Raw genomic sequence first — 57,671 nt, 5'->3', positions numbered from 1 at the left:
TGTTGTTTCTGGTAATGCTACTGTTAATGGCAGCTTATTTGACCCATCTTCTGCTGAAGTTGGCGAGTATACTTTTATGTACTCAATTGCAGATGCTGCTTGTCCTGCGGATATAGAACTTAACGTTACATTAGATGATGATTGTGTGGTATTAGCTTGTGGTGAAGATGATGTTGTTATATCTAAAACAGTAACTGCAAACGGAGATGCTTACAATGAAACATTTACAGTTACAGGTATAGAAGATTGTGGATTTGTAATTGAGCTTCAAATATTTAATCGTTGGGGTGCAGAAATTTATAAATCTAACAATTACTTAAATGATTGGCGAGGTGAAGCACACAGTTCTTCAATTGGAAGTTCTGGAAAAGTTCCTACTGGTACATATTATTACATTATTAATCTAAAAAATAGTGGATTAGAGCCAATCGCTGGTCCTATCTACGTAGCAACAAATTAACAAAAAACTTAACCAATGAAGTTATCAAAAATTATAAGTATTGCGATACTATTTTTGAGTGTTTCTACAGCTTTTGCTCAACAGTTACCTCAATTTACGCAGTATATGTTTAACACTATTTCTATTAATCCTGCCTATGCAGGAAGTAGAGAAACACTTAGTGTCGTAGGTTTACATAGAAGTCAATGGGTTGGTTTAGATGGTGGACCAGAAACACAAACCCTATCGGTACATGCGCCATTACGTAACGAAAACATGGGTTTAGGAGTTTCCTTTATCAATGACAAGTTAGGTTATGAAAATTTCTCATACCTCTATGCCGATTATTCTTATACAATTAAGGCTAGTGAAACTGTAAAATTAGCATTTGGTATTAAAGGTGGTCTTACTCATTACAGCTTAGATGAAGAGTTATTGAATGATCCTTCTGTAGTAAGCGATCAGTTTTTTAATGATGTTTCTAATCGTTGGAGTCCAAACTTTGGTGCTGGTTTATATTTACATTCATCGCGTTGGTATCTTGGACTTTCTGCTCCAAGAATATTAAATACCGATTATAATAACGGTGGTAGTGGTTCTGTTGATTATGTCGCTCTAGAACGTATTAGTTATTATGCGACTGGTGGCTATGTTTTTGATTTAAGTGAAAACACCAAATTAAAACCATCAGCTTTGTTAAAGGCTACAAATGGTGCTCCATTATCTTTTGATATCTCTGCAAACTTCTTATTCCATGATAAAGTCTGGTTAGGAGGTGCGTATAGAGTTAACGAAAATGCAGCAGCTATTGGTGGTATAGCAGATTTCCAAGTCTCAAAACAACTGAGAATTGGTTATGCTTACGAATATCCAATTTCAGATATAAGACCTTACACTAGTGGTACACACGAAGTATTATTGATGTTTGAAGTCTTTAAAAGTAAACGTATTAAATCGCCTAGATATTTCTAAAAAGATCCCATTATGAAGACCAAAATATTAGCGTTCGTTATAGTTTTTAGTAGTGCATTCTCTTTTGCCCAAACAAAATTAGCAGATAAGTTTTTTGAGAATTATGGCTATGTAAAAGCCATTGAATTGTACGAAAAAGCTGTTGAAAAAGGAACAAATAGCGCCCACGTATTAACAAGACTAGGTGATGCTTATTACAATAATTCTGACTCTAAAAAAGCAGCTTATTGGTATGAGAAAGCCTTAACTGAACATAAAGACATTGATGCTGAGTATATTTATAAATATATTCAATCTCTAAGAAGTATCGGTAATTACAAAGAAGCCGATGTGTGGTTTAAAAAACTTAGTGATGCTCAACATGGAGATAGCAGACTTAAAGGGTACAATCCTGATGAAGTCGATATTTTTGATAAGCTAAACTCTAAGAACGATGATCTAATTGTTCAGATTGAAAATTTACCTTTCAATACCGAGAACTCTGATTTTGGATCTTACATGTTTAACAATACGCTTTATTTCGCTTCTTCAAGCAGTAGTGATAGTAAAGTGTACAATTGGAACAAAGAGCCATTTTTAGATATATTCCAATTAGACGTTACCACTGAAGATGATGGTTCTGAATCTTATGGTGCTTCTTCTGAAATCAATGCCGATGGTATAAACACAGATTATCATGAGGCTTCTGTTGCCATTACTAATGATGGAAACACAATGTATTTTACTAGAGATAACACAACCAAGCGTAATAGATTAAAATACGATAAGGAAGGTACAACACATCTTAAAATTTACAAAGCTACTTTAGTAGACGAGCAATGGTCAGATGTTGAAGAATTACCATTTAATGATGATTTATATTCAACTGGTCACCCTGCATTAAGTCCAGATAACAAAACCTTATACTTTGTATCTGATAGAGACGGTGGTTTAGGACAAACGGATATCTATTCAGTAGTCATAAATGAAGATGGCACTTATGGTGAGCCTCAAAATTTAGGTGATGATATTAATACTGAAGGTAGAGAAATGTTCCCATTTATTAGCGATGATAATACGTTCTACTTTTCTTCAGATGGTCATTTAAACTTAGGTCTTTTGGATATTTTTCAATCTAACATATTGAAAGGAGACGCTACAAAAGCTCCGGTTAATATTGGTGCCCCATTTAATAGTGGTTACGATGATTTTGCTTATTTCATTAACAGTGAAACTCAAAAAGGTTATTTCTCTTCAAACAGACTAGGAGGTAAAGGAAGTGATGATATCTATAGTTACTCAGTAACAGAGTGTCGTCAGCAAATTACAGGTATCGCTAGAGAAAAGAGAACAGATATTATTTTAAGCGGTGTTACAGTGCAACTTATTGACGAAACCGGTAAAATATTAGAAGAGGTTATTACTGCCGATGATGGATCGTATACTTTTGATGTTGAATGTGGAAAAACATACACCATACTAGGATCTAAGACAGATTACGTAGATGATAAAGGGACTGTTACAACGACTAATGAGAATGAAAAAGTAAATGAATTAGATTTATCGTTGAGACCGTTAATTATGGACAATCAGATTGTTATTAATCCAATATTCTTTGATTTTGATAAATCTAACATCAGAACAGATGCTGAATATGAATTAGAAAATATAGTTGATGTATTACGTAAGCATCCTGAAATGATTATTAAAATCGAATCTCATACAGATAGTAGAGGTCGCGATAATTATAACTTAAAGTTATCTGATCGTCGTGCAAAATCTACTAGAGACTACCTTTTATCTAGAGATATCGGTCCTGAAAGAATAGAAAGTGCAATTGGTTATGGTGAAACACAACTTTTAAATGATTGCGGAAATAATTCTAAATGTACAGCAGAAGAACATCAGTTAAATAGACGTTCGTACTTCTACATCATAGATAGAGACAAGAAGTAAATATCACTTTCTTAAAAATTAAAAAGAGCAAGCTTTATAAGTTTGCTCTTTTTTTATGTCTAAAAAAATCATACCATTTTAATAGAAAAGTATGTAAAGAAAGTAATTTTGACATGAAATTAAAATATCCTAAATGAAAATTATAGGACTACGCTTAGCTATAACACCAAACCCTATCCTTATTCAAAAACTATAAAAGAATGCGTTACAGACAGCCTAAGCAAGTATCAATTAGCTTACGCGAACTTAGTTATTAAGAATACATGATCGGAGTTTAAACTAATATAGATGGGACTCTTAATTTAGATAGTTCTAAAATTAATTAAAGATCCCTTGATAGTCATCATTGATTGGTGCTTATAAATAAAGCATAGCATTAACTGGCTATAACAGTCAAATGATTATGTGTTAAACATTCAATTATTACCAAAAGTAGAAACCCTAAATGACGTTCTAGTTTTAAGTAAAACGAAACAATATAATAAGCACAAGACCAATCTTTCTACGAGTAAGAGAAAACAAGTATTTCCTACATCTATACCTTTTGGTTATGAAATAGCCACGTTAATAGAAAAACCAAAGCAAAAAAACGGTAAATTGATTGCAGTAGAATTGAAATTTAGAGATTCAAGTAGAGACCTCTATGAAACGTATTATCGCTTAGTTTTTTATAATGTACATGATTTTGGTTTTTCGGAAGAGCTCATATATTATGAAAGCATCATTATTAAGCCCGAAAAAGACACTAAGAATTATAAAATAGATTTAGAAGATAAAGCTATTCCATTCGGTATAAAAGGAATTTTTGTTGGTATAGAAACTATAAAGCCAGACCATATTGAAATCATCAATTCACTGTACTTAACAACGCCCAGTATTCTGCATACTCAAGGTAAAAAAGAATTAAAGTTTACGCGTTTTCGTTCCAATAACTGGTCTAAGCACTCTCGGAAATCTGTTTTTAAAAAGAAATATTATGCAATTCCTTTTATAAAAACTAAAGTGTTGTTCGAAAAATAGTAAATACTCTTTTACAGAAAGAAAACTAGCGCTTAATAAAAATATTGGTAAAATACCACTTCCCTGCACTATTCTGTTCTGCTGAGACATCAAAATCGGTATAATCACCTTCAATATTATCTCTATGACTAGGACTAGCTATCCAAGCATTAACAACAGATTCTGCAGAACTAAAACCATAACCAACATTTTCAGTAACGATATTAGCATTTGCATTAGCCTGTAAACTTTGTTTTCTTAGGAAGAAATTATCATGAGATACGTTATTAACCTCAATCATATACTCGGTGTGTGTAGAGGCCACAGCTTTAACCGTATTATGATTATTAAGAGCATTTAATCCTTCGTTAATGCGATATGCATTAATAAGCTCCATAATTTCAATCTCTATGGATTTAGCTTGAGGTGCAACAGGAACTTCAATTGAATTTAGGGCTTCTTCTTCTGTGTTGTCTTTGGCACAAGACGTAAAAGTAAAAAGGGCAACAATAGCCAAAAGTGGCAAGAGTTTAGCTGCTTTCATAATGTAGGTTATTTAGGTTTGGGACTGCTAAATTAACCACACAGCTAAGTTAAACTGTTAAGAAAATGTTAAAATCGACAAACAACACGCCGTTAATCGAAATTTAATGTAAATCATCGATGAAATACGTTTTCGAACACAAAAAATATGTTTTTCAACACCTAATAATTGTATTTCATCGATATTCAAACATATTAACTTACCTAATCTGTAGGGTCAAATTAAACTGTTACAATTATTATAACGTCATCTATAGACTACGGTGCCAAACGCTCAATTTTCCAATTATAATCCTCTTGAAGTTGGTAACGGATTCTATCGTGAAGCCTATTGGGTCTACCTTGCCAAAATTCTAGCTCTACGGGTTTAATTATAAATCCGCCCCAATTTTTAGGGCGTTCTATATCCTTACCTTCAAATTCAGCTTCAAGATCTTGTAGTTTACTTTCTAATTCATGTCTATTTGCAACCACTTCACTCTGATTAGAAACAATAGCTCCTAATTGACTACCTCTTGGTCGCGATTCAAAATAACCATCGCTTAAATTTTCTGAAATTTTTTCGGCTTTACCTTTAATAATAACCTGTCGCTCGGCAGCATGCCAAAAGAAAGATAAACACACATTAGGATTATCTGCAATAGCTTTACCTTTTTCACTGTTGTAATTGGTATAGAATATAAACCCCTCGTGTGTGTACTTTTTAAGTAGCACTACTCTACTCTTTGGATAACTGTCTAAACCTACAGTAGAAATGGTCATGGCATTCGTTTCTCCCACATTAAAATGAGTATCTACTTCTATAAACCAATCTCTAAACAACTCAATCGGATTTTCTGGTACACTATTTAATAATAACTCACCTTTTTCGTAAGATTTTCTATAATTACCTAAGTCTGCATCCATTACGTTTTTATTTTATTTTTTCTCCTTCTATTATTTTTTACATCGCAATTTTCACTATAAATTTAAGGATTAAAATATATAAATGAAGTTTGAAGACTGTAAATATTCTAAGCAATTAGCTTATAAAAAAGAAGCGTTTTCTTTTGGCACCGTATACGTAACAGAATATTTTTTATTATCTGAATTTAATGAAGGTATACATGTTGATCATAAAATTGCCAGTGAGTTAATTTCTAGATTTAGTAACCTCATTTCTAAAGGCATTAAAATAGGCTATATCGCTAATCGTTTTAACTCGTATTCTTTTGATCCACAACTTTGGGTAGATTTTAATAAAGACTATGATGCTTTTGTAGCGTCGGCTATTGTGACGTACTCTAACTTTAGTTACTTAAATGCTTCTTTAGAAAAGAAATTTTTTAATAAAAGCCTAAAACGTTGTAAAAATATAGAGGAAGCTATAGGTTGGATTATGAATTTAAAAGAGTTTAAAACTGATATTAATCAAAATTAAACGTTTTACCATCTTTAGATAATAGTGTGTTTTCAAACACGGTTTTAGCTTCCGTTTTAAAGTCATCATAACCATTATATCGCGTAGAGTAATGTCCTAAGATTAAAGTTTCAACATTGGCTTTCTTAGCTATTGTAGCTGCCTGTTTAGCTGTACTATGTTTTGTGGGAATGCATAGCGATTCGTTTTTATCTAAAAATGTCGATTCGTGATACAAAACAGTACAGTCTTTAATAATTGGTATTATGTCTTCATTATAAATAGTATCACTACAAAAAGCATAACTTTTGGTTGGTAATGGATCTTTAGTAACCTTTTCGTTACTAATTAATACTCCATCTTCATTCTCTACATCAAATCCTTGTTTTAACTTTCTGAAATATGCTTTATCAATATTAGCTTCAGTAACTAAATTAATATCAATTTTACGATCATTTTTTTTCTCTTTAAACAGAAATCCATTAGTGTAAATACGATGTTTTAATGGAATGGTATGAACTTCCACTTTATCATCTTCATAAATTAATTCGGACTCATTAGCATCTAATTCATGAAAAATAAGTGGATATTTTGTCCAACTCGAAGATAGCTTCATTTGAAGTAATATAACTTCCTTTAAGCCTTTTGGTGCATAAATATGAAGTTCTGTTTCTCTAGTTAACAGACTAAATGTATTCACTAACCCAATCAAACCAAAATAATGATCTCCATGAAGATGTGAGATAAAAATATGTTTAATCCTCGAAAACTTAACCTTGTTTCGTCGCAATTGTACTTGCGTACCTTCTCCACAATCAATTAAAAACATATGGTTCTTAATCTCTAATATCTGAGCCGTTGGGTTGCTATTAATACCTGGAGTGGCACTATGGCAGCCGAGAATGGTTAATTTCATTAATTAATTTTTGTGAAGCTCATAAGCGGTTTAATCGTTAGATATAGGTTATAAACACTTTAAAGTCGAACGCTATTTTTACAATTCTAAATCGCGTTCAATATCTTCCATTTCAATAATATCAAAAGCTTCTTTCATGGTTGGTACGACAACTATTTCGTCTGGCATTTGATTTAAATCCACCTTTTCAGATACAATAACAAAACTCTTTTTGTCGCCTCTATGATTATTACTTAATCGTAAAAACTCTATTATATCTTCTAATGTAATTTTATCTAAACTCGATAAATTTACAATAAGATGATCATTTTTATATGTATCGTAAGCTTGTTCAATATTATGAACTAGTGTTTTTACAGTTGCTGTTTCTTGTGTAATTATGGCAATGTTACCATCTCTATCTATTATCATATCTTATTGTTTTATTTTAGACGCTAAAAGATAAATCACTGCCATCCTAACTGCAACTCCATTTTCTACTTGATTTAAGATAATGGCTTGTTTAGAATCTGCGACATCACTTGTAATTTCTACCCCTCTATTTATTGGTCCAGGATGCATAATTACAATCTCTTTATCTAAGCTGTCTAATAGTTCTTTAGTAACTCCAAATTGTTGTGTATATTCTCTTGTAGAAGGAAAATAACTAATATCCATACGCTCGTTCTGTACGCGTAGCATATTAGCGACATCGCACCACTCCAACGCTTTTTTGAGGTTAGTTTCTACTTTAACCCCTAAATCTTTAATATATTTTGGCAGCAAGGTTTTAGGTCCACAAACCATAACATTAGCTCCTTGTAATTGTAATGCATAAATGTTTGAAAGCGCTACACGACTGTGTAAAATATCACCAACGATAACAACATTCTTGCCTTTAACACTCCCTAATTTCTCTCTAATTGAATACGAATCTAATAAGGCCTGTGTAGGGTGTTCATGTGCTCCATCACCTGCATTAATAATACTTGCGTTAACGTGTTTTGAAAGAAATACACCAGCTCCAGGATTTGGATGACGCATAACCACCATATCTACTTTCATAGATAAGATATTATTAACGGTATCGATAAGCGTTTCTCCTTTTTTTACCGAAGATTGTGAAGCCGAAAAATTAATTACATCTGCTGACAATCGTTTTTCTGCCAACTCAAAAGATAATTTTGTTCGCGTTGAATTTTCAAAAAATAGATTCGCAATAGTAATATCTCTAAGTGATGGTACTTTTTTTATGGGTCTATTAATAACCTCTTTAAACTGATCGGCAGTTTCAAAAATAAGGTCGATATCTTCTTTTGTAAGATATTTAATTCCTAGTAAGTGATTGACACTTAATTCGCTCATAATTAATAGTATTCAGTTTTCAGTATCAGTGTTCAGTTAACTCGCGCTTAATTTAAATTCTAAATTTCTAACTATTTTATTATTATCTGTAAAGCTTAAATAAACTTCCGCATTTTTCAAGAAGTCAAATTCATCTAAAATAGGTTTCATTATTTTAAACAGTTCTTCAGCGTTATTTCCATAGGTGAAAAATTGACCTTCTGTATCATCTTCCATGGTTACTATGTGTCCGTCGTGTCGCCCTATTTCTTCTGGAATTTCATCAAAAAGCTTAATATCTACAGCGTGAATTTCATCAATTCCATTGAATGTTCCAAAACTTATAATAACACTATCTGTTACTTCCGTTTTTTCAAATTTGAATGATTCTAATTCTTCGAAATTCATTTTATCTTATTCTAATTCATCTTCTGTCTTCTGTCTTCTGTCAAAATTATCTTTTTCAACTTCAACTTCAATGTCAAACTAACCTTCTACTTATCAACTAAGTAAACGGCATCTTCTTCTTCATTCTCAACCCATTTTACAATAACTTTCTGATTATCAATAGCATCTACTTGTCGTCCTCTATAATTGGGCTGAATTGGTAAATGTCTACTAAAACGTCTGTCTATTAATGTTAATAACTCAATGTCTTTTGGTCTTCCAAAAGATTGAATTGCTGTTAAGGCAGATCTTATGCTTCGGCCTGTATATAAAACATCATCTATAAAGACGACATTTTTATCTTCGACTATAAAATCTATATGGGTAGTGTTGGCTTCTAACGGTTTGTCTCCTCTTCTAAAATCGTCTCTAAAAAACGTAATATCTAAGTGACCGAGTTGAATATTTTTTATCTTATAATCGTTAGTGAGCATTTGCGCTAAACGATCTGCTAAAAATTTTCCTCTTGGTTGAATACCGATTAATACGGTTTCAGAAAAATCATCATGATTTTCAATGAGTTGACAAGCCAATCTGTGAAGGGTAATATTGACTTCTTTAGAGTTAAGTAGTACTTTCTGACTCATATAGTTTCCAAACGTTGTTGCCTTACAAAGTTAGGATAAATTATTTTGTTGGCAATGCTTTTTTATTGCAAAGGCAGTGTGTTGCATGGCAGACTAATCTATAGCATAAAAAAAGCCTCTCGAAAAATCGAGAGGCTTTAAATTATAGATTAATGAGATTCCTTTTTTCAAAGGAATTGGGATTATTTCTTCCCGTCCATTTTATCTTTAAGCGCTTGTAAAGCATCATTTGCATCACCTAAAGTTGGTTTAGCTTCTGCCGCTTGAGCTTCCTGTTTTCTAACAGCTTGCTTAACGATTTTAGCTTCTTCTTCTCTAAATACTGCTGTATGAGATGCTACAACACGTTTGAATTCTTTATTAAATTCAATGATCTTGAATTCAGCTTCTTCACCTTTAGCGACTTTAGAACCATCTTCTTTTTCTAAATGACGTGCTGGTACAAAGGCAACGATATCTTCGTTAAAATCAATTGTTGCTCCTTTATCTACCATTTCAGTGATAGCAGCTTTATGTACTGTACCTAAAGCGAACTCAGTTTCGTACTTGTCCCAAGGGTTATCAGTAGTTTGTTTATGACCTAAAGATAATTTACGTCCATCTACATCTAACTCTAATACAACTACATCTAAAGTATCACCTACGTTACAGAACTCAGATGGATGCTTAATTTTCTTAGTCCAAGATAAATCTGAGATATAAATTAATCCGTCGATACCTTCTTCTAATTCAACAAATACACCAAAGTTTGTAAAGTTACGTACAATACCAGTATGCTTAGAATCTACAGGATACTTAGTAGTGATGTCAGTCCATGGATCTGGTGTTAATTGCTTAATACCAAGAGACATTTTTCTATCTTCTCTATCTAAAGTTAGGATAACAGCATCGATTTCATCTCCAACAGATACGAAATCTTGAGCTGAACGTAAATGTGTTGACCAAGACATTTCACTTACGTGAACTAAGCCTTCTACACCTTCTTCAACTTCAACAAAAGCACCGTAATCAGCGATAACTACAACTTTACCTTTTACTTTATCTCCAACTTTTACGCCTTCACCTAAAGCTTCCCAAGGATGCTTAGATAATTGCTTAAGACCTAATTGGATTCTAGATTTGTTTTCATCAAAATCAAGGATTACAACATTTAATTTCTGATCTAACTCAACAATCTCATTTGGATGGTTGATACGAGACCAAGATAAATCTGTAATATGAACTAAACCATCTACTCCACCTAAATCGATAAACACACCATAAGAAGTAATATTTTTTACAATACCTTCTAATACTTGTCCTTTTTCTAGTTGACCAATGATTTCTTTCTTCTGTTCTTCAATATCAGCTTCGATTAACGCTTTATGAGACACTACTATATTTTTGAATTCGTGGTTGATTTTCACAACTTTAAACTCCATAGTTTTGTTTACATACTGATCGTAATCTCTAATAGGCTTCACATCAATTTGAGAACCTGGTAAGAATGCTTCTATACCAAATACGTCAACGATCATACCACCTTTAGTTCTGCATTTTACAAAACCGTTTACAATTTCACCTGTATCGTGTGCATTATTAACACGTTCCCATGCTTTAATTACACGCGCTTTTCTGTGAGATAATACTAATTGACCTGTTGCATCTTCACGCACATCAATTAATACTTCAACCTTATCACCTACTGCTAAGTTTGGGTTGTAACGAAATTCGTTAAGTGAAATTACACCTTCAGATTTTGCGTTAATATCAATAATTGCATCACGATCTGTGATAGTAATTACAGTACCTTCTACAACTTCGTCATCTAAAGTGTCAACGAAATTTTCTGATACTAATTTTTCAAATTCTTCTAATTTAGTATCCGCTACTTGCTCAATTCCTTCTTCGTAATTGTGCCAATCGAATTCTTTTAAGAATTTTTCTGGGTTAGCTTGAGCTTCAGATACTACTGGAGCTACTGCTTGAGTTGCTTCAGTTGCTTCAACTTCAGCTTGGTTTGTTTCTTTTTCAGACATGTGTGCTGAATAAAAATTTGTATTCTGTACATTTTGAAAGATTTGCGAAAAATCTACAGAAGTTATTATTAGTTTTGTTTTATCCCTTTCCTTACTTTCTTTAATTCGCTAAAAAGGAGTGCAAAAGTACTATATATTATTCTGAAAACCAAACACTAAATGATGTGACTTTATATTAATATATGTGTCTAAAATAATAGGGTATCAATTTGAGGCTTAGAACACTAAAAATTAGCACATAAATTGGTATATTTACGAGAGTATTAATATTTTAAAAAATTATAAAAATGGTTAGAGCTAAATACCAAGACGTTTTAGACTTAGGTGAAACGTTAAACATCCAAAATGGAGATGTTAATGAAAAAGATGGTGTACTTCAAGTAACAGGAACTGCAGCTACACAATACGATAAAAACTTAATCTGGGACAAGATTAAAGAAGCAGGTGGTGATAACCCAACTGATATTATGGCAGATATTAAAGTGGCAGACGAATCTGTGTACGCAAGACATACCGTTGCTTCTGGTGAAACTTTAGGGAAAATTGCTAAGCAATATTATGGAGAGCCTGGTAAATATCAGAAAATCTTCCAAGCGAATACTGACATTTTAAAGAATCCGGATGTAATTCATCCTGGTCAGGAATTAATTATTCCTAATTTGTAATTAGATCATTAAAAATTTTAAAAGCGACTTTATTGGGTTACAACTAGTATCCTAATAAAGTCGCTTTTTTAGTTTCTCTCAAATATTAAATCAGGTCCATCAACATGAGATAATCCTAATTTCATTATACCATTAGTTAAATCATAGGCCCAATACGTTTGATCTATTTTTACAGTAAAAATAACTAAGTCAGAAATACCTTCTACCACTCCTTCTTCTATCTCGTACTCGTATGTTCCATTGTTGTAAATACCTTGTTCTACTCCTGACACTACCAAGGTTCCATCGTTGCGAAAGTCATAAACAATATTAACATCTGAATAAGCAATTATGGAATTTCCTGAAGAGGTATAATATCGTATTTCAGTTAATTTCCATTCATCAACAATTTTATTTACAGAAGAAAATTCGTCATCAGAACAACCAAACACGGTAACTAACAATACTATTAAAACAAGTCTGTTTTTCATGTTGTTCTTATTTTGTTAATTATATAGATGTACCTTAATAAAGGTAAAGAGATTATTCTACTGTTATTTAGAGATCAACGCTTCAGCCAAACCTACAATGGTATCTAACTGCTCTTCAATCGTCAAATCTGAATTATCAATTTCAATAGCATCCTCTGCTTTTACTAAAGGAGAATCTTCTCGTGTAGAATCGATATGATCTCTAGTTGTTACATTTTCTAAAACATCTTCATAGCTCAACTCGTGACCACAATCAGTCAGCTCTTTATAACGTCGTTTGGCTCTTGTTTCCGCAGAAGCGGTCATAAAGATTTTTAATTCAGCCTCAGGAAAAACTACAGTTCCGATATCACGGCCATCCATTACAATGCCCTTATCTTTTCCCATGAGCTGTTGTTGCTCTACTAACTTTCGTCTTACTGCAGACAACGTAGCTACAGGACTAACGTATTTAGAAATTTTAAGCGTTCTAATTGCCGCTTCGATATTTTCTCCATTTAAATAAACTTCAGCAAAACCTGCTGTTTCATTAAATTTAAATGTAATACGGATGTCTTCTAACCTATTTACTAAATCATCTTCTTTAAAAAAACCATCACCAATTAAGTTATTTTCTAAAGCAAAATAAGCCACCGCTCTATACATGGCCCCGGTATCTACATAGATATAGTTCAGATTTTTTGCTAATTGTTTAGCTACCGTACTTTTTCCTGTAGATGAAAATCCATCTATGGCGATAATTATTTTACTCATATTTATTGTAAATCTATTTGAAGTCCGAAAAAGCTAGAATTTGAAGCTCCATTATATCTTGCATGCGTATAACTAAAACGCATTTTGTTTAATTTAATTCCAACACCTACAGAGAGTCCTGAGAAGTTTCTTTGGTCTTCTATTCGTAATTCTTCTGCTCGTCTAAAGTTATACCCTAATCTAACATTAAAACCACCTTCTGGAAATAACTCTGCACCCAAAATTAAATGTCGTAATCCTTTATTTAAAAACCCAACTTTTTCTTCTGTTTGATTACCATCTAAATCGGTTGTAGCACGTGCTGGATTAGATACTGCTATTGGCCATTTTTGCAAATTCTCTAAAGTTAAATGCCATCGCAAAGGCACATTTTCTAAAGTTTGCGACATTCCAAAATTAACTTCAAATGGTAATGGTTCGTTTTGACCTGCGTAAGTTGAAAACTGAGTTCCTATATTTCTTACGGTTAACGCAGCATGAAAATCGAGCTTTTCGTTAATATACATCGCACCAAAATCTAGGGCGCCACCTACTGAATTGTATTGTTCTAATGCCGATGTAATCACTTTAACATTGGCTCCAATATAAAAATCCGTATATGGAATTTTATAATTGTACCCTGCAGATATCGCTGTTTCATTTCCACTAAAAGTTCCAGTAGAATTTCCATTAACATCATAACCATCAAAACTTCCATAGTTAATATAAGTTACACCAAAATGAAAGGTTTGTAATCGTCTATCCCAAGTGTAAGCATACGCAGCTGTACCGTAACTTATACCTCCTAAATAGTTGGAATAATTTACAGCCAATTGATTGTTCATTTTGTAATTAATAGACGCTGGGTTGTAAAGTGCTTCGGTTACATCGTGGTCGAAGTTGGTAATTATTTTTCCACCTAAAGCGGCTTGCCTTGGCGATGATACTAAGTTCAAAAACTGGTAAGTCGCTTCCCCACCCAATTGCGCGAACAATGGTAGAGCCGAAAGCATTAAAAATAAGGTGGTAATCCTCTTAATCATAGATTTTGCAAAATAACTAAATCTATCTTAAAACGATGATATGATTTTTTTATTTTTTGAGCGTGTTAATTTTCTATTTTAATTGCAACTTTTGACCGATTTTAATAACATCACTCTTTAAGCCATTAATGCGCATAAGCGCTTTTACTGTTGTTCCTTTTTCTTTTGCAATTCTGTATAAATTGTCACCTTTCGTAACAATCCATACTAATGATTGCTCTTCCTTAGTCACTGTATCAAAATTTTGGACTCTTAATTTTTGTCCTACTTCTATAAGTGTCGTCTCTAAATTATTTGCTTTTTTTAATTCGCTTAAACTCGTATTATACTTTATAGATAATTGAAATAAATTGTCTCCTTCTTTTACAATATGAAAATCAGAATCAACATCTATAGGTTTTGACGTCTTAATAATACTAGAATCAGTAACCAATATGGGTTTTGTTTCAACCGAATCTATTTTGGTCTCAACCACTTTATCTTCTAATTTCACAAGGGTAATTTCCCCTGTAACTATATTTAATTTTGCAGGCTTTCCATCTAATATAACATCTTTAAATTTTACTTCGTTTTGAGCAAATACACTCATTAACGAAGTAAAACTTATTAAAAATGTCAATATTAGTTTAAAGCTTTTTTGCATTATTTACTTTTTGCTTTGTAAGTGCTAGTTTTAAAACATCACTCATATCCTTAACATAGTGAAACGTTAAACCTTTTAAATATTCAGGTTTAATTTCCTCAATGTCTCTTCGGTTATCTTCACAAAGTAAAATCTCTTTAATACGAGCACGTTTGGCTGCTAAGATTTTTTCTTTGATACCACCAACAGGTAACACCTTACCTCTTAACGTAATTTCACCTGTCATCGCTAAGCTCTTCTTAACTTTGCGTTGTGTAAACAAAGATACTAAAGAAGTTAACATAGTAACACCTGCACTTGGACCGTCTTTTGGAGTTGCTCCTTCTGGCACGTGAATGTGTACATTATATTTCCCAAAAACCTCTGGGTCAATACCAAATTCATCTGCATTTGCCTTAATGTATTCCATAGCAATAGTGGCAGATTCCTTCATTACTTTACCTAAATTTCCTGTAATAGATAAGGTTCCTTTTCCTTTTGATAGTATAGATTCTATAAATAAAATATCTCCACCAACACTCGTCCAAGCTAAACCTGTAACAACTCCGGCAACATCATTGTTTTCGTATTTGTCGCGCTCCATTCTTGGGCTTCCTAGAATTTCAATAACATCTTCGTTAGAAATCTTGATGTTATACTCCTCTTCCATTGCAATATTCTTAGCCGCATAACGCACCATTTTTGCAATTTGTTTTTCTAAGCCTCTAACTCCAGATTCACGTGTGTAACCTTCAACAATTTTTTCGAGCTGTGGCTTCGCAATTTTTAAGGCTTTATCATCTAAACCATGTTCTTTTAATTGCTTTGGTAATAAATGACGTTTAGCAATCTCTACTTTTTCTTCAATAGTGTACCCTGTAACATTAATGATTTCCATTCGGTCTCTTAATGCTGGCTGAATGGTATTCATGCTATTAGACGTCGCAATAAACATCACTTTAGATAAATCGTACCCCATTTCTAGGAAATTATCGTAAAACTCATTGTTTTGCTCAGGATCTAACACTTCTAACATTGCAGACGAAGGATCACCTTGGCTACCTGTAGATAATTTATCTATTTCATCTAATACAAATACAGGGTTAGAGGTTTGTGCTTTTTTCAAACTCTGAATAATTCGTCCTGGCATCGCACCAATATAGGTTTTTCTATGACCACGGATTTCTGCTTCATCACGTAAACCACCTAATGAAATTCTCACATATTCTCTACCTAAAGCTTCTGCAACAGATTTACCTAAAGACGTTTTACCAACACCTGGAGGTCCGTAAAGACATAGGATTGGTGACTTCATATCATTACGAAGTTTTAAAACCGCTAAATATTCAATGATTCTTTTCTTTACATCTTCTAGTCCGAAATGATCACGGTCTAAGATTTTCTGTGCGCGTTTTAGATCGAATTTATCCTTGCTAAACTCATTCCAAGGTAAATCTAAAAAGAGATCTAAATAATTACGTTGAATAGAATACTCAGCCACCTGAGGATTCATACGTTGCATTTTAGCCAACTCCTTATCAAAATGTTCTTTTACTTTATCGTCCCATTTCTTTTTCTTAGCACGTGCACGCATATCTTCAATCTCTTCACCAGAAGATACTCCTCCACCCAATTCTTCTTGAATGGTTTTCATTTGCTGATGTAAGAAATATTCGCGTTGCTGTTGGTTCATATCACTTTGAACCTTATTCTGAATATCATTCTTAAGCTCCAATTTTTGAAACTCAAGATTCATAAATTTTAAAGTTTGAAGCGCACGTTCTTTAAGATCATTAATCTTTAATAATTCTTGCTTCTCCTCTACTTTAAGATTCATGTTAGACGATACAAAGTTGACTAAGAACGAATCGCTTTCAATATTTTTAATCGCAAAACTCGCTTCAGAAGGAATGTTTGGACTTTCTTTAATGATGTCTAAAGATAAATCCTTAATAGAATCTATAATGGCTCTAAACTCTTCATTTTCTTTTGCTGGTTTTGCTTCAGGAATATCAGAAATTGTAGCCGTTAAATAAGGCTGTTCTGAAATCACTTCATTGATCGCAAATCGCTTTTTACCTTGTATAATAACAGTTGTGTTACCATCAGGCATTTTTAGCACTTTTAAGATGCGAGCAACAGTACCTGTTTTATAAATGTCTTTTGCTGTTGGATTTTCAACAGATTCATCCTTTTGAGACACCACACCTATTACTTTTCCTCCTTTATTCGCATCATTAATCAGTTTAATCGATGCATCTCTACCTGCTGTAATCGGAATGACAACACCTGGAAATAAAACGGTATTTCGCAACGGTAAAATTGGTAACGATTCTGGTAAAGATTCGTTGTTTATTAACTCTTCATCTTCAGGTGTCATTAATGGAATTAATTCTGAATTCTCATCAAAATCCTGAAATGACAGATTGTCTAAATTTAAAAAATTTGATTTTCCCATATATATTTTCTAGCCATTCTGTCATTATTAAAAACAGAATAACATTAGTTTAAATGTATTAATAATTAACTTTACACTGAATATCAAAACGTTAGAAGATATTCAAAGTTATTCACACTACAGTAATTTCAATTGTTATGCCATTACCTTTATAACGGCATTAATTTTTTTTTCATTTCAACTGTAACAAAAAATAAAAGTAGCGCTCTATAAGTAAAAGCAATTGTTTTTTGACATCAACCAATCAAAATATCGAACAGTTATTACAGCTTTGTCAATCTGGAAACCAACGTGCACAGTTGGAAATTTACAACAGATATAACAAAGCCATGTATAACACAGCCATTAGAATTGTAAAAGATTCTTTTAAAGCTGAGGACATTATGCAGGAGTCTTTTTTAACGGCTTTCACAAAATTGAACACCCTACAAGACACCAATTTATTTGGCGCGTGGCTAAAACGTATTGTTGTAAACAACAGCATTGGATACTATAACAAAGCGGTAAAGCTAAATGAAGTGCCTTTAGATAATGTCATCTATAAAGTTGAAGACGATAACGGCATTAATGAAAATGAGCAGAATAACGAAAAAGTAAAACTGATTTTAGACGCTATGAAAACCTTAAAACCAAATTATAGTTTGGGCTTATCATTACATCTGATTGAAGGTTACGATTATGAAGAAATCTGTGAGATTATGAACATTTCTTATGCCAATTGTAGAACCTTAATCTCACGAGCAAAAGATAGTTTACGACAAAAAATAATGCTTAACTAATTGTCTGTCTGAGCGCAGTCGAAGACATTAAAATGCTAATCTTAATTGCATTTCGCCTGCTCTCAATGTGACATTTGTATTTTAATAATAAGTTAATAATGGAAAAAGATAATTTAGAACACTTATTTGATGATTTAAAAGGTGAATTTAATATTGAAACACCTCAAAAAAATCATGAGCAACGCTTTTTAGACAAACTGAAAGCTGAAGACTCAGTTGTAACTGAAACTAAAAAACAATCTGGGTTTAACTGGAAACCTTTTTTAGCCATTGCCGCTTCTATCGTTATTTGTTTCGGGCTATTTACAGCATTACAACAGCAACCTGATGATTTAGATTTAGCAAGCGTATCTCCAGAAATGTCCGAAACACAAGACTTTTTCACGATTACCATTGAAAATGAATTAAAGCGACTTAATAAAGAACGTTCGCCATTAACAGAGCAAATTATTAATGATGCATTAGTCCAAATTCAACTTTTAGAAACCGATTACAAAAAATTAAAAACAGATTTAACCGAAAGCGGAAAAAACCAACGTGTTATTTATGCGATGATTTCCAACTTTCAAACTAGAATAGACATTCTAAACACCGTATTAGAACAAATTGAAATCGTTAAACAATTCAAATCCAATTCAAATGAAAATATTTTATAATATATGCTTTCTTTTATTACTGATGCCAACTCTTATTTTAGCATCAAATGAGCAACCAAAAGCCGTAAAGCACGAAAAACAAAAAACCATAAAAAAATCCTTCAATGTAAATGCTGACGCTACATTTAACATTACCAATCGTTATGGGAATATTGATATCATTACATGGAATGAAAACCGTATTGACATCCAAGTCATCATAAAAGTAGAAGGTAATAATGAAAGTAAGGTCAACGAAAAATTGAACGAATTAGATGTTGCTTTTCAATCTGCACCTCATAAAGTTTCAGCAATTACAGCAATTGATGGTAATAGTTGGGATACCTCTTGGTGGAATAAAAAATTGGGCAATAACGTAAAAATAGAAGTTAATTACGTGGTTAAAATGCCTATTACAAATCATGTTAGGTTGTTTAACGATTACGGCTATATCAATTTAGACAAGCTTGAAGGCAACGCCTATATAAAGTGTGATTATGGAAAAGTAACCACTAAAGAACTCATGGGAAAATCGAATACACTACGATTAGATTACACTAGAAACAGTTATTTTGAATATATAAACAACGGAACCATTGAAGCTGATTATAGCGAGTTTACCGTCGCCAAAGCTAAAGATTTAAACTTAGAGGCTGATTATACCACATCCGTAATTGAAATTGCTGAAAACGTTGTTTATGAATGTGATTATGGGTCTCTTAAAATCAACAGCATTAACAATTTAGACGGAGAAGGAGACTATTTATCTTTAAGACTTGGCACCATTTATAAAACAGCAAAAATAAGAGCCGATTATGGTTCTATAAAAATTGACCGCTTAACTCCAAACACTAAAAAATTAGATATTGATACTGAGTTTGTTGGGATTACTATCGGAATTGATAGTGATTACAATTTCGATTTTAATATCGATATTGACTTTGGGTCGTTAAGAGAATCTGACGGTTTCAATTTTACAGAAAAAAATACAGACAACTTTGGTAAGAAATATATTGGCTATCATGGCCAACCAAATTCCAATAATTCTGTACTTATAAAGTCTGAATACGGCAGTATCACTTTTAAAAACAACTAAGAAAAAAAATCAAATATTACATCAATCAATTAAAATCGAACACTTATGAAACTATTAAAATCAATTACAATCTTAACGTTTCTTTTAAGCACTACATTAGCTTCTGCACAATGGGGAAAATCTAAAAAGATTAAAGGCGATGGTAACATTACAACCAAAACCGTTTCTACTGATTCTTATGATGATATAAAAGCCTCGGGATCCATGGACTTTAAACTTGTTAAAGGCACAGAAGGTGAAGTTTCAATACAAGGAGATTCTAATTTAATGGAGTATATTATTACTGAAGTTAAAAGTAATTCGCTCCGCGTTAAAATTAAAGACGGCTATAATTTAAAACCTAGCCAAACCATCGTTATCACTATACCTTACGAATCTATTAGCTCTGTATCGCTTGCTGGGTCTGGTGATCTTGAAAATTCTGGCACCATAAAAGCAGATACATTTAAAGTGGCTTTAGCGGGTTCTGGAGATATCGATTTAACTATTGAAGCGGAAGGTATCGAAAGTAAGATCGCAGGTTCTGGAGACATAGAACTGAAAGGCACCACTAGAAATTTAATCACGGTTGTAGCTGGCTCTGGAGACTTTGATGGAGATGCTTTAAAAAGCACGAATGTGGACGCTAAAATCTCTGGCTCAGGAGATATATCTGTGGTTTGTAACGGAGAACTTACTGTTAAAATAGCAGGCTCTGGTGATGTAAAATATTCAGGAAAACCAACAAAGAAGAACACCAGTATTGCAGGATCTGGTAGTGTTCACAATTAAATCTTGTCATTACATATTCAATAAAAAAGGACGAGCGTTTGCTCGTCCTTTTTTATTATAATAATCTTATACATCAACTTTTATCATTCAAGTGTTTAAAAACCTAAAATAGTGACATCAAACTCCTATGCTTTATTTTTCTCATCTAATCTTGGCACTCTAAACAAGAGTACAATTCCTGCCACAAAAAAGACGACCAAAAACAAAATAGCATTTCTCATACTACCAGTAACTTGGTCTATCGTCGCAAAAATGACCATTCCAATAACGATTCCTATTTTTTCTGCTACATCATAAAAACTAAAATATGAGGTGGTGTCTTCGGTTTCTGGTAAAAACTTAGAGTATGTCGATCTCGCCAAAGCTTGTACTCCCCCCATAACCAATCCCACAAAACCCGCTGCAATATAAAACTGAAATGGAGTTTCCATAAAATAAGCATAAAAGCAAAGTAACATCCAGAAGAAATTAATAGCGATAAGCGTTTTAATATTCCCAAATTTAGAAGACGCATAAGAAGTTACTAATGCACCGATTATAGCAACCAGCTGAATAACTAAGATACTTACAATAAGTCCAAAGGTTTTGGCATCATCATCTCCCCAAGCAATTTCTTCTTCACCAAAATAAACCGCAACTAGCATAATTGTTTGTACTGCCATACTAAACACAAAAAATGCGACTAAGTAGCGTTTTAATCTTAAGTTCTGTTTTAATTGAAGCCAGACTTGCTTCAATTCTCTTAAACCATTAAAGACAACATCTTTTGTGACTTTTCCTCCTTTTTTAACCCCCTCAGGTAATACATGAAACGTATATTGGCTAAATAAAATCCACCATAAACCGACCATTATAAAGGAATATCGCATTCCCACTTGTGCAGCTGTTTCAATTATTTCACCATTTTCACCTATGTTATCAGCTATATGAAAAAAGTTTGGAAACATTACCATAGCTAAGTTTAACACCAAGAGTAATACACTTCCAAAATAGCCTAAACTAAACCCTTTGGCACTAATTCTATCTTGCTGTTCTGGAAAGGCAATATCTGGCAAATACGAATTGTAAAACACCAAACTTCCCCAATATCCTATTAATCCCATAAAATAAAATAGAAGACTGATATGAATACTTTCAAGGCTAAACCAATACAACCCGATACAACCTAAGCCACCAACATAACAGAAGAATTTCATAAAACTCTTTTTATTGCCAACATAATCTGCTATTCCAGAAAGAATAGGCGATGTAAAAGCAACGACTAAAAAAGTAAATGCGGTAACATAAGTAATCAATGCTGTACTTTTAAAAACCATTCCAAAAGCAGGAACCGTTTTTTCTACTTGAGATATAAATAATGCGGAATAAAATATCGGAAAGATAGACGACGCTATAGTTAAGGTATAAACTGAATTTGCCCAATCGTAAAATGCCCAGGCGCTAAGAAGTTTTTTACTTCCTTTTTTAAGTTCACTCATAAATGTTGGTTAATTATCTCGTATGGATATTAGAAAATTTCAAAAAAAAAGCTGCTCAAATTGAGCAGCTTCTAAAGTAAACAAATATATTTATAATCTTAGTTTATTGGTCTAAATGATGTGACACCAAATTTCTTTGCTTCGACTTTAGCTTTCTCAGATAACGATTTTAAATTTTGAATTCGAGAATCGTTACTTGGGTGAGAACTTAAAAACGCTGGTGGAGATTCGCCTCCACTATTCGCTTTCATACGTTCCCATAACACAGAAGCTTCATCTGGATTGTAACCTGCAATTGCCATTAAATAAATACCAATTTGATCTGCTTCAGTTTCATGCGATCTACTAAAAGGTAACATTCCTGCTACATTAGAAACAACTCCATAAGATTGATTAAATATCCCCAAAGCCTGATCATCATTTGATAAAGCAACATTACCTACAACAGCTAATCCTTGTTGTACATAAGCAGCACTCATACGTTGTTGACCATGATTAGCCAAAGCATGTGCTACTTCATGTCCCATAATAGCAGCAATACCTGTTTCATTTGCTGCAATTGGTAAAATACCTGTGTAAAACGCAATTTTACCACCTGGCATACACCAAGCATTTACTTGCTCTGATTCTATAAGTTTATATTCCCATTGGTAATCTTCTAAATACCCTTCAAAACCATTTGCTGTTAAATAACGTTCTGCAGCAACTGCAATACGTTGTCCGACACGCGTAATCATTTCGGCATCTTTAGTACCCGTAATCACATTACTTTCGGTAAGAACTTGGTTGTACTGTGCAAATGCTGATGGAAACAACTGATCGTTACCAACAAAGGCCATCGTTTTTTTACCTGTAAAAGGATTCGTTGCACATGAAGCCACAAAGGCAACTATTGCAAGACTCAATATTAATTTATTAAATTTCATAGCTAATTGTTTATTAAACATTACTAAAATATAAAAATTATTTTTCCTGTATTTTAGTAGTAATAGGACACTAAAATAAGTAAATGGTCACTATGAGCTTGACTTTATACCGATTATATGTAGCTCAGAAAAATTCTTATCTACAACAATAGATTCTACTCCATTAACTCTTAAGCTCTTATGAGCTATTTTCTCATTATCTAACTGAACTTCTACAATATCAAATGGTAAACCATGAAATTGAATATTAAAGGTTTGATAAGGTGTTGTAAACTTTCCTTCTTTGTGTTGGTTGATTATTAATTCACTAGATTTCCCTGTCAATTTAAAGTTTCTTAAACTATAACGTCCTTTTGTATAATCGAAACCATCATTAGCATCACTATAGAGTTCACTTTCTTCTTTACCTTTTTTATAATACACATCTAAAGTAACTTCAGTAATTTCCTTTTCACCAACATATTGTTGAATCGGAAACTTAGGAATGATTGCTCCTTCTTTTATGAAAATTGGCATACTATCAATATCAGCATCAACCCACATTTCTTTACCGCCTTTAATGATAGTATCTGTCCAAAAATTATACCAATTCCCTTGTGGTATATACATACGTCTACCTTTAGCATTTGGCTCTAAAACCGGACATGCTAATATTTGTTCTCCAAAAATAAATTCGTCCGTTCTGTAATGTGTTTGTACATCTTCTTGATCGTACAACACTAAAGATTTTAATAAAGGTTTACCATGGTCTGTATAGTTCCAAAAAGCGGTATACAAGTATGGTAACAATTGATATCTAATTTCAATAAATTTCTTTACAATAGCTGTTACATCTTCATCAAAAGCCCAAGGTTCTTGGTCGCCATGGTCTCCAGAAGAATGTACTCTGAAAAACGGATGAAAGATTCCTAATTGAATCCATCGTGTAAATAACTCTCCTTGTGGTTGCTCTGCAAATCCACCAATATCACTACCAGCAAAAGAGAAACCAGACATCGCCATACGTTGCGCTTGTATATTTGCAATCCAAAGATGCTCCCAAGTTGCGACGTTATCACCTGTCCAAGTTGATGTATAACGTTGTGTACCAGAATAGGCTGCACGTGTAATAACAAATGGACGTTTAGGGTATGAATATTTCTTTAACCCTTGGTAGGTTGCCCTTGCCATCTGCATACCATAAATATTATGAGCTTTTCTATGACTACATGGATTTCCATCATAATCGTGACGCACATCATCTGGGAATGTTTTATTTGGCACTTCCATAACGGCAGGCTCATTCATATCATTCCAAACCCCTTTAATACCGATATCTTCAATTAATTCTTGAAATAATCCAGACCACCAATCTCTCACTTTAGGGTTTGTAAAATCTGGAAAATAACATTCCCCAGGCCACACTTTACCTTTCATATAATCACCATCTGCACGTTTACAGAAATAATCGTTTTCTAAAGCTTCCTGAAATACCGAATAGTCCTTATCAATCTTAATACCTGGATCAATAATGGCAACAGTTTTAAATCCATCGTCTAACAATTCCTTAACCATACGTTTTGGATCTGGGAAATATTCTTTGTTCCAAGTGAAACAACGGAAACCTTCCATATAATCGATATCTAAATAAATAGCATCACATGGAATTTGAAGTTTTCTAAAGGTTGATGTAATTTCTTTTACTTTACTTTCTGGGTAATAACTCCATTTACATTGGTGAAAACCTAATGCCCAAAGCGGTGGTAAATGGTGTGGCTTTCCTGTTAAATCGGTATAACTTTCTACAACATCCATCATTTTAGGACCATAGAAAAAGTAATAATTCATTTCGCCTCCTTGTGCCCAGAAACTAGTAACGCTTCTGCGTTCTTGTGCAAAATCAAAAGATGTTTTAAATGTATTATCAAAGAAAATTCCATAAGCTTTACCATGATGCAAACCTGTATAAAATGGAATCGTTTTGTATATAGGATCTGTATCTTTTCCGTAAGCATACGAATCCGTAACCCAATTACTATAACGCTTTCCTTTAAGATTTAGGTGATTTGGTTTATCACCAAGACCGTAATAACTTTCACCATCGTTTGATGTTTTACTCATCTTAACGATATTTCCTCCATGCTCATAACTTTCTTCCCAATGAAAACCACTTTCATCTTCATTTATAAGCACACCATCTATGGCATCGTAAATAGAGACTCTCATATCTTCTTTAGAAATCTTACATCGCAATTTGGAAGTTAAAATTTCAAAACAATCTGTCTTCTCTTCAATCTCTAATTTGTTATAACCTATACTTGCGTATTTAGTAATAGCGTATGAAAAATCATTATCAAAATTACCAACAGTAGTATATCGAAAACGAAGTAAACTATCTCTAACGACAGTTAACTCTAAAATAACATCATTATCCGCCGTAAAATACAGTTTATCAACGTCCTTTTTAAAATCTATTATTTTTGAAGGAAATAAATTTCCTTTATTTTCTAATTCAGTATTTACAATCATAGGTTAATTTTTTGTCAAAATTACCAACAAAAAAACGGAAAAATTTAAACTTTTGAAAGGCTTAGTTCTCGTTATTGGCAATTGTTGCTAACTATATCGTTTTCGACATGAGTTTTTGCGATTATGTGAATTTTAAAGCGGTATTTAACAGTATTCGTAAAGCCCAATTGCTTCGGTTTTCATACATTAAAATACGGTTAACAGAACAGATTAAACGAACAAAAAGCACGTGATAATATTATCAATGGTACCCAAATTTAGTCATAATCAATGTGATACAGCCTAAAATAATAAAAACATATAACAGTCTCAATTTAATAGTCTTACATAAATAAAGTCCACTTATAGCTAATAACGAAATAAAGCCTGTTTCTAGTCTTGTCAATAGGATTCCAAAAAGTAGGATAATAAAAATAATATGCGTCCCTATTTTCTTAGGTTTCCATAATAGCGCAACAGCAGCCAAAAATTCGAAAAGTACAGTAAACCAAGCGAAAACACGACTAACAAAACTAAGGTTAGGAAAAACATCCTTTAAAACGATATGTTCCGTAAGATTGGGATTTAACTCTTTTAAACTCATTAAGCTTTCAGAATTCATTTTTGCAATCTCTAAACTCTCAGGAAAAATAGGGAAGAGAAACTTAAATAAGCCACCTAGATTAATAGCATGGTAATAAAAATCACCACTCATAAATTGGTTAGATGTTATTTTTTGAACGACTGAAACCAACAGCACAATCACTAAAAGTAACTGGATGTTTTTTAAAAGAATATCTCCCTGTTTATGATAACTAAAAAGAATCACTGAAAGCACCATAAAAACTAACATAAAATGATGATTAGCAACCCAAAAATAAGCGTAAAAAAGATCTATAATGAGAAGTAATAAAAACACCATCCAAATGATAGGGTGTTTTGTTTTATTTCGAAAAAGGAACCCTGTTATAAGTCCTAAAAAAATGACAGGGATTTTCCACAACTTATGATCTTCTGCTAAAATAAAGACATAAGATCCTAATACCAAAAGCAGTAATTGAGACGCTAAAGTAATTTGGTCTTTCAATTTAAGTTTTATGACTGACCAATAGTTCATAATTCTGATTTTTTTAAATGAATTTCATTGGCTAAAATTCTTTTATAAATACCATTTTCTGAATTGACCGTCGGCTTCCAAATTTGTAAATAGACACTATCTTTATTTGTTGTTTTAAGTACCAACTCTGCCGCTTTTCTGATGTTTTCATCATTGGGCATTAGCATTAAATACCCTAAAGTAGATTTCATATTAGGATCATCTTTAATTAAAGAATCAACAGATACCCCTGAAATATGGATTTGATTATAGATGTAATGGATTTCGGTGTACATGCCAAAACCTCCACCTTTCCATCTATTTAGGCTTTGAAAATGGACTAAATATAATTGAATAGCAACAACGATAATAGCAAGGCTAGGGACGCCATATTTTAAGATTAATTCTTGTTTTGCCTTTATCATTTGTTAATTTATTTTAAGCAAAAACCTTTCTGATTTTTTAAAACCAGAAAGGCCCTTATGATAATTACCTTTTTTTATTTTACTTAACGTATCGAAAAGCAACCATTCCTAATGGCGGAATATCGATATCTACCGAATCATCTCTAAAATGCCAAGCGTCTGCTTTGGTCTTGTTTATTTTATTTTTGTATTGACCAGTACCGAAGTATTTTTTTAAATCACTATTAAAAATCTCTTTTAGCTTCCCTTTTCGAGGAACACCTATTTTATAATTTTCTTTAGGAACCGGAGTCATATTACAAGCAATAATAACATCGTCTTTTTCTTCATTTCCTTTTCTAATATAGGTAAATACAGAATTCTCAGCATCACCATGATCTATCCACTCAAAACCTTCTACATCAAATTGTTTTTGATATAATGCAGGCTCTTTTGCATAAAGCGTATTTAGGTCTTTAATGAGTTGCTGTACTCCTTTGTGCGGCTCATATTGTAGTAAATGCCAATCGAGACTCGTTTTAAAATTCCATTCACTACTTTGTCCAAATTCGGCCCCTTGAAATAATAAATTAGTACCAGGATGGGTAAACATATAACTATAAAGCAATCTTAAATTGGCAAAACGTTGCCACTCATCGCCTGGCATTTTACCTAACATGGAACTTTTACCATACACAACCTCGTCATGACTTAACGGTAACATAAAATTCTCTGTAAAGGCGTAGGTCATAGAAAACGACAAATCATTCTGATGGTACTTTCTATATACTGACTCTTTACTAAAATATTGAAGCGTATCATGCATCCACCCCATCATCCATTTCATACCAAAGCCTAATCCTCCAATAGACACAGGTTTAGAAACCATAGGAAACGCTGTAGATTCTTCAGCAATAGTTTGTACATCTGGAAAAGCAGAATACACGGCCTCATTCATTTCTCTTAAAAATGACATGGCTTCCAGATTTTCTCGTCCACCAAACATATTTGGCTCCCATTCCCCATCTTCTCTACTGTAATCTAAAAATAGCATCGATGCTACGGCATCTACTCTAAAACCATCGGCATGATATTGGTCTAACCAAAAAATAGCATTACTAATTAAAAATGATTTTACTTCGTTGCGACCATAATTGAAAATTAAACTTTTCCAATCTTGGTGGTAGCCTTTTCGTTTATCTGGATGCTCATAAAGCGCAGAACCATCAAAAAAACCAAGTCCATGCGCATCTTCAGGAAAATGTGATGGTACCCAATCGAGAATAATCCCAATATCGTTTTGGTGAAATTTATCTACTAATAATTTGAATTCTTCAGGATAACCAAAACGCGATGTTGGTGCAAAATAGCCCGTAACCTGATAACCCCAAGAAGGATCATACGGATACTCCATCACTGGCATAAGTTCAACATGTGTAAAGTTCATGTCTTTTACGTATTGTACTAATTCATCAGCCATTTCTACGTAAGACATAAAACGATTTTCTTCTATCTTCTTTTTCCAAGATCCTAAATGAACTTCGTAAACCGAAAACGGAGCGTCTAAAGCGTTGTTATTTTTACGCTTTTTCATCCATTTAGCATCCTTCCACTTATAGTTATCATCCCAAACAATTGATGCCGTGTTCGGATTGTGCTCTGCACGCCTAGCATAAGGATCTGCTTTTTCTGTTGCTATATCGTTATTACCACTAAGGATTTTGTACTTATACTTGCTACCTTTGCCTGCACCGGGAATGAACCCTTCCCAAATTCCGCTAGAATCCCAACGTACATTTAGTTTGTGTTCGCCCTCGGTCCAAAAATTAAAGTCGCCAATTACAGACACCATTTTAGCGCTAGGAGCCCAGACTGCAAAGTATACCCCCTCTACACCATCTAAGGTCGTAATGTGAGAGCCAAAATTTTCATATAAACGATAATGCTTTCCTGATTTAAAAAGATTAATATCAAAATCCGTAAAACGACTGTGTACTATTACTTCTGCCATATATTAAAGTACAAATCCTTTAGGAATTATAGCGTCTTTCTTTATTACAACTATGCCATCTTTAACTATATATTCATTTGTTTCTGCGTCAGCCAAATGCCCTCCACCATTAATTCTTACATCATCACCAATACGCACATTTTTATCTATAATAGTGTTTTTTATGTAACACCTTTGACCAATACCTAAAAGTATTTCCGTTTTTTTATTATTAATATCATCTAAAGATTCATAATCGTCATTCCCCATCATATAAGTATTAATTATTGTCGAATCTTTTCCTATTCTAGAACGAATACCAATTACAGATTTTTCAATTTTAGCCGCATTTATGATACAACCTTCTGCAATAACAGCTCTATCTAAAGCTGTACCTGTAATTTTTGAAGTCGGTAGAATTCTTGCATTAGTATACGTGCGTTGTTTAGAATCGTATAAATTAAATTGAGGCAAATCATCTGTAAACCCAAGATTAGCTTCGAAAAATGATTCTATATTTCCGATATCCGTCCAATAGCCTTCATATTGATAGCTTAATGTTTTATGACTATCTATTGATTGTGGAATAATCTCTTTCCCAAAATCATTAGTTTCTGGGTTGTTCATTAAATCAATTAACAAATCCCTATTAAAAATATAAATCCCCATGGAAGCTAAGTGATTTCTACCTTGCGATTTCATGTCTTCACTTGTTTCAGACGTCCAATCTGGTAATAAACTAGCATCTGGCTTTTCAATAAATGAGGTAACAACATTATTGTTATCTGTTTTTAGAATACCAAATGACGTGGCGTCTTTTTCATTTACAGGAATAGTAGCTATTGATATCTCTGCCTTGGCATCAACGTGCGCTTGAATCATTGCATTGAAATCCATTTGATATAATTGATCTCCTGATAAAATAAGTGCATATTCAAAATCATGTGCCGCAATATGATGCATACTTTGTCTTACTGCATCCGCTGTTCCTTGAAACCAAGATTTACTATTTGGTGTTTGTTCTGCCGCTAATACATCTACAAATGCTGAACTGAAAAAACTAAAATGATAGGTGTTTTTTATATGCCTATTTAATGATGCTGAATTAAACTGAGTCAAAACATACATGCGTTTAATATCAGAATTTATACAATTTGAAATAGGAATATCAACCAATCTATATTTACCTGCAATTGGGACTGCTGGTTTAGAACGTTTTTCTGTTAATGGATATAGTCGAGACCCTTGGCCTCCTCCTAAAATAATAGACAATACTTTATCGTTTATCATAGCTTATATTTCGTTTTTAGATTAGCGTGAATTCTTTTAGTTTAGTTTATTGATTTGTATAAATTTATATAGGCTTTAGCAGAGACCTTCCAAGAATGATCTAAACTCATTATGTGTTTTCTATTGGCTTTAAATTCCTTTTGATGGTTATAAAATTCTTTTCCTCTATGGATTGAAAGCACTATATCTTGAACTGAAACTTCATCATGACAAATGCCAAAACCATGATCTCCGATATCAACTACAGTATCTTTTAGTCCACCAATACGTCGTACTACTGGCACAGTTCCATATCGTAAGGAATACATCTGATTTAACCCACAAGGTTCTACTCGCGATGGCATTAATAAAAAATCTGCGCCAGCATAAATGATATGCGAGAGTTTTTCATCATAACCAATAAAGGCATTATAATTTCCGGTATGGCGCGGTATTAAATCAAACAATTGTTGCTCAGTTTCTTTAGACCCAGAACCTAAAACAATGACTGATATATCTTTAGAGCGCAATGCATAGTCTAGAGCATGAGGTAAAAGTTCGGCGCCTTTTTCGCCTACTAAGCGACCAATAAAGGCAAATAAAGGTTTGCTTTCATCTAAATTGAATTGAGAACACAACCATTTTTTATTTTCTTTTTTACCAGCTTCAACCGTTGCTTTTTTATAATTTTTAATAATGTACTTATCTGTTTCTGGATTCCAAACATCAGAGTCTATTCCATTTAAAATCCCAATGGCTTTAGAATTTTCATGCGACAATAAAGATTCTAGTCCATTCGCGTTATACTTTAATTCTTGCATATAGCTTGGTGATACTGTTGTAACACGCCAAGCACACTTTATTGCTGCAGCTAATGGATTAATCATGCCTTCCCACATTATTAACCCTACTTTTTCAATGTTAAATCTTGGTATTTTATACAAGTTATCATAAGCCATCCAGCCTTGGTACTGTGCATTATGAATTGTAGTTATAACAGGTATTTTATTTAAGGATTCATATTTATAACTTTCTTGAGCCATAAAAGGAATTAAACCAGTATGGTGATCATGACAATGAATAATGTTAGGTTTATGCTCTAAACTCAATATCCAATCTAAAGCGGCAATTTGAAATGCTAAAAAGCGATTGGTATCATTCTCTGTGTAGACGTTCTCAGTGTAAAGTAAATCACCAACATGAACAAAGAATATATCGAAGTCTAAAACCGAGGCATCTTCAATTTTTAAAATAGTATAATTCAACTCGTGGTTACCCAATCTTAAGTTAGCCTCATATACTGACGTGAATTTATGTGATTGCGTAAACTTATTGTTATAAAAAGGCATTATAACAGAACTATGCGCACCTATTTCATTTTGGTATTTTGGTAAAGCACCTACAACATCAGCCAAACCACCTACTTTAGCAATAGGATAGCATTCTGCGCTTATATGTATTATTTTCATTAAAAATCTATTCATTAATTGTTGTTGCTGTTAAATTTAACAATAATTAAAATAAAGTCAAGTTTATTTTGAATGTAATTTCAAATAAAAATATCTATCATTTCGTAATGAATAAAACTTCTTAACGACTTAATCAATAAACAACAATTTTAAAAAAAATTAAATTTTGAAAAAGATAGCACTACTTACAATAATTGGTTTATTTCTTAGCTGTAATAGCTCTGCTCAAAAAACCGAAACGAAAGCAAAAGAAACCTTTGAGATTACTAAAACAGATGCCGAATGGAAAGCACAACTTACCGATGCTGAATATAACGTTTTACGAAAAGCAGGAACGGAACGCCCATTCTCTAGTCCTTTAGATAAAAACTACAAAGAAGGTGTTTACCATTGCGCTGCCTGTAACACTCCTTTATTTAAAAGTGAGCACAAATTTGACTCAGGTACAGGCTGGCCAAGTTTTGACCGTGTCATTGAAGGAAATGTTGCCTTCGGTACAGATACTAAAATTGGTTACACCAGAGACGAAGAGCATTGTGCCACTTGCGGTGGTCACTTAGGGCATGTCTTTAATGATGGCCCAAAAGAAACCACAGGTAAACGTCATTGTATTAATGGTGTAGCTTTAACATTTGTGCCTGCTGAAGATTAATTAAGATATAGCAAAAACGAAATTTCATTTTCAATAACTAAGGCTAAATTTGAAAATGAGTTTCTATATTTAAAAATAGCGATATAACATCAAACTATGGTAAATTATACTTTATTTGATGTTGTATCGCTAATTTTATAGGACTAAATTCAGTGATATGGATCAGTCTTACTTACCTAGTGTTATCAAACAATTTAAATACTACAAATCTCTTGGCGATAAAACCATCGCGCAACTTTCTTTTGGTGACTTACAAAAAGAGTTTGCCCAAGACTCTAATTCCATCGCCATAATTGTAAAACACCTTGTTGGTAATATGTTGAGTCGTTGGACTCATTTTTTAACTGAAGATGGAGAAAAAGAATGGAGACAACGCGATGACGAATTTAATGATGACTTTAAGTCTAAAGATGAATTACTAACCAATTGGAATAAAGGTTGGGATTGCCTATTTAAGGCTATCAAACCATTATCCGAAAATCAATTAGAGCAAGTTATCTACATCAGAAATCAAGGTCACACTGTTACTGAGGCAATTAATAGACAAATGATGCATTACGCTTATCATATTGGTCAGGTTGTATTTATTGGTAAATTAATAAAAGGCCCTCATTGGGCATCGTTATCCATAGCCAAAGGACAATCTAAAGGTTATAATATCGATAAGTTTCAGCAAGACAAACAGCGCACACATTTTACGGATGATTTATAGTTGTAACCCCTTAATACCAAGCTCTAAATCCCTTATATCAACATAGAAAACACTTATGGCAATTTAAACGTTTTGGAATTTGGCATTTTCTTTTTGGAATTTGTTATTTTTGTAACTTCAAAAATTCAATAAAAAAACTTACCCATGAGTAAATACGATATTATAGTATTAGGAAGTGGTCCTGGTGGCTACGTAACTGCAATTAGAGCGTCGCAATTAGGATTTAAAACTGCTGTTGTAGAAAAAGAAAGTCTTGGTGGTGTGTGCTTAAATTGGGGTTGTATTCCAACAAAGGCCCTTTTAAAATCTGCTCAAGTATTTGAATACCTTAAACATGCTGAAGATTACGGACTTAAAGTTTCTGGTGCTGAACACGATTTTGGCGCTGTTGTAAAACGTAGTCGCGGTGTTGCTGAAGGCATGAGTAATGGCGTAAAATTCTTAATGAAAAAGAATAAAATAGACGTTATTGAAGGTTTTGGAACACTAAAGACTGGAAAGAAGATTGATGTTGATGGTACTATCTATTCTGCTGATCATATTATAATTGCTACCGGAGCTCGCTCTCGTGAGTTACCAAGTTTACCACAAGACGGTAAAAAAGTAATTGGCTACAGAGAAGCTATGACTTTAGAAAAACAACCCAAAAAGATGATCGTTGTAGGTTCTGGAGCTATTGGTGTAGAGTTCGCCTATTTCTACAATTCTTTAGGAACAGACGTTACTATAGTAGAATATTTAGACAAAATAGTACCTGTTGAAGATGACGATGTCTCTAAGCAATTAGAGCGTAGCTTTAAAAAATCTGGTATTAAGATTATGACCTCTGCCGAAGTAACTTCTGTAGATACGTCTGGATCTGGTGTTAAAGCTACTGTAAAAACTAAAAAAGGAGAAGAAGTACTAGAAGCCGATATCGTATTATCTGCTGTTGGTATTAAATCTAATATCGAAAACATTGGTTTAGAAGATGTAGGTATTGCTGTTGATAGAGATAAAATCTTGGTTAACGATTTCTACCAAACTAATATTCCTGGTTATTATGCTATTGGAGATGTTACTCCAGGACAAGCATTAGCACACGTTGCTTCTGCCGAAGGAATTCTTTGTGTAGAAAAAATTGCTGGTCAGCATGTAGAAGCTTTAGATTACGGTAATATTCCTGGTTGTACGTATTGTTCACCAGAAATTGCAAGTGTTGGTTTAACTGAAGCACAAGCTAAAGAACAAGGTTTAGATGTTAAGATTGGTAAATTCCCATTCTCAGCATCTGGAAAAGCAAGTGCTAGTGGAGCAAAAGATGGATTCGTTAAAGTAATTTTTGATGCTAAATACGGTGAATGGTTAGGTTGCCATATGATTGGTGCTGGTGTTACCGATATGATTGCAGAAGCTGTTTTAGGTCGTAAACTAGAAACTACAGGTCATGAAGTACTAAAAACAGTGCATCCTCACCCAACAATGAGTGAAGCTGTTATGGAAGCTGTTGCAGCTGCTTATGATGAAGTAATTCATTTATAAGCCCATTCCAACCTTCCCTTTAGGAAGGAGTTCTTACTCGGATGGTTCAATATATTATAAATGCGATTCAAAATTGAATCGCATTTTTTTTGTTTAAAACTTAAGTCCGGATTTTAAAATAAAGCTAGAATTATTGCCATAGTTATAATTGTAACCATAACCTGTGTTATTTATTTGGTAATTAAACCCTGCATTAATAAAAGCATTCTTATTTATATCGTATTGTAAGCCCGTAGATATTGAAACACCTACATCAGAAGACAGACGTTGCTGTACTTTGTAAAAATCTATTTTAGCACCAGACAGAAGACTCAATTTTTCTGATATCTTCACTTTAAATAACAAAGGAACCTCTATTAAGCTCGCTTCAGCATTTAAAAATTCAAACTGACTTGCGGTAAAAGAAACAGTTTTAGTTAAGAAAATCCCATTAACTGCTAAATCCCAATTTTGTGACGCTAAATCTTCTTGAAAGGTAGCAAATTGTGAGCTCTGCTGTCCAAAACATGGTGTCGTAGACATTAGATACATACTTAAAAAAGTAATAAGGCATATCTGGTGTTTTAAAGAAAATGTCATGGAGTCAATAGTTATAGCACTATCAAAAATAGCTCATTTTCAATTATATCAAACAACTGCTTAGTTATAAATTAGTTAAATAATCTTAATACGTAATTTAAAGTTAAAAAGGGAACTTTAATACCGCTGTTAATCTCTTTTCGAATAATGGCCTTTCACTGATACTAAAATCGTGTAGCCTACTCCAAAACCTATGCTTCTATTTGTACCAAATTAGAAGGATAGCATTTCTATTATATTCAAAGGTTTAGCTGCTAAAAACAAAAAAGTTCCAGAATTATCTGGAACTTTTTTTATGCTATTTTTTTAGGATGGCTAGATTAAAACATGAATCCAACACCAAATTGCCAAACTTCATTTTTTCCATCTACGTTTTCAAATAAAGTATCGTCTTCAAAAATACTAGTTAAGCCCATTGTATAACGTGCACTTAAAAAGAAACCACTATCAAATTTATATGAGGTTCCTAATGCTAAACTGGTGTCAAAATCCTTAACGTAAGAATCGTCTTCATCAATTTCAAAATCTCCACCATCAGAATTTGGTTCTAAATCAAATTCTTCGTGAATCTTAAATCCAAATTGTGGACCCGCCTCTACACTTAATCCTTTTACTAAATACACTTTAAGTAATAATGGTACTTGGATATAATCTAGTTGATATTCTACATTTTGATCGGTATCAAAAACGTTATCCTGATCTCTTTCTAAGATATCAAAACCTTGTCCTGAATAAAATACCTCTGGCTGAAATGAAATACGCTCAGAAAGTGGAATTTCTGCAATTAAACCAGCATTGAAACTTGTTCTTGAATCCACATCATCAAAATCGTCACCAGTAAGTTTAGAAAAGTTAACACCTCCCTTGGCCCCTAGCTGAATCGTTTTTGAATCTGATTGCGCACTAACAGATGTCAATGCAAATAAAAATGCTCCTGTAAAAACTATTAATTTCTTCATAATTTATGATTGTTTTATTGGGTTTAAAACAACAAAACTAAGAGCCAAAACAGCAGTAACAATAAGGCTTAACAGCAGTTTAACAAGTTTTAAGATTTACCTAAAAAACAATCGGGAATGTTTAATAATTACATCAACTCAATGACTAAAATCATTGACTCTATTGAAGAAATTATCGGAATTTACAAGCGATACCCCAAACCTAAAAATAACCCATTTGGAGTAATTTCTTGAAAACCTATGGTGTATTTCATGTGTAAATCTACACTCGGAGTAAAATTATAAGCAAATCCTAAATCAGCTCTAATTTTAAGTTTCGTATTAAAAAAATCGAAGAAATAATTGATACTCGGACCGACGAGAATGTTAAAACGTTCGTCTATATTATATTTTAAATATATGGGCGCATTCAAAAAATTAAAATCGCCGAGACTTATAAAAAGTAATTCGGGTTGTAGGTGAAAATCGTTTTCTACTTCAAAATCGGCAAACGCACCCGCATAAAATCCTAGTTGTACATCTGTATTTTCTCCAAAATTAGATTCGGCCACTTTAAAAAAGGTAAAATTAAGTCCACCTTTAATACCAAATTCAGTTTGAGCTTGAACACCAAACGAGCTACTTATAACACTAAAAATTAATAGGATTTTAATAAGATTCTTCATGCAAATCAATTTAAATAGTTTCAAAAATTAGAGTTCTTAATTCTCTGAGATTATTATAGTTAACGTTAATTAGAAGTAAAACTCTCTATAGCTAACTCATAACTCTGTAAACCAAAACCTAAAATTACTCCTTTAGCATTAGGAGAGATAAATGATTTATGTCTAAATTTTTCTCTTGAAAATGTATTAGAAATATGCACTTCTACAACTGGAGTTGTAATAGCTTTAACGGCATCACCAATACCTACAGACGTGTGTGTATAAGCTGCTGCATTTAAAATAACACCATCATAAGTAAAACCAACCTCTTGTATTTTATCTATAAGTTCGCCTTCTATATTAGACTGAAAATGCTCTAGAGCCACATTAGGATACTTTTCTACAACAGAATCAAAAAACTCCATAAAAGTGAGGTTACCATATATATTGGTTTCGCGCTTACCTAATAGATTAAGATTAGGACCGTTGATGATAATTATTTTTTTCATATGTTTTTTCTATTTTTTAATTAACGTCACATGCTGTGTGCTATTAAACACTTCATTTGAGACAAAACTCTCAACATGCTAGTTTCATGTAGTAAATATATAAAATATGCGCATAAAAAAACCGAAGCAGATGCTTCGGTTTTTAATATAATAAATTTTGAATTTATTAGAACTTGTAAACGATACCAAAGTTGATATCAGATAAATCGATGTTTAATCCAAAATCGTTAGTTGCATCATCAGCACCATCAACTTTAGAACTTTCGTAAGATAAAGCACCTAATGAAGCTCTTAAAGCAAATTTGTCTGAAACGAAATAATGTACACCTGGCGCTACAGCAAATCCAAAAGAATCTACTTTTAATTCACCACCACCATTAGGCTCATACTTACTGTTTGTATAATTAACACCAGCACCTACAGTAAATGAAAATTTACTAGAAGGAGTAAAGAAATAAGTTGCACCTAAACCAGCACCTAAATCTGTAGTTTTATTTTCTGCTACATCTTCACCAGAACCAACCATAAGGTTAACTTCTAAAGCAATGTTTTCAGAAATAAAATAACCAACAGATGGAGAAAAGTTTAAATCGTTACTTTTAGCATCACCAGTTTTAGAACTGTTAAATCCTACTGAACCACTAACAAAAAGATCTCCTTTTGCAAAACCTGCTGTTGTAACTTCTTCCTGTGCACTTACATTTGCAAATCCTAATACTGCAACTGCAGCTGTAAACAATAATTTTTTCATAATTTAAGTTTAAATTTGATAATTAATTTGGTCGGCAAAAGTAGACTTTACTCCCATAGTACAAATCCTAATTATGTTAAAAAATAGTGCGTTTCATCGATAATAATTCTATTTTCATCTGTAAAATTAGCTAAATAGCTCATTTCTAAAATATAAAAATTTTCTACTTCCCTCTATTTATTCCTTAGAGTTAGTTAAAACTTGGATTATGAATCGACATCATTATTAGGTTGTTATTCAAACAAAACAAGAGAGGATCTTTACCGCTTTAATAGTTGTAGTTTATTACCAGTTTGAATTAGTAATCATTTTAACTAAAAGGCAAGATAAAATAGATGCTGCTTTTACACCGTTATATATCGCAAATTACTATTTTTAACCATGAATTGGCAACAAGCATTAACGGATTACAAACACTATCTTAGAATAGAACGTGGCTTGTCTCATAACTCTATTGAGAATTATAGTTACGACATTAAAAAACTCATACTATATATTGAAACACATGCCATAAAAGCATCACCTATTACCATAGACATTCATACAGTTAAAGATTTTATTTATTCCGTATCAAAAAGCCTAAATCCAAGATCGCAAGCGCGGTTAATTTCGGGACTTCGTAATTTCTTTGATTACCTCATTTTTGAAAATTACAGAACAACCAATCCTTTAGATTTAATAGAATCCCCTAGAATAGGTAGAAAGTTGCCCGATACCTTATCGATTTCTGATATTGACAACCTCATTAAAGCCATCGATTTAAGTCACCAATATAATGGAGTCAATCTTGGCGAACGCAATAGAGCTATTATTGAAACCTTATATAGTTGTGGTTTACGCGTTAGCGAATTAATAGAATTAAAAATTTCGGATCTATTTTTTGAAGAAGGCTTTATTAAAGTTACCGGTAAAGGAGACAAACAGCGTTTTGTACCCATTGGAGGAACCACTCAAAAACTCATTAATATCTGGCTTGCGATTAGGAACCATATTGATGTACAACCCCATTCTAAAGACATCGTCTTTTTAAATTACAAAGGAGGAAAACTGACACGAGCCATGATATTTACCATCATAAAAAAGCTTGTAGAAAAAACCGGATTACAGAAAAATGTATCACCACACACCTTTCGGCATTCCTTTGCTACACATTTATTAGAAAACGGTGCAGACCTTAGAGCTATACAAATGATGCTTGGTCACGAAAGCATTACTACCACTGAAATATATATGCACGTCGACCGCTCACATTTAAGTGATATACTAAATAAGTACCACCCAAGAACATAATGTAAAAAAACATCATTATTTTTGTGACAATCGTATTGCTTTGGTGTCTTAAAACAAAGAGAAAATGATGAAACTTCCAAGTCTACATATAAGAAATTACAGGTCAGCCTTTTATAAAACCCGAGAAATCTCCGAACCTACAATAGAAGACGAGAAGTATAGAATAGCGTTAGAATTATCTAATGTTGGTATTTGGGATTGGAACATTGTTACGAACAAAGTATTTTACTCAAAAGAATCGAAACAAATCATAGGATATTCGAACAATGAATTAAAAAACACCTCTGAATTTTGGGATAGTAAAGTGCATTTAGATGACAAAGAAACGTATTATAATGAATTTAAGTCTCTATTAAAAGGCCATATTGAATTATACGAAAACGAATACCGTATTCAATGTAAAGATGGTAGTTATAAATGGATTTTAGATAAAGCAAAAGTTGTAAAAAGAGATTCTAAAGGTAAACCCTCTCATATTATTGGTACACATACAGATATTACCAATTCTAAAGATAAGGAAGCCCAACTTAAGAATAACTTACAACTTATAACGAGCCAAAATAAACGTTTATACAGTTTCACCCATATTGTTTCTCATAATTTAAAAACACATATAGGGAATCTAAAAAACATATTAGAATTTTATGATGAAGCTGGTTCGGAAACTGAGAAAGTAGAACTGGTTGAGCATTTAAAGTCTATATCAGATTCTTTAACCACAACGATCGTCGATCTTGATGATATTGTAAGTATAAAATCTAAAATTAATATTAGTCAGCTTAACGAACGTGTAGACCTGCATGACTTTACAAATAAAATTATTGAAAGTCTAAAAATAGACAGCGACAAACAAGGGGTTACCATACACAATGCTTTGAGGAAAGATGAATCGATGCTAACGAATAGATCTTATTTAGAAAGTGTGTTTTATAATCTGATTTCTAATGGTATTAAGTATTCAGATCCTAATAAAAAATCTCAAATCGTCATTCAATCCATTCACACTAAAGATTCGGTTAAAATTCTTATCTCAGATAATGGTATTGGTATTGACATGAAGAAGTATAAAGATCAAGTATTTCAAATGTATAAAACCTTTCATGGCACTGAGCGATCAGATTCTAGAGGTATTGGTCTATACATCACAAAAACGCAAGTTGAAGCTTTACAAGGGGAAATTTTAATGGAGAGTACACTAAACGAAGGCACGGCATTTTCTATAACTTTCAAAAACAAAAAGAAACTTAATTAAGTAATAACTAACTATTCTTTATTTTGATTCTCTTAATATAAGACATAAAAAATCCGGTATAATACCGGATTTTTTTATGTCATATATGTGTTTTACTATTTAGCAATATTCACTGCTCTAGTTTCTCTAATCACAGTAACTTTTACTTGTCCTGGATACGTCATATCTGTTTGAATCTTTTGAGAAATCTCAAATGATAAACTTGCCGCTCTCTCATCAGTTACTTTTTCGCTTTCTACAATAACACGTAACTCTCTACCTGCTTGTATTGCATAAGCTTTCTTTACACCTGTAAACCCAAAGGCAACATCTTCTAAATCCTTTAAACGTTGTATGTAAGAATCTAAAACTTGGCGTCTTGCACCTGGCCTTGCACCAGAGATAGCATCACATACTTGAATAATTGGTGCCAACAATGTTGTCATTTCAATTTCATCGTGGTGAGCTCCAATAGCATTACAAACCTCTGGTTTTTCACCATGTTTCTCAGCCCATTGCATACCTAGGATAGCGTGTGGAGTTTCAACATCTATTTCAGATGATGGTACTTTTCCGATATCGTGTAATAATCCTGCACGTTTCGCTAATTTAGGATTTAAGCCTAATTCTGCAGCCATTACACCACAAAGTTTAGCAACTTCACGCGAGTGTTGTAGTAAGTTTTGTCCGTAAGATGAACGGTATTTCATACGCCCTACCATTTTAATTAACTCAGGGTGTAAACCATGAATTCCTAAATCGATAACTGTACGTTTACCTACTTCTATAATTTCTTGCTCAATTTGCTTTTCGGTTTTCTTTACAATCTCTTCAATTCTTGCAGGATGTATTCTTCCATCAGTTACCAATTTGTGTAATGATAAACGTGCTATTTCACGTCTTACAGAATCAAAACAAGATAAGATAATCGCTTCTGGTGTATCATCTACAATAATCTCTACACCTGTTGCAGCTTCAATAGCTCTAATATTTCGGCCTTCTCTACCAATAATTCTACCTTTAACGTCATCCGATTCAATATTAAAAACAGACACACAGTTATCTACTGCTTCTTCTGTTCCGATACGCTGAATAGTGTTAATTATAATTTTCTTAGCTTCTTGCTGCGCTGTTAGTTTCGCCTCTTCTACATGGCCTTGTATAAAAGCCATCGCATCCGTTTTTGCTTCTTCTTTAAGAGATTCTACTAATTGACTTTTAGCCTCTTCAGCAGATAATGAAGAAATGACTTCCAATTGTTTTATTTGGTTCTTGTGCGCCTTTTCAATTTCCTCTTGTTTCTTGTCTAAGAATTCTAGTCTAAAATCATAATCCTTAATTTTATCCTCAAGCGATTGATTAGACTTTTTAGACTTACTCAGTTCGTTAGACACATGAGATTCTTTATCTCTAATACGCTTTTCAGCTTCAGCCATTTTTTTATCACGAGATAAAATCACCTTTTCGTGTTCTGATTTTAACTCAATAAATTTTTCTTTAGCTTGTAGTATTTTATCCTTTTTTAGAGATTCCCCATCTGATTTTGCTTGTTTTAAAAGCGATTGAGATTCTCGTTCTGCATTTTCTATTATTTTTGAAGCTTTTCCTTTTTCTAAAGATTTAGCGATTATATATCCTAGTATTACTCCTAATATTACTCCTCCAACAATATATATAATTGTGTTAGTGTCCATGTTCATTATTTAGTTTAGTGTATAAAAAAAGCCTACATCAGTTATCGGTTTTGTATAAACTCCTTAAAAACAAGTTTAGGGCTAACAAGCTGATCAAAAATCTGTCTAAGATACTGAAACGAGTTCAGCACTAACAGCACGATTTTACAACTTAAACTCACCCTTTTTAAAGAATTGATCGTTGAGTTTATCAAAAAATGTAACTAATGTAGGCAGTAACCTTATGTATTTAAAAGAACGTACGAGTTAAATATGTTGATTTAAAAGTTCATTTAAAGCTTCAAGCTTTTCCTGTACTTCTTCATTTACATACTCTTTATCTATTGACTTTTGCTCTACTTGAGCGGCAAATTGCAAGGCACACATGGCCAAAACATCTTGCTTATCTCTTACAGAATAATTCTGCTCAAATTGTCCAATCATAGCCTCAATCTTTTTTGTGGCTTTACGTAAACCTTCCTCTTGGCTTGGGTTTATCGTTAACGGATAAACTCTATTTGCTATAGAAAGTTTAATTTTTAATTGTTCTGACATTATAATCTAAATTTACAATATTATTCTGATAATTGTCCAATACAATGGTCAATATCTCTAATAAGTGCATTTATTTTGAGCTTCGTTTCTCGTTTATTTTCGTCACTACCAAGCATTGAATTTGCCATTTTGAGTGTATCATGTTTTTCTACCCAAGCAGAAATTTCTTCTTGCTGTTCTAGAAGCCTTTGTTGTTGCTGTTCTAATTGATCTGAGAGTTTAGCATTCGTTTGTTTTAAAACCTCCTGCTTGTGTAAAATCTTACTGATTTTATTCTCTAACGCATCAACAATGTCTTCTATTTTACTCATTAAAGCAATTCAATACTATTGAAACAAAGTTAACATACCTAATGAAAAAATACAATTCTTTTACGTTTATTTTTTAATATTATAAGTTCAACGAAATTAAACCGTTAATAAAAATAATACGGTTTTAGAATTTGCAAATCGTAATCAAATTGATATTTTAGCTGTAATAGTTGATTTTATGAAACAATTTTTGGCCCTTTTTTTAATAACATGTTCACTACATGGACAATCCGAATATCCTCAAGATTATTTTAGGCATCCCTTAGATATTCCATTAGTACTTTCTGGCACATTTGGAGAATTACGATCTACACATTTTCATGGTGGATTAGATATAAAAACACAACAAAGACAAGGTTTAAAAGTTTATGCTGCCGCTGAAGGCTATATAAGTCGGATTAAGATTTCTCATTTTGGTTACGGAAAAGCCATCTATATTACACACCCAAATGGTTACACTACAGTTTACGGCCATCTTAAGGCTTTCTCAAAACGTTTAGAAGATTATATAAAACAATGTCAGTATGATAAAGAAAGTTTTGAGGTCGAAGTATTTCCTCATACTGAAGAACTTTTAATTTCGCCAGATGAAGTCATTGCATTTTCTGGTAATACGGGTAGTTCTGGTGGACCTCACCTCCATTTTGAAATAAGAGACAATGAAGAACGTCCAATGAATCCATTATTATTTGGTATGGAAGTTAAAGACTCTAAGGCTCCTTACATTTCTGGTATTTTTGCCTACCCTAAAGATAAAAATGCTATCATCAATGGAAAAAACGAGCGCGTTCCTTTACGATTAATCCCTCAAAAAACAGGAGATTATGCTGTAGAGAAAATATCCGCTTATGGTAATGTTGGTTTTGGAGTGATTTCTTTTGATAAACAAGATTTAGCACCAAACAATAATGGTGTTAGTAATATTCAAACGTTCTTTAATGGAAATAAAAGTTTAGAAATAGATTTTAAACGCATTAGCTTTGATGAAACCAAACATATTAAACGTATGGTGGATTACGAGTATTATGTGCGAAAGAAAGCTAAAATTCAGAAACTTTTTATTGAAAAAAATAATCCGCTAAGCATTTATAAAGATGCTTATGATAACGGGTATGTTGAAGTAAAAGACAGCACCTCATCTGTATATAAAGTAAGAATAAGAGATTACCACCAAAATGAAGCTTGGGTAGTGATACCCATAGACGGAAAACTTGAAACGATTAAGAAAGACAGTGTCTCGGATGTATCTAAAAAATCATTGGTTAGCAGTGATAGCAATACTAAATTAACCTCAGGAAACATTACTGTAGATTTCTATAAAAATACGGTATATGATGATTCTTATATTGATTTTAGAGTGAGTTCTGACACCCTTTTCCTTGGTGATGACAACATTGCTATGCAGAAAAACTTTTATATTAATTACGATTTAAGTAATTATAAGACAGAGCACCAAGACAAACTTTATATTGCTAGGTTTTATGGTAGTTACAAAAAGCCATATTATGTATCTACCTCAAGAAAAGGTAACACCTTATCAGCAGGAAGTAAAGCTTTAGGAACTTATGCCTTAGCCATAGACACCGAACCGCCAACAATAACACCTATTAACTTTACGGATAAAAAATGGATAAGCAATTATCGTTATCTAGAACTTAAGATTGATGATAAACTTACAGGTATTAGTAAATACAGAGCAACAGTTAATGGTCAGTGGATTTTAATGGAATATGATTACAAAACAAACACACTTACACACGATTTTAATGATAATATCGTTAAAGATACCAGAAACGAATTAAAAATAATTGTAACAGATAATGTGGGAAATAGTTCTACATTTGAAGCAACGTTTTTTAGAAAATAGATAAAAAACAGATTTAAGACCACTTTGCTTCTAGAATTAAGAAGTAAGACGCATGGTGTTCCTGTTAAAATTCAGATTTAGATTTTTAATAAAAATAAAATTATATTCTAATAAGGTTTCTTCTATAAAATGTCCTCTTAAGGTGACTTTAGAGGGGTGTTTTTTTAGGACAAAGTAAAATATAATAACAACCATAATATATAAGATTGAAATATAATCTCTAATTTCAACTTAACTAAAAAAATTATAACCATTTGAAACGCTTACATTTTATAGTCTTAATAAGCTTACTGTTTAGTATGCTTTCCTTTTCACAATCCGCAATTATTAGAGGTGTTATATTAGATGAAGGTAACTTACCTATCGAAGGAGTAAACATTACAACTAGTAATGGAGAAGGCACTTCCACCAACAATAATGGTTTTTACGAACTTAAAATTCCTTTTGGAGTTGAAGTCACCGTAATTTTTACTCACGTTTCTCACAAGCGTGTAGAACAGAAATTTGACTTAAAAAACGGACAGGAGATTGAATACAACCCCGTAATGTTAATTGAAGTTGAACAAATTGCCACCGTAATTATCAATACAAACACCAGACAATCGGTTGATGGAGTCACCTCCATTTCTCCGCAAATGATTAGAACGATTAAAGGAGCACAACCTGGCGTTGAGAACATTTTAAAAACATTGCCGGGTGTTAACATTTCTAATGAGTTAAGTACACAATACTCTGTAAGAGGTGGTAATTTTGATGAAAACTTAGTTTATGTTAACGAGATTGAAGTATACAGACCATTTCTAATTCGTTCTGGAAACCAAGAAGGTTTGAGTTTTGTAAATACCGACATGGTTCATAATGTCGATTTTTCGGCTGGGGGATTTCAAGCGAAGTATGGAGATAAATTATCCTCTGTTTTAGATATCACTTATAGAAACCCTGTTGACTTTGGTATACGCGCGGATTTAAGTTTACTTGGAGGAAGTCTTACCGCTGAAACCGTTTCTAAAGATGGTAAGTTTTCTGGTATTGCGGGTGTACGTTATAGAGATAATAGTTTATTATTAAATAGTCTTGAAACAGAAGGCAATGTAGAACCTGTTTTTGCAGATGCACAAACCTATTTAACGTATCGTTTTTCGAGTAAATTTCATTTAAACTTTTTAGGGAATATCTCTTCAAACAAATACAACTTTCAACCCGAAAACAGACAAACTAATTTTGGAACCTTACAAGACCCAGTGGCTCTATTAGTGTTTTATGACGGTCAAGAAAAAGATCAATACCAAACTTATTTTGGTGCTTTTAAAGCTAATTATTTTGCTAGTGATGATTTAACGCTTAAGCTCGTTGCTTCCGCTTATCATACCACAGAACAAGAATACTTCGACATCTTAGCACAATACCGTTTAGGGGAAGTCAACACAAATATTGGGGATGAAAATTTAGGAGACGTCGAATTTAGTGAAGGTATTGGTTCGCAATTAACACATGCACGTAACGATTTAGATGCGTTCATTGTAAATGCAGAACACCGAGGTGATTATAAAATTGATGACGAAAGTACTGTAGAATGGTCAGTAAAATACACTAATGAAGATATTAGAGATCGTTTAGTAGAATATGAAGTTATTGATTCTGCTGGTTTTTCAATTAGACCTCCAATATTTAGCCAAACCAATCCACAACCTTATACTCCTTTTTCTGGACCATTAGTTGCATTTGAAGATACTAGAGCAACAAATCGCATACAAATTAATAGATTTCAAGCTTTTGTGCAATACAGCAAACGAACAGATTGGAATGGCAACGAAGTATTTTATAACGCTGGGGTTAGAACACATACTTGGAATGTCAGTGGCGATGGCATTACAGATAATAAAACACAAACCGTTATTAGTCCAAGAGGACAGTTTGCTATTAAACCTAGTTGGGAAAAAGACATGCTCTTTAGAGTCGCGGCAGGTTTGTATTATCAACCTCCTTTTTATAGAGAGTTGAGAGATTCTGAAGGTGTTGTAAACCCCAACGTAAAAGCACAAAAATCATTTCATGTGGTGTTAGGAAACGAATATAGTTTCGAAATATGGGACCGACCATTTAAACTAGTTACCGAAGCTTATTATAAAGGCATGACTGATGTTAATCCTTACACATTAGAAAATGTTAGAATTCGTTACAGTGCAGATAACAATGCAGAAGCTTATGCTTATGGTTTGGATTTAAGGCTTAATGGCGAATTTGTACCAGGTACAGAATCGTGGTTTAGTTTTGGTTATTTAAAAACCGAAGAAAACATTGACGACCGTGGCTATATTGCACGGCCAACAGATCAGCGTTTAAAATTTGGTGCGTTGTTTCAAGATTACGTGCCTAATATGCCAGATTTAAAAATGTATTTGAATTTAGTGTATAACACTGGTGTTCCTGGTGGTTCTCCAAGTTATGCAGATCCTTATAATTACCAATTGAGACTACGTGATTATAGACGTGCCGATTTAGGAATTTCATACCAAGTGGTTAATCCTGAAAAGACATACAATTCAAAATGGAAAGAATCCTTTAGAGAATTGTCTATCGGTTTTGAAATCTATAACATGTTTAACAACCAAAACTCTATTACCAATACTTGGGTTAGGGATGTTTATAGCAAGCAACAATATGCGATTCCAAATTATCTAACTCCACGTGTCTTTAACGTGAGACTGTCTGCTCGTTTTTAGATTATATCCCTGTTTTAGAGCGAAATGAGTATGCTTTTGGATGAATTCAGCAAAGCGAGACCATTTTATATAACTAATTTTGACTAGCTAAATTTATTTAGGTACTTTACTATCTTTAAACTTTAGTTCAAAATTTAAGAATTATGAAACGATCCCTCTACTCATTACTACTACTTTGCTCCTACATATCTTTTGCCCAACTTAGTGTACAAAATGATGCTTATATCTTTGTAAAAAATCAATACGTTTATGTTACTGATGATGTAAATATTGATGACGTAGATTCTAAAATCTATCTAAGAGACGAAGCGCAGCTACTTCAAGGGGATGGGACGACAGGTAATTCTGGTAGTGGGCAATTAAGTGTTTATCAAACAGGGACCGTAAACCAATGGAGTTATAATTATTGGTGTTCACCTGTTGGAAATAATTCTGGCGCTTTTGGAAATGAAGATGCACGTGTTAATTTAATTGATGATGCTACAGGATTAATATCTAGTACCGAGGCATTATTTACGTCTAGCTATGATGGCTCTTCTAGCCCATTAACTATAGCCCAACGTTGGTTATGGACGTATCAAACGTCTGATCAATATCTCGATTGGGTTTTTGTAGGTGCTACAGGAAATATTAAACCAGGACTTGGTTTTACTATGAAAGGTAATGGAACCGGTTTAACCGGAAGTCAAGTATATGATTTTAGAGGCAAACCAAACAATGGTACTATTACGAACGATGTTGCTAATGGCTTAAATACTTTAGTTGGTAACCCGTATCCTAGTGCTATGGATTCTGCTGCGTTTATTCATGACCCAGCCAACCAAGCATCAATTAATGGCACTTTACAATATTGGGAACAAGATGGCAATGTGCCTTCGCATGTATTGCAAGATTATATTGGAGGGTATTCTTTATTTACCATAGATGAATTTGGTGGAATTATCACTAACACACCTGCTGTTTTCTTTACATACGATGAGCAAGACAACATAAATCCTTTACCTCCTCCTGGAGGCTCTGGAACAAAACAAGCTTTACGCTACATACCAATCGGTCAGGGATTTATAGTAGAAGGAATAGCTGGTACACCAGGATCTCCTGCCACAGTATATACAAGAAATTCACATCGTGCGTTTGCAAAAGAATCTGATGGTGAGAGTTATTTCTTTAGAAATAGTAATGATAATGGTACAGCTGAAAACACAGGAATTCAATATCAAACTAATGGGCTTTCTATTATACCGGAAGATTATAAGCGCTTTAGAATTAATGTCGATTTTAATGATGACGAATCGCAATACACAAGACAACTGATTCTCAATTTTCATGATTCTGCAACTGCCGGATTTGATTATGGATTAGAATTAATTCGTTCAGAAAGCTACGACTCAGACGCCTATTTTTCTCTAGATGAAAAGGTCTATTCGGGTCAAGCGTTTCCTTTTGAAGAGTCCCTTGTTATTCCAATTTCTATAGCTATTGAGCAACAACAGCCTTTGCGCTTTAGAATATTTGACATTCAGAATTTTGAGGATTCTCAAGGAATTTACATTCATGATAATGACACCAACACCTATATTAATTTAAGGCATTTAGATTACGAACTAAATATAGAACCAGGTAATTATACGGATCGTTTTACTATTGTATTTACCTCTCAAACTTTAAGTGTTGACGAATTTGATACCACCACACTAACTCTAAACCAAAACAATACGCTTCACCAACTTTCGGTACAAAACCCTAAAGGTTTAGACATTAAGAGCATTGAGGTTTATGATGTTACTGGTAAACGTATGATTCAAGTCCAGTTTGATGCCATCGAAGATGAATATAACGTATCGACGTTACGCTTAAGTGATGGTGTTTATGTCGTAAACGTATCTTCTGACACAAACCCTACAGCAAAATCGCAAAAGGTAATTGTTAAGAATTAACAAATTCCTTCAAAACAGAAATCACATAATCTAACTCGTCTTTGGTGTTATAAATACTGAACGAAAAGCGCACAGAAGGTTGTTTTAGTTTATCATTAGTTAAAATTTCAGTTAACACATGCGATTGTTGATTACTTCCGCTTTGGCAAGCACTTCCTTTTGAACAGGCAATACCTTTTAAATCGAGTTGAAACTGTAACATCGGAGCTTTTGCAGGTGCAATTGGCAAACAGACATTAACTAACGTGTACGTACTATTTTCAAAAGTTTCGCAACTACCATTAAAACTCGCGTTAGGTAAATGTGTCTTTATTTGTTGAATGAAATAGTCTTTTAAGTCCGAAACGTATTTTTTATCCTCATCAAGATTAGCATAGGCTATTTTTAAAGCTTCATCCATACCAACAATATTGTGTGTTGATTCTGTACCAGCCCTATAACCACGCTCTTGTTCACCACCAAAAATTAACGGTTTTAAACCCGATTCTTTTCGTATAAAACAAAACCCAACACCTTTTGGTCCATGAAATTTATGTGCACTTGCTGCCATAAAATCAATTTGGATTTCTTTTAAATCTATTTTGTAATGCCCAACAGACTGCACCATATCTGAATGAAACAAGGCGTTATGTGTTTTACAAAGTTGCGCTACTTTTGCTAAGTCTAAAATATTGCCAACCTCATTATTAATATGCATTAAACTTACGAGTGGCTTATTTGTAGATTGTAATAGCTGCTCTAAATGCAGATAATCTACGACACCACAATCGTCTAAATTTACATAGTGAATATCTATGTTGTATTCTTTTTGAAGTTGTTCGGCTGTATGCAAAACAGCATGATGCTCAATTTTGGTTGTAATAATATCTGTAACACCTAAATCTCTTACCGCACTTCGCATCGCCAAATTATCAGCTTCTGTGCCTCCAGATGTAAATACAATTTCTGAAGAAGACACATTAAAGTACGAAGCGATATTCTTTCTACATTGTTCTAAAAGCGCTTTTGATGAACGACCAAAACTGTGCGTGGATGAAGCATTGCCATAACTCTCGTTTAATACTTTTGTCATGCGTTCAACAACTTCTGGTCGTAAAGCGGTAGTGGCTGCATTATCTAAATATACTGAATTCATGTGCTTATAGGTATTGAAGTTTTATGGACACATGCGGTTGGGTATTCATCATTAGTTTAAATGATAAAATGTTAAACATGCCCATTTCGTCTTGCAAAAATATTGTAAATAAAATTATTTAGATAATGGAGCGTTATAATTTTACAAATCCGTTATTTTTGTTAAAAATTGAATCTATGATCCGTCGTTTTTTTATTCTATGTTGTTTTGCTTTTTTAACCACCTGCGATGATGGTGATATCTTAACTGTAGATTTAGAGTTTGATGAAATTTTGGCACAATGTGATAATTTTGAAGATTACCACCTTGTTTATGATACACGAGATGATCCGAATGAAGCGCTTATTTTAATTTTCCCTAAGAATACGATCAATGATGCGCTATTTTCATCAGCTACAACATTAGATGTACCGACACAATTAACAATTAACGCCAGTACCACACGTTTTATTTACAGAACGTATAATAGAGAATTAAGTGCTAGCGATCTTTGCGCTGTAGTTCCTCCTGCAAATTTAACGATACGAGAAGATTATGAAGCACTATCAGGTGATGTGTACATAACCTCTACTATATTAGATGATGATAATGATGGAGTTCCTAGTATTGATGAATACGGCCCAGGCGGTATAGACAACCCACAAGATACAGACGGAGATGGCATACCAGATTATCTCGATATCGATGATGATGGTGATAATGTATTAACAGAAAATGAACTTGACGAATTGGATGAAGACGGGGATGATAACCCTTTAACCAATCCTTTAGATACAGACGGAGATGGTATCCCAGATTATTTAGATGATGACGATGATGGGGATGGAGTGCTTACACGCTTAGAAGACGCCAATGGAGAAAATGGTCCTGGAGATGATCGTATAGCTGTTAATGGTGTTTTAGTACTGCTGTACCTGAATCCTTTGGAAGATACAACCTATGACTTTGAAGATTATAATGCTTTTGAGAACACATACACAAGAACAGTAACAACTGATTTCATTATAAAAGATACAGATTTAACGATATTTAGATCAACAGAAATTAATCTTGGTACATTAACCACGGTTATTGACGACTTTACCCCTGAAGATAATTAAGGTTCTATATTCTGAAGAATCCTAACCTCTGTAGCACCTAAACCATAGGTTTTATAATCGGCATCATAAAATTTCACGTTATTATAGCGGCCAAAAAGCGTTTCTAATTCTTGGCGTAATACGCCTTCTCCTACTCCATGTATAAAAACAATTTTAGGAATTCGTTTTCGCATGGCAAACTCTAACTGACCTCTAGCGGTATCTAATTGAAGATTGAGCATATCATAATTAGACATGCTTCGAGACGATTTTGTTAAATGGTGAATATGTAAATCTACTTCAAATTTAGGAGCGTGACGCTCTTTTGGTTTTACTGTAGGTTCTGACTTTCGTTTTTTAGATGCTTTCTCTTTTTTTACAGCTTCAAAATCTGTGTTGTAAACCGCATTTTCTAAACTATTACCAGAAGCCATTAACATAAGTTCTCTGGCTTCAAACTGAAAAACAAAGCCATCGGAGTCTTCAACAGAAATCGTATCTCCTGAAATTTTTGTGATGACTCCATAAATAGCGTCATCAATCGTTTCTACGGTATCTCCTATTTTAAACTTCATCTTCTTTTTCTGTTTTAATAAAAGATTCCTCAAGATTATCGTGCTTACTAGGAATATTTCGAGAAGTTCTATAAATACCAAATACTAATAAAACAACTCCACCCATTAAGATATAAGTGTTCTGTTCTTCCTGCGCTTGTGCATAAAAAGCGACTAAGCCACCAACCACAATACTGATAAAATTTATAAGTCTAGATATATTCATCATTCAAATATTTAAAGCAGGCACAAAAATAAGGTTTAGAAAAATAGTAATAGCAATAACAATAGTTTTTAGCAAATTGTTAATTTAGCAAAATGTTAATACTCGCAAAAGGACTCGATGATTATATGTTACCATGTTTATGGAAACAAACGTTTAATGTAGATTGTATGGGTTGCGGTATGCAACGCTCTATTTCATTAATTTTAAGTGGTGATTTGGTTGCTGCTTTTTATATGTATCCTGCAATTTATTCACTTATTTTAATGTTTTCTTTTCTATTATTGCACCTTAAATTTCAATTTAAAAATGGGCACAAAATAATTCTTGGGCTTTTTATCTTAAATATTAGTATTATTGTAGTAAGCTTTTTAATCAAACATTTTAACTAATTAAATCAACACAAATGGAAAAACAAATGTTACCAAATGCAACCCTAGCACTAATTATGGGTATTTTATCAATAGTAGGATGCTGCTGTTATGGATTACCCGGAATAATTTTTGGTATTGTTGCTATAATTATCGCGAGTAAATCTGAAAAATTATACAAACAAAACCCTGAAGAGTATTTAGGCTATGGAAATGTAAAAGCTGGAAAAATAATGGGAATTATAGGTGTAGTTCTTGGTCTTTTATTTGCAGCTTATATGGCTTGGTTCCTTGGTCAAGTAGGATGGGATGCTTTAAGCGATCCTGAAATGCTAATGGAAAGAATGGAAAATATGCAAAACCAATAGGTTTTATATACTGTTCTATATAACTAAAAAGCGATTTTCAATTAAGAAAATCGCTTTTTTTATACTTATTATCTAGTAAGTTCTAAACTTCAAATTCTTTTAAAGTCTTAGTAATAATAGACACACAATCTAATAATTGCTCTTTTGTCATTACTAAAGGTGGAGCAAAACGAATAATATTTCCATGTGTTGGTTTTGCTAACAAACCGTTATCTCTTAATTTTAAACAAATATTCCACGCGGTATCGCTGTCTTCGTCATCGTTTATTAAAATAGCGTTCAATAAACCTTTACCTCTTACTGAATTTACAATAGAACTTGTTTCTATAAATTTAGATAATTCACTTCTAAATAATTCACCCAATACTTGAGCATTATTTGCTAAATCTTCATTCTTTACAACCTCTAAAGCTGCAATAGCCACTGCTGCTGCAATTGGATTTCCTCCAAAAGTACTTCCGTGATTTCCTGGCTTTATAACATTCATAATGCTATCATCTGCTAAAACAGCAGATACAGGATAAGCACCACCTGATAACGCTTTTCCTAAGATTAAAATATCTGGTTTTACGTTTTCATGGTCTACAGCTAACATTTTACCTGTTCTTGCAATTCCTGTTTGTACTTCATCCGCAATGAATAAAACATTATGAGCTTCACATATGGCTTTTGCTTTTGATAAGTACCCTTCTGTAGGAACATAAACCCCTGCTTCACCTTGAATAGGTTCTACTAAAAACCCAGCAACATTAGGGTTGTTTTTCAAGGTCTGCTCTAAAGCCTCTAAATTATTATATTCAATCTTTATGAAACCATTCGTATAAGGTCCAAAGTTTTTACGCGCTACAGGATCGTTACTAAACGAAATAATAGTTGTCGTTCTTCCGTGGAAGTTGTTTTCACAGACAACGATTTCAGCTTCATTTTCATCGATTCCTTTGACTTCATAAGCCCATTTTCTACAAATTTTTAAAGCGGTTTCTACAGCTTCGGCACCTGTATTCATTGGTAAAAGCTTATCGAAATTAAATGTTTCGGAAGCATATTTTTCATACTTACCTAACATGTCATTATAAAAAGCTCTTGATGTTAAGGTTAGTGTTTGTGCTTGCTCAGTCATGGCAGCAACAATTTTAGGATGACAATGCCCTTGGTTTACGGCAGAGTAAGCAGACAAAAAATCGTAATATTTTTTACCTTCTACATCCCAAACATATACACCTTCTCCTCTACTTAATACTACAGGTAGAGGATGGTAATTGTGCGCACCATATTTGTTTTCTAAATCTATCGCTTCTTGCGATGTTAATTGGTCTAAAACAGCCATTTTAAAAATAATTTAATAAATGAATAAAATATCCATTCCTTCATCACCTTTATTCTTTCAAACGTATTGAAAAAGCAGCGTGGGAGAGAAATCATCCCTAAGAACGTGCAAATTAATAAATATTCTTTTCGATTTAAAACTTACTCCGTTATTTTTCCTGACAATGATGAAACTTGAAGCTCTAACCTTTTTATTTCGTGTAAAATCACTTTCTTATCTACTTATATCCAAAACAACAATTTCAATAGGTCTGTTTCAACCCTACTTAATAACCACACCTATTGCGTTTGGTAAGACTGTACAACATCTTTACATGCACGTATTAAATAGCACAATGCATAAAGTTTTTAAAGAATAAATCGTTTAAACTTAATCTAAATCATTACAGACCCAATTCAGTCTAACTATTTATAAAATAAGAATATCTTTGCACTCAAATTATTATAAGAAATGCCAAAAAGAGAACGGAATAAATTTGTAAGACGCGGGGAAATCATTGAGATTTTAATTGAAGACTATGCTTTTGGCGGCAAAGGTATTGGTCGTATTAGAAATGAACATGGAGAATTCGTTGTTTTTGTTCCTAATACGTTACCAGGTCAATTGGTCAAAGGACAGGTAAAAAAGACAAGTAAGAAGTATGCCGAATGTAAACTTTTTGAAGTCTTAAAACCATCGGAAGATGAAATAGACATGCCTTACCAAACTATTCCTGGCGCTCCATATATTAACTTACCAATAGAAAAGCAACACGAATACAAAAAGCAAAGTACTTTAGAGTTATTTAAGCGCATTGGTAAAGTTGCTGATATTGAAGATAAATTTGACGAATTTGTGACCTCTCCAAACACGTTTCATTATAGAAATAAAATGGAATATGGTTTTTCTGCTATTGGTTATAATCACGAATTAAAAACCGATGTCGATGAATTTACATTAGGATTCAAAAAACGTGGTACATGGTGGTGTGGTGACGATCTTAAAAAAGATTCTGGTTTATTTGATGCTGAATTTGAAAACCGACTAAAAGACATCAAAGCGTATTGCGTAGACACCGGATTAGCACCTTGGCATCCTCCAAAAAGAGAAGGCTTTTTTAGATATTTTGTCGTTAGAAAATCTTTTAAAACCAATCAATTACTTTTCAACTTAGTCACAACCTCTCATGATTTACCAGAGTTTGACTTAGATAAATTCGCGAATTATTTAGTCGAGTTATTTGGCGATCGTGTTGCTGGTTTACTACATACCATTAACGACGAAACCGGAGATAGAACAATTGCTACAACAGGAAGTATTTCTTTAGTATATGGAGACGATAAAATTGTTGAAGAATTATTAGGCTTAAATTTTGAAATTAGCATGAAAAGCTTTTTTCAAACCAATCCTAAATGCGCTGAGAAGTTATATTCTAAAGTGGTCGATTATGCTCTAGAAAATAAAGAAGCTATTGATAATACGGTTGTCTTAGATTTATTCTGCGGTACAGGAACTATTGGTCAAATTATAGCTAACAAATCCGAAAACACTAAAATTGTTGGAGTCGATATTGTGGCTGCTGCTATTGAAGATGCTAAGGAAAATGCCAAACGAAATAATATTGAAGGTTTAAAATTCTTTGCAGCTGATGTTGGTAAATTCTTATCAGAACATCCTGAATACACCAATAAAATTAGAACCATTATTCTAGATCCTGCAAGGGCTGGTATTGCGCCAAAAACTCTTAAAAAAATAATAAACCTAAATGCAGAACGTTTGGTTTATGTATCTTGTAATCCTGCAACACAAGCCAGAGATACAGAACAATTAATGGAGTCTGGTTACACCATTAAAAAATTAAGTTTAGTAGATCAGTTTCCGCATACCGCGCATATTGAAACGGTTGTGTTATTTGAGAAAAAGTAAATGAAAAACTTAAAATTTTTAGTCCTGTTTATAGCTATAGCACTTGTTAATTGCGAACGCGATGACATTTGCCCTGCGACTACACAGACCACACCTAGATTAATAGTAGAATTCTACGATGCTTCTGATACGGATGAATTATTAAATGTATCTAGAATTACAGTATATGGAGATGGTTTATTAGAATTAGATGGTGATGGCAATCCTATTGAGCCAACGGTATCTTCGGATGCCACGCTGCTCTTTAACGAAATTGCAAATTCAGTAGAATTACCGCTTATAGTTGGAGCAGAACAAGAGCTTATAACAACACGCTTTGTCTTAGAAAAAGATACCGATCTTAGGCTCGATGATGATCCTTTAACGAATTCAAATATAGACATTATAGAAATCTCTTATAATACAGAATTTATCTACGTGTCTAGAGCATGTGGATACTCTAGTAATTTTAAGTCTTTAGGAATTTCAAGAGTAACAGACGCTGACCAATGGATTACCAATATAGAAATTGAAGAAACCACACAAGCACTTATAGAAAATGAAAACACAACACATGTACGCATCTTTCACTAGAAGTGTAATCGTATTGCTGTTGTTTTCTGCAATGGCTTTTGCGCAAGAAAAGAAAAAAACAGTCAACGATACACTAGTATTTAAGCAAAAATACGGTCTTAGACTTGGTGCTGATATAAGCAAACTCGGAAGAACGTTTTTAGATGATGACTATTCTGGTTTTGAAATTATGGGTGATTACCGTTTAACCAAACGTATTTATATCGCTGGTGAAATTGGAAACGAAGAACGTATTCTCGAAAATGAAGTCTTAA

The 57,671-nt window shown here is 33.1% G+C and carries 57 protein-coding genes, 1 other RNA gene and 1 pseudogene (2 of these 59 running past the window's edge); 24 read left to right on the top strand and 35 right to left on the bottom strand.

Annotation, left to right across the window (positions count from 1 at the left end; translation table 11 throughout):
* From DFQ09_RS05000 to DFQ09_RS04985, 4 genes are all read left to right on the top strand, one after another.
* On the top strand, positions 1 to 460 hold the 3' portion of the coding sequence (locus tag DFQ09_RS05000; RefSeq protein WP_115808564.1) for a DUF6923 family protein. The gene continues 4,997 nt to the left of window position 1, outside the view; only the last 460 of its 5,457 coding nucleotides appear in the window; the start codon falls outside the window, past its left edge; the stop codon is at positions 458 to 460.
* Between the two features lie 15 nt (positions 461 to 475).
* On the top strand, positions 476 to 1,411 hold the full coding sequence (locus DFQ09_RS04995; RefSeq protein ID WP_115808563.1) for a PorP/SprF family type IX secretion system membrane protein: 936 nt from the start codon (positions 476 to 478) through the stop codon (positions 1,409 to 1,411).
* A 12-nt stretch (positions 1,412 to 1,423) separates the two neighbouring features.
* Positions 1,424 to 3,346 carry an OmpA family protein gene (locus DFQ09_RS04990; protein ID WP_115808562.1) on the top strand — a complete coding sequence of 641 codons (1,923 nt, stop codon included), beginning with the start codon at positions 1,424 to 1,426 and terminating at the stop codon, positions 3,344 to 3,346.
* A 405-nt stretch (positions 3,347 to 3,751) separates the two neighbouring features.
* Positions 3,752 to 4,366, top strand: a complete 615-nt coding sequence (locus DFQ09_RS04985; RefSeq protein WP_115808561.1) for a hypothetical protein — start codon at positions 3,752 to 3,754, stop codon at positions 4,364 to 4,366.
* A 25-nt stretch (positions 4,367 to 4,391) separates the two neighbouring features.
* Here the strand turns inward: DFQ09_RS04985 and DFQ09_RS04980 are convergent, their stop codons facing one another.
* Entirely contained in the window at positions 4,392 to 4,889 is a 498-nt protein-coding gene (locus DFQ09_RS04980) for a CAP domain-containing protein (RefSeq protein ID WP_115808560.1), read from the bottom strand.
* 257 nt (positions 4,890 to 5,146) lie between these two features.
* Positions 5,147 to 5,794 carry a pyridoxamine 5'-phosphate oxidase gene (gene pdxH / locus DFQ09_RS04975; protein ID WP_115808559.1) on the bottom strand — a complete coding sequence of 216 codons (648 nt, stop codon included), beginning with the start codon at positions 5,792 to 5,794 and terminating at the stop codon, positions 5,147 to 5,149.
* A gap of 82 nt (positions 5,795 to 5,876) precedes the next feature.
* Between pdxH and DFQ09_RS04970 the strand changes: the two genes are divergently transcribed.
* The gene (locus DFQ09_RS04970; protein WP_115808558.1) at positions 5,877 to 6,308 is read left to right on the top strand and encodes a hypothetical protein; all 432 of its coding nucleotides are present in this window, start codon (positions 5,877 to 5,879) and stop codon (positions 6,306 to 6,308) included.
* Here DFQ09_RS04970 and DFQ09_RS04965 read toward each other — a convergent pair.
* The 6 genes from DFQ09_RS04965 to rpsA form a co-directional block, all read right to left on the bottom strand.
* Complete coding sequence (locus tag DFQ09_RS04965) at positions 6,295 to 7,203, bottom strand: ribonuclease Z (RefSeq protein WP_115808557.1); 909 nt, start codon at positions 7,201 to 7,203, stop codon at positions 6,295 to 6,297. The two genes, DFQ09_RS04970 and DFQ09_RS04965, sit on opposite strands and share 14 nt — an antisense overlap.
* A 78-nt stretch (positions 7,204 to 7,281) precedes the next feature.
* Positions 7,282 to 7,614, bottom strand: a complete 333-nt coding sequence (locus DFQ09_RS04960; protein WP_115808556.1) for a ribonuclease Z — start codon at positions 7,612 to 7,614, stop codon at positions 7,282 to 7,284.
* 3 nt (positions 7,615 to 7,617) lie between these two features.
* Entirely contained in the window at positions 7,618 to 8,547 is a 930-nt protein-coding gene (locus DFQ09_RS04955) for an aspartate carbamoyltransferase catalytic subunit (protein WP_115808555.1), read from the bottom strand.
* A 36-nt stretch (positions 8,548 to 8,583) separates the two neighbouring features.
* Entirely contained in the window at positions 8,584 to 8,934 is a 351-nt protein-coding gene (locus DFQ09_RS04950; RefSeq protein ID WP_115808554.1) for a hypothetical protein, read from the bottom strand.
* Between the two features lie 86 nt (positions 8,935 to 9,020).
* Entirely contained in the window at positions 9,021 to 9,560 is a 540-nt protein-coding gene (pyrR, locus tag DFQ09_RS04945) for a bifunctional pyr operon transcriptional regulator/uracil phosphoribosyltransferase PyrR (protein WP_115808553.1), read from the bottom strand.
* 182 nt (positions 9,561 to 9,742) lie between these two features.
* Positions 9,743 to 11,578: a 30S ribosomal protein S1 gene (rpsA, locus tag DFQ09_RS04940; RefSeq protein WP_115808552.1), complete on the bottom strand. Its 1,836-nt coding sequence runs from the start codon at positions 11,576 to 11,578 to the stop codon at positions 9,743 to 9,745.
* A gap of 287 nt (positions 11,579 to 11,865) precedes the next feature.
* Here rpsA and DFQ09_RS04935 point away from each other — a divergent pair, with 287 nt between their 5' ends.
* The gene (locus DFQ09_RS04935; protein WP_115808551.1) at positions 11,866 to 12,243 is read left to right on the top strand and encodes a LysM peptidoglycan-binding domain-containing protein; all 378 of its coding nucleotides are present in this window, start codon (positions 11,866 to 11,868) and stop codon (positions 12,241 to 12,243) included.
* Between the two features lie 68 nt (positions 12,244 to 12,311).
* Here DFQ09_RS04935 and DFQ09_RS04930 read toward each other — a convergent pair whose 3' ends face one another.
* The 5 genes from DFQ09_RS04930 to lon all read right to left on the bottom strand — a co-directional run bounded on the left by DFQ09_RS04930 (position 12,312) and on the right by lon (position 17,568).
* Positions 12,312 to 12,713 (bottom strand): hypothetical protein, encoded by a 402-nt coding sequence (locus tag DFQ09_RS04930; protein ID WP_115808550.1) that lies wholly within the window; start codon positions 12,711 to 12,713, stop codon positions 12,312 to 12,314.
* Between the two features lie 63 nt (positions 12,714 to 12,776).
* Positions 12,777 to 13,466, bottom strand: a complete 690-nt coding sequence (gene cmk, locus DFQ09_RS04925) for a (d)CMP kinase (protein WP_115808549.1) — start codon at positions 13,464 to 13,466, stop codon at positions 12,777 to 12,779.
* Between the two features lie 2 nt (positions 13,467 to 13,468).
* Positions 13,469 to 14,488, bottom strand: coding sequence for a type IX secretion system protein PorQ (gene porQ, locus DFQ09_RS04920; RefSeq protein ID WP_147298322.1), 1,020 nt, complete (start codon positions 14,486 to 14,488; stop codon positions 13,469 to 13,471).
* Between the two features lie 73 nt (positions 14,489 to 14,561).
* Positions 14,562 to 15,077 (bottom strand): LysM peptidoglycan-binding domain-containing protein, encoded by a 516-nt coding sequence (locus DFQ09_RS04915; protein ID WP_181897147.1) that lies wholly within the window; start codon positions 15,075 to 15,077, stop codon positions 14,562 to 14,564.
* 37 nt (positions 15,078 to 15,114) lie between these two features.
* Positions 15,115 to 17,568, bottom strand: coding sequence for an endopeptidase La (gene lon / locus DFQ09_RS04910; protein ID WP_115808547.1), 2,454 nt, complete (start codon positions 17,566 to 17,568; stop codon positions 15,115 to 15,117).
* 230 nt (positions 17,569 to 17,798) lie between these two features.
* Here lon and DFQ09_RS04905 point away from each other — a divergent pair, with 230 nt between their 5' ends.
* The 4 genes from DFQ09_RS04905 (at position 17,799) to DFQ09_RS04890 (ending at position 20,849) form a co-directional block, all read left to right on the top strand.
* The gene (locus DFQ09_RS04905) at positions 17,799 to 18,347 is read left to right on the top strand and encodes an RNA polymerase sigma factor (protein ID WP_115808546.1); all 549 of its coding nucleotides are present in this window, start codon (positions 17,799 to 17,801) and stop codon (positions 18,345 to 18,347) included.
* A 98-nt stretch (positions 18,348 to 18,445) separates the two neighbouring features.
* On the top strand, positions 18,446 to 19,003 hold the full coding sequence (locus tag DFQ09_RS04900; protein WP_115808545.1) for a hypothetical protein: 558 nt from the start codon (positions 18,446 to 18,448) through the stop codon (positions 19,001 to 19,003).
* Positions 18,987 to 20,078, top strand: coding sequence for a hypothetical protein (locus DFQ09_RS04895; RefSeq protein WP_115808544.1), 1,092 nt, complete (start codon positions 18,987 to 18,989; stop codon positions 20,076 to 20,078). The genes DFQ09_RS04900 and DFQ09_RS04895 overlap by 17 nt, the downstream gene beginning before the upstream one ends.
* Positions 20,079 to 20,123: 45 nt before the next feature.
* A complete protein-coding gene (locus DFQ09_RS04890; RefSeq protein WP_115808543.1) occupies positions 20,124 to 20,849 on the top strand; it encodes a head GIN domain-containing protein in 726 nt (241 codons plus the stop codon).
* Positions 20,850 to 20,974: 125 nt separating this feature from the next.
* Here the strand turns inward: DFQ09_RS04890 and DFQ09_RS04885 are convergent, their stop codons facing one another.
* The 8 genes from DFQ09_RS04885 to DFQ09_RS04850 form a co-directional block, all read right to left on the bottom strand.
* Entirely contained in the window at positions 20,975 to 22,327 is a 1,353-nt protein-coding gene (locus DFQ09_RS04885; RefSeq protein ID WP_115808542.1) for an MFS transporter, read from the bottom strand.
* 98 nt (positions 22,328 to 22,425) lie between these two features.
* Positions 22,426 to 23,253, bottom strand: a complete 828-nt coding sequence (locus DFQ09_RS04880; RefSeq protein ID WP_115808969.1) for a M48 family metallopeptidase — start codon at positions 23,251 to 23,253, stop codon at positions 22,426 to 22,428.
* A 90-nt stretch (positions 23,254 to 23,343) separates the two neighbouring features.
* The gene (locus DFQ09_RS04875; RefSeq protein ID WP_115808541.1) at positions 23,344 to 25,761 is read right to left on the bottom strand and encodes a glycoside hydrolase family 31 protein; all 2,418 of its coding nucleotides are present in this window, start codon (positions 25,759 to 25,761) and stop codon (positions 23,344 to 23,346) included.
* Between the two features lie 241 nt (positions 25,762 to 26,002).
* Positions 26,003 to 26,857, bottom strand: a complete 855-nt coding sequence (locus DFQ09_RS04870; RefSeq protein WP_115808540.1) for a hypothetical protein — start codon at positions 26,855 to 26,857, stop codon at positions 26,003 to 26,005.
* The gene (locus tag DFQ09_RS04865) at positions 26,854 to 27,261 is read right to left on the bottom strand and encodes a hypothetical protein (RefSeq protein ID WP_115808539.1); all 408 of its coding nucleotides are present in this window, start codon (positions 27,259 to 27,261) and stop codon (positions 26,854 to 26,856) included. The genes DFQ09_RS04870 and DFQ09_RS04865 overlap by 4 nt, the downstream gene beginning before the upstream one ends.
* 79 nt (positions 27,262 to 27,340) lie before the next feature.
* Positions 27,341 to 29,251 carry a 1,4-alpha-glucan branching protein GlgB gene (gene glgB / locus DFQ09_RS04860; RefSeq protein ID WP_115808538.1) on the bottom strand — a complete coding sequence of 637 codons (1,911 nt, stop codon included), beginning with the start codon at positions 29,249 to 29,251 and terminating at the stop codon, positions 27,341 to 27,343.
* A 3-nt stretch (positions 29,252 to 29,254) separates the two neighbouring features.
* Complete coding sequence (locus DFQ09_RS04855) at positions 29,255 to 30,520, bottom strand: glucose-1-phosphate adenylyltransferase (protein ID WP_115808537.1); 1,266 nt, start codon at positions 30,518 to 30,520, stop codon at positions 29,255 to 29,257.
* A gap of 41 nt (positions 30,521 to 30,561) precedes the next feature.
* Positions 30,562 to 31,968, bottom strand: a complete 1,407-nt coding sequence (locus DFQ09_RS04850; RefSeq protein ID WP_115808968.1) for a glycogen synthase — start codon at positions 31,966 to 31,968, stop codon at positions 30,562 to 30,564.
* A 166-nt stretch (positions 31,969 to 32,134) separates the two neighbouring features.
* Between DFQ09_RS04850 and msrB the strand changes: the two genes are divergently transcribed.
* The 3 genes from msrB to lpdA all read left to right on the top strand — a co-directional run bounded on the left by msrB (position 32,135) and on the right by lpdA (position 34,853).
* A complete protein-coding gene (gene msrB, locus DFQ09_RS04845; RefSeq protein WP_115808536.1) occupies positions 32,135 to 32,620 on the top strand; it encodes a peptide-methionine (R)-S-oxide reductase MsrB in 486 nt (161 codons plus the stop codon).
* 157 nt (positions 32,621 to 32,777) lie between these two features.
* On the top strand, positions 32,778 to 33,332 hold the full coding sequence (locus DFQ09_RS04840) for a DUF1572 family protein (RefSeq protein WP_115808535.1): 555 nt from the start codon (positions 32,778 to 32,780) through the stop codon (positions 33,330 to 33,332).
* Between the two features lie 144 nt (positions 33,333 to 33,476).
* A complete protein-coding gene (lpdA, locus tag DFQ09_RS04835; RefSeq protein WP_115808534.1) occupies positions 33,477 to 34,853 on the top strand; it encodes a dihydrolipoyl dehydrogenase in 1,377 nt (458 codons plus the stop codon).
* A 93-nt stretch (positions 34,854 to 34,946) separates the two neighbouring features.
* Here the strand turns inward: lpdA and DFQ09_RS04830 are convergent, their stop codons facing one another.
* The 5 genes from DFQ09_RS04830 to DFQ09_RS04810 all read right to left on the bottom strand — a co-directional run bounded on the left by DFQ09_RS04830 (position 34,947) and on the right by DFQ09_RS04810 (position 38,295).
* On the bottom strand, positions 34,947 to 35,375 hold the full coding sequence (locus tag DFQ09_RS04830) for a hypothetical protein (protein WP_115808533.1): 429 nt from the start codon (positions 35,373 to 35,375) through the stop codon (positions 34,947 to 34,949).
* A 377-nt stretch (positions 35,376 to 35,752) separates the two neighbouring features.
* The gene (locus DFQ09_RS04825) at positions 35,753 to 36,391 is read right to left on the bottom strand and encodes a porin family protein (protein WP_115808532.1); all 639 of its coding nucleotides are present in this window, start codon (positions 36,389 to 36,391) and stop codon (positions 35,753 to 35,755) included.
* Positions 36,392 to 36,573: 182 nt separating this feature from the next.
* Positions 36,574 to 37,056 (bottom strand): outer membrane beta-barrel protein, encoded by a 483-nt coding sequence (locus tag DFQ09_RS04820; protein ID WP_115808531.1) that lies wholly within the window; start codon positions 37,054 to 37,056, stop codon positions 36,574 to 36,576.
* Positions 37,057 to 37,121: 65 nt separating this feature from the next.
* A complete protein-coding gene (aroQ, locus tag DFQ09_RS04815; protein WP_115808530.1) occupies positions 37,122 to 37,544 on the bottom strand; it encodes a type II 3-dehydroquinate dehydratase in 423 nt (140 codons plus the stop codon).
* Positions 37,545 to 37,710: 166 nt separating this feature from the next.
* Positions 37,711 to 38,295 carry an OmpW family outer membrane protein gene (locus tag DFQ09_RS04810; protein WP_115808529.1) on the bottom strand — a complete coding sequence of 195 codons (585 nt, stop codon included), beginning with the start codon at positions 38,293 to 38,295 and terminating at the stop codon, positions 37,711 to 37,713.
* 381 nt (positions 38,296 to 38,676) lie between these two features.
* On the opposite strand from DFQ09_RS04810, the gene xerA reads away from it, so the two are divergent.
* Both xerA and DFQ09_RS04800 read left to right on the top strand, forming a co-directional pair.
* Positions 38,677 to 39,585: a site-specific tyrosine recombinase/integron integrase gene (xerA, locus tag DFQ09_RS04805; RefSeq protein WP_115808528.1), complete on the top strand. Its 909-nt coding sequence runs from the start codon at positions 38,677 to 38,679 to the stop codon at positions 39,583 to 39,585.
* A 64-nt stretch (positions 39,586 to 39,649) separates the two neighbouring features.
* Positions 39,650 to 40,837 carry a PAS domain-containing sensor histidine kinase gene (locus DFQ09_RS04800; RefSeq protein ID WP_115808527.1) on the top strand — a complete coding sequence of 396 codons (1,188 nt, stop codon included), beginning with the start codon at positions 39,650 to 39,652 and terminating at the stop codon, positions 40,835 to 40,837.
* A 95-nt stretch (positions 40,838 to 40,932) separates the two neighbouring features.
* Here the strand turns inward: DFQ09_RS04800 and rny are convergent, their stop codons facing one another.
* From rny to DFQ09_RS04780, 4 genes are all read right to left on the bottom strand, one after another.
* On the bottom strand, positions 40,933 to 42,510 hold the full coding sequence (rny, locus tag DFQ09_RS04795; protein ID WP_115808526.1) for a ribonuclease Y: 1,578 nt from the start codon (positions 42,508 to 42,510) through the stop codon (positions 40,933 to 40,935).
* A gap of 56 nt (positions 42,511 to 42,566) precedes the next feature.
* Positions 42,567 to 42,697, bottom strand: a non-coding RNA gene (ssrS, locus tag DFQ09_RS04790) — 6S RNA.
* 59 nt (positions 42,698 to 42,756) lie between these two features.
* The gene (locus DFQ09_RS04785) at positions 42,757 to 43,044 is read right to left on the bottom strand and encodes a cell division protein ZapA (RefSeq protein WP_020897946.1); all 288 of its coding nucleotides are present in this window, start codon (positions 43,042 to 43,044) and stop codon (positions 42,757 to 42,759) included.
* A gap of 20 nt (positions 43,045 to 43,064) precedes the next feature.
* Positions 43,065 to 43,355, bottom strand: a complete 291-nt coding sequence (locus DFQ09_RS04780) for a hypothetical protein (protein WP_020897947.1) — start codon at positions 43,353 to 43,355, stop codon at positions 43,065 to 43,067.
* A 178-nt stretch (positions 43,356 to 43,533) separates the two neighbouring features.
* Here DFQ09_RS04780 and DFQ09_RS04775 point away from each other — a divergent pair, with 178 nt between their 5' ends.
* The 3 genes from DFQ09_RS04775 to DFQ09_RS04765 all read left to right on the top strand — a co-directional run bounded on the left by DFQ09_RS04775 (position 43,534) and on the right by DFQ09_RS04765 (position 49,882).
* On the top strand, positions 43,534 to 45,222 hold the full coding sequence (locus tag DFQ09_RS04775) for a M23 family metallopeptidase (protein WP_115808525.1): 1,689 nt from the start codon (positions 43,534 to 43,536) through the stop codon (positions 45,220 to 45,222).
* A 299-nt stretch (positions 45,223 to 45,521) separates the two neighbouring features.
* Positions 45,522 to 47,945 carry a TonB-dependent receptor gene (locus DFQ09_RS04770; RefSeq protein ID WP_115808524.1) on the top strand — a complete coding sequence of 808 codons (2,424 nt, stop codon included), beginning with the start codon at positions 45,522 to 45,524 and terminating at the stop codon, positions 47,943 to 47,945.
* A 143-nt stretch (positions 47,946 to 48,088) separates the two neighbouring features.
* Positions 48,089 to 49,882 carry a T9SS type A sorting domain-containing protein gene (locus DFQ09_RS04765; protein WP_115808523.1) on the top strand — a complete coding sequence of 598 codons (1,794 nt, stop codon included), beginning with the start codon at positions 48,089 to 48,091 and terminating at the stop codon, positions 49,880 to 49,882.
* On the opposite strand, the gene DFQ09_RS04760 is transcribed toward DFQ09_RS04765, so the two are convergent.
* Positions 49,872 to 51,017 carry a cysteine desulfurase family protein gene (locus tag DFQ09_RS04760; RefSeq protein ID WP_115808522.1) on the bottom strand — a complete coding sequence of 382 codons (1,146 nt, stop codon included), beginning with the start codon at positions 51,015 to 51,017 and terminating at the stop codon, positions 49,872 to 49,874. The genes DFQ09_RS04765 and DFQ09_RS04760 overlap by 11 nt on opposite strands.
* A 125-nt stretch (positions 51,018 to 51,142) precedes the next feature.
* Here DFQ09_RS04760 and DFQ09_RS04755 point away from each other — a divergent pair, with 125 nt between their 5' ends.
* Positions 51,143 to 52,117 (top strand): hypothetical protein, encoded by a 975-nt coding sequence (locus DFQ09_RS04755; protein ID WP_115808521.1) that lies wholly within the window; start codon positions 51,143 to 51,145, stop codon positions 52,115 to 52,117.
* Here DFQ09_RS04755 and DFQ09_RS04750 read toward each other — a convergent pair.
* Together DFQ09_RS04750 and DFQ09_RS04745 are read right to left on the bottom strand one after the other, a co-directional pair.
* Positions 52,114 to 52,671, bottom strand: a complete 558-nt coding sequence (locus DFQ09_RS04750) for a Smr/MutS family protein (RefSeq protein ID WP_115808520.1) — start codon at positions 52,669 to 52,671, stop codon at positions 52,114 to 52,116. The two genes, DFQ09_RS04755 and DFQ09_RS04750, sit on opposite strands and share 4 nt — an antisense overlap.
* Positions 52,661 to 52,879, bottom strand: coding sequence for a hypothetical protein (locus tag DFQ09_RS04745; protein WP_147298321.1), 219 nt, complete (start codon positions 52,877 to 52,879; stop codon positions 52,661 to 52,663). The genes DFQ09_RS04750 and DFQ09_RS04745 overlap by 11 nt, the downstream gene beginning before the upstream one ends.
* An 89-nt stretch (positions 52,880 to 52,968) precedes the next feature.
* On the opposite strand from DFQ09_RS04745, the gene DFQ09_RS04740 reads away from it, so the two are divergent.
* Complete coding sequence (locus DFQ09_RS04740; RefSeq protein WP_115808518.1) at positions 52,969 to 53,265, top strand: DUF2752 domain-containing protein; 297 nt, start codon at positions 52,969 to 52,971, stop codon at positions 53,263 to 53,265.
* A gap of 14 nt (positions 53,266 to 53,279) precedes the next feature.
* Positions 53,280 to 53,612: a CCC motif membrane protein gene (locus DFQ09_RS04735; RefSeq protein WP_115808517.1), complete on the top strand. Its 333-nt coding sequence runs from the start codon at positions 53,280 to 53,282 to the stop codon at positions 53,610 to 53,612.
* Between the two features lie 82 nt (positions 53,613 to 53,694).
* On the opposite strand, the gene rocD is transcribed toward DFQ09_RS04735, so the two are convergent.
* Positions 53,695 to 54,939, bottom strand: a complete 1,245-nt coding sequence (rocD, locus tag DFQ09_RS04730) for an ornithine--oxo-acid transaminase (protein WP_115808516.1) — start codon at positions 54,937 to 54,939, stop codon at positions 53,695 to 53,697.
* A 140-nt stretch (positions 54,940 to 55,079) separates the two neighbouring features.
* A pseudogene (locus DFQ09_RS19180) lies at positions 55,080 to 55,151 on the bottom strand (DUF6768 family protein); the annotation flags it as partial.
* A 238-nt stretch (positions 55,152 to 55,389) separates the two neighbouring features.
* On the opposite strand from DFQ09_RS19180, the gene rlmD reads away from it, so the two are divergent.
* The 3 genes in view from rlmD to DFQ09_RS04710 are tightly spaced (each overlapping or abutting the next) and all read left to right on the top strand, a layout consistent with a single transcriptional unit that may run on beyond the window.
* The gene (rlmD, locus tag DFQ09_RS04720; protein WP_115808514.1) at positions 55,390 to 56,844 is read left to right on the top strand and encodes a 23S rRNA (uracil(1939)-C(5))-methyltransferase RlmD; all 1,455 of its coding nucleotides are present in this window, start codon (positions 55,390 to 55,392) and stop codon (positions 56,842 to 56,844) included.
* Positions 56,845 to 57,417: a DUF6452 family protein gene (locus tag DFQ09_RS04715; RefSeq protein WP_115808513.1), complete on the top strand. Its 573-nt coding sequence runs from the start codon at positions 56,845 to 56,847 to the stop codon at positions 57,415 to 57,417.
* On the top strand, positions 57,383 to 57,671 hold the beginning of the coding sequence (locus DFQ09_RS04710; RefSeq protein WP_245940308.1) for a DUF6048 family protein. Its footprint extends 470 nt past the window's final position; only the first 289 of its 759 coding nucleotides appear in the window; it begins with the start codon at positions 57,383 to 57,385; the stop codon falls past the right edge of the window. The genes DFQ09_RS04715 and DFQ09_RS04710 overlap by 35 nt, the downstream gene beginning before the upstream one ends.

The sequence above is a fragment of the Winogradskyella pacifica genome (assembly GCF_003386275.1).
GTDB lineage: Bacteria > Bacteroidota > Bacteroidia > Flavobacteriales > Flavobacteriaceae > Winogradskyella > Winogradskyella pacifica.
Note: the sequence above shows the minus strand (reverse complement) of the source record. Positions and strands in the feature narration are given on the sequence as shown.

Excerpts from the sequence above, each read along its gene's own strand:
- glgB (WP_115808538.1), bottom strand. The coding sequence starts at position 29,251 with ATGGCAGAAGTAATAGTACACAGTCGTTTTACGGATTTTGATATTAAT.
- DFQ09_RS04980 (WP_115808560.1), bottom strand. The coding sequence starts at position 4,889 with ATGAAAGCAGCTAAACTCTTGCCACTTTTGGCTATTGTTGCCCTTTTT.
- DFQ09_RS04885 (WP_115808542.1), bottom strand. The coding sequence starts at position 22,327 with ATGAGTGAACTTAAAAAAGGAAGTAAAAAACTTCTTAGCGCCTGGGCA.
- DFQ09_RS04915 (WP_181897147.1), bottom strand. The coding sequence starts at position 15,077 with ATGAGTGTATTTGCTCAAAACGAAGTAAAATTTAAAGATGTTATATTA.
- DFQ09_RS04770 (WP_115808524.1), top strand. The coding sequence starts at position 45,522 with ATGCTTTCCTTTTCACAATCCGCAATTATTAGAGGTGTTATATTAGAT.
- DFQ09_RS04825 (WP_115808532.1), bottom strand. The coding sequence starts at position 36,391 with ATGAAGAAATTAATAGTTTTTACAGGAGCATTTTTATTTGCATTGACA.
- DFQ09_RS04750 (WP_115808520.1), bottom strand. The coding sequence starts at position 52,671 with ATGAAGTTTAAAATAGGAGATACCGTAGAAACGATTGATGACGCTATT.
- DFQ09_RS04930 (WP_115808550.1), bottom strand. The coding sequence starts at position 12,713 with ATGAAAAACAGACTTGTTTTAATAGTATTGTTAGTTACCGTGTTTGGT.
- lon (WP_115808547.1), bottom strand. The coding sequence starts at position 17,568 with ATGGGAAAATCAAATTTTTTAAATTTAGACAATCTGTCATTTCAGGAT.
- DFQ09_RS04755 (WP_115808521.1), top strand. The coding sequence starts at position 51,143 with ATGGAGCGTTATAATTTTACAAATCCGTTATTTTTGTTAAAAATTGAA.
- DFQ09_RS04735 (WP_115808517.1), top strand. The coding sequence starts at position 53,280 with ATGGAAAAACAAATGTTACCAAATGCAACCCTAGCACTAATTATGGGT.
- DFQ09_RS04955 (WP_115808555.1), bottom strand. The coding sequence starts at position 8,547 with ATGAGCGAATTAAGTGTCAATCACTTACTAGGAATTAAATATCTTACA.
- rocD (WP_115808516.1), bottom strand. The coding sequence starts at position 54,939 with ATGGCTGTTTTAGACCAATTAACATCGCAAGAAGCGATAGATTTAGAA.
- DFQ09_RS04830 (WP_115808533.1), bottom strand. The coding sequence starts at position 35,375 with ATGTCTACGACACCATGTTTTGGACAGCAGAGCTCACAATTTGCTACC.
- DFQ09_RS04865 (WP_115808539.1), bottom strand. The coding sequence starts at position 27,261 with ATGATAAAGGCAAAACAAGAATTAATCTTAAAATATGGCGTCCCTAGC.
- DFQ09_RS04760 (WP_115808522.1), bottom strand. The coding sequence starts at position 51,017 with ATGAATTCAGTATATTTAGATAATGCAGCCACTACCGCTTTACGACCA.
- DFQ09_RS04780 (WP_020897947.1), bottom strand. The coding sequence starts at position 43,355 with ATGAGTAAAATAGAAGACATTGTTGATGCGTTAGAGAATAAAATCAGT.
- DFQ09_RS04960 (WP_115808556.1), bottom strand. The coding sequence starts at position 7,614 with ATGATAATAGATAGAGATGGTAACATTGCCATAATTACACAAGAAACA.
- DFQ09_RS04800 (WP_115808527.1), top strand. The coding sequence starts at position 39,650 with ATGATGAAACTTCCAAGTCTACATATAAGAAATTACAGGTCAGCCTTT.
- DFQ09_RS04715 (WP_115808513.1), top strand. The coding sequence starts at position 56,845 with ATGAAAAACTTAAAATTTTTAGTCCTGTTTATAGCTATAGCACTTGTT.
- DFQ09_RS04970 (WP_115808558.1), top strand. The coding sequence starts at position 5,877 with ATGAAGTTTGAAGACTGTAAATATTCTAAGCAATTAGCTTATAAAAAA.
- cmk (WP_115808549.1), bottom strand. The coding sequence starts at position 13,466 with ATGAGTAAAATAATTATCGCCATAGATGGATTTTCATCTACAGGAAAA.
- rpsA (WP_115808552.1), bottom strand. The coding sequence starts at position 11,578 with ATGTCTGAAAAAGAAACAAACCAAGCTGAAGTTGAAGCAACTGAAGCA.
- pyrR (WP_115808553.1), bottom strand. The coding sequence starts at position 9,560 with ATGAGTCAGAAAGTACTACTTAACTCTAAAGAAGTCAATATTACCCTT.
- DFQ09_RS04995 (WP_115808563.1), top strand. The coding sequence starts at position 476 with ATGAAGTTATCAAAAATTATAAGTATTGCGATACTATTTTTGAGTGTT.
- DFQ09_RS04855 (WP_115808537.1), bottom strand. The coding sequence starts at position 30,520 with ATGATAAACGATAAAGTATTGTCTATTATTTTAGGAGGAGGCCAAGGG.
- DFQ09_RS04775 (WP_115808525.1), top strand. The coding sequence starts at position 43,534 with ATGAAACAATTTTTGGCCCTTTTTTTAATAACATGTTCACTACATGGA.
- DFQ09_RS04880 (WP_115808969.1), bottom strand. The coding sequence starts at position 23,253 with ATGAAATTTAATAAATTAATATTGAGTCTTGCAATAGTTGCCTTTGTG.
- DFQ09_RS04810 (WP_115808529.1), bottom strand. The coding sequence starts at position 38,295 with ATGAAAAAATTATTGTTTACAGCTGCAGTTGCAGTATTAGGATTTGCA.
- DFQ09_RS04870 (WP_115808540.1), bottom strand. The coding sequence starts at position 26,857 with ATGAACTATTGGTCAGTCATAAAACTTAAATTGAAAGACCAAATTACT.
- DFQ09_RS04785 (WP_020897946.1), bottom strand. The coding sequence starts at position 43,044 with ATGTCAGAACAATTAAAAATTAAACTTTCTATAGCAAATAGAGTTTAT.
- DFQ09_RS04765 (WP_115808523.1), top strand. The coding sequence starts at position 48,089 with ATGAAACGATCCCTCTACTCATTACTACTACTTTGCTCCTACATATCT.
- DFQ09_RS04875 (WP_115808541.1), bottom strand. The coding sequence starts at position 25,761 with ATGATTGTAAATACTGAATTAGAAAATAAAGGAAATTTATTTCCTTCA.
- DFQ09_RS04850 (WP_115808968.1), bottom strand. The coding sequence starts at position 31,968 with ATGAAAATAATACATATAAGCGCAGAATGCTATCCTATTGCTAAAGTA.
- DFQ09_RS04935 (WP_115808551.1), top strand. The coding sequence starts at position 11,866 with ATGGTTAGAGCTAAATACCAAGACGTTTTAGACTTAGGTGAAACGTTA.
- pdxH (WP_115808559.1), bottom strand. The coding sequence starts at position 5,794 with ATGGATGCAGACTTAGGTAATTATAGAAAATCTTACGAAAAAGGTGAG.
- rny (WP_115808526.1), bottom strand. The coding sequence starts at position 42,510 with ATGGACACTAACACAATTATATATATTGTTGGAGGAGTAATATTAGGA.
- DFQ09_RS04740 (WP_115808518.1), top strand. The coding sequence starts at position 52,969 with ATGTTAATACTCGCAAAAGGACTCGATGATTATATGTTACCATGTTTA.
- DFQ09_RS04895 (WP_115808544.1), top strand. The coding sequence starts at position 18,987 with ATGAAAATATTTTATAATATATGCTTTCTTTTATTACTGATGCCAACT.
- DFQ09_RS04965 (WP_115808557.1), bottom strand. The coding sequence starts at position 7,203 with ATGAAATTAACCATTCTCGGCTGCCATAGTGCCACTCCAGGTATTAAT.
- DFQ09_RS04890 (WP_115808543.1), top strand. The coding sequence starts at position 20,124 with ATGAAACTATTAAAATCAATTACAATCTTAACGTTTCTTTTAAGCACT.
- DFQ09_RS04840 (WP_115808535.1), top strand. The coding sequence starts at position 32,778 with ATGGATCAGTCTTACTTACCTAGTGTTATCAAACAATTTAAATACTAC.
- DFQ09_RS04990 (WP_115808562.1), top strand. The coding sequence starts at position 1,424 with ATGAAGACCAAAATATTAGCGTTCGTTATAGTTTTTAGTAGTGCATTC.
- DFQ09_RS04950 (WP_115808554.1), bottom strand. The coding sequence starts at position 8,934 with ATGAATTTCGAAGAATTAGAATCATTCAAATTTGAAAAAACGGAAGTA.
- lpdA (WP_115808534.1), top strand. The coding sequence starts at position 33,477 with ATGAGTAAATACGATATTATAGTATTAGGAAGTGGTCCTGGTGGCTAC.
- DFQ09_RS04820 (WP_115808531.1), bottom strand. The coding sequence starts at position 37,056 with ATGAAGAATCTTATTAAAATCCTATTAATTTTTAGTGTTATAAGTAGC.
- aroQ (WP_115808530.1), bottom strand. The coding sequence starts at position 37,544 with ATGAAAAAAATAATTATCATCAACGGTCCTAATCTTAATCTATTAGGT.
- xerA (WP_115808528.1), top strand. The coding sequence starts at position 38,677 with ATGAATTGGCAACAAGCATTAACGGATTACAAACACTATCTTAGAATA.
- DFQ09_RS04900 (WP_115808545.1), top strand. The coding sequence starts at position 18,446 with ATGGAAAAAGATAATTTAGAACACTTATTTGATGATTTAAAAGGTGAA.
- rlmD (WP_115808514.1), top strand. The coding sequence starts at position 55,390 with ATGCCAAAAAGAGAACGGAATAAATTTGTAAGACGCGGGGAAATCATT.
- DFQ09_RS04745 (WP_147298321.1), bottom strand. The coding sequence starts at position 52,879 with ATGATGAATATATCTAGACTTATAAATTTTATCAGTATTGTGGTTGGT.
- porQ (WP_147298322.1), bottom strand. The coding sequence starts at position 14,488 with ATGATTAAGAGGATTACCACCTTATTTTTAATGCTTTCGGCTCTACCA.